The sequence below is a fragment of the Chitiniphilus eburneus genome (assembly GCF_005048205.1).
Lineage (GTDB): Bacteria > Pseudomonadota > Gammaproteobacteria > Burkholderiales > Chitinibacteraceae > Chitiniphilus > Chitiniphilus eburneus.
Genome location: NZ_SUMF01000013.1, coordinates 1 through 56,732 on the forward strand (window position 1 = coordinate 1; position 56,732 = coordinate 56,732).

Genomic DNA, 56,732 nt, shown 5'->3' on the forward strand with positions numbered 1-56,732 from the left:
GGCCAGTGCGAGGCCGACGCCGCCCAGGCCGCCCGTGATCAGGTAGGTGCCGCCCTGGCGCAGGCGCGCCGCAGCTTGCGCCGGTGCGCGCACGCCCTCGTAATCCTTGATCCAGCGGTGCCGCCCGCGCAGTGCCAGTGGCGATGCGGTGTCGTCCGCCAGCAACTCATCGGCGACCGACGCCAGCCAGCCGTTGGCATCCGGGTCGCCCGGCGGCGCCACGTCGAGCAACCGGCACGCCAGCCGCGGGTACTCCTGCGCGATCACCTTGCAGGCGCCGAGCAGCGTGGCTTTTTCGGCGCACAGCCGTTCGGTGCCATCGACATCCTCGACGCCATCGGCCAGCACCGTCAGCGCCAGCCCGCGCTCGGCGTGGCCGTTGGCGTCGAGCGCTTGCGTCAGCGCCAGCAGGCTGTAGAAGCCGCGTTCGAGCGTCTCGGCCGGCACGCGCGCCTGCGCGCCATCCAGGTTCCACAGGTGGACGATGCGCGACAGTGGGCCGATCTCGCCCAGCAACCGTGCGAAATCGTCGCGTTCGGCGACGCGCACCACGTGGCGGTCAGCGTCGGTACGCTCGTATGCGGAGCCAGGCAGCGCCAACACCACGCGCTGGCCTTCCACGCACCAGCGCGTGGCCAGTCGTTCGGCAACGCCGGCTGCATCGGCCAGCAGCAGGATGGCGCCCTCGCCCGCGATTGCGGCCTGGGGCCGGGGCGCGGCACGACGCCACAGCGCGGTATACAGCCAGCCGGCAGGGCCACTGGCCGCTGCCGGCGCAGCCGCCGTGACGGCATTCGACGTCACCCAGTAGGCGGCGCGCTCGAACGGATAGGTGGGCAATGGCACACGGCGATTGCCCGAGGCGTGGCGCGCCAGGGCCGGCAGTTCCAGTCCGGCCACCCAGAGTTGTGCCAACGCGCGCAACGGCTGGCGCGTGTTCTGCGCGGCACGGTCGGGATGGCACTGGCTGGCGATGGCTGGACGGCCGCCCAGCGCGGGATGACGCCGCGCCAGGCCGGTCAGCGTTTCGCCGGGGCCGACTTCCAGCAGCACGCGGTCCGGGCGTTCCAGCAGCGTGGTCAGGCCGTCGGCAAAACGCACCGTACCGCGCAGGTGACGCAGCCAGTAGTCCGGATCGCATGCCTGCTCCGGCGTGATCCAGCGACCCGTGACATTGGAAACGAAGGGAATGCGCGGTGCTTGCAGTGTGATGCCGGCCAGCAGCGTACCGAACTCAGCCAGCATCGGCTCGACCAGCGCGGAGTGGAAGGCGTGCGACACCCGCAGGCGGCGCGATGCCGTGCCGCGCGCGGCGAAGTCGCGCTCGGCCGCGTCGATGGCGGCAACCGGCCCCGCCAGCACGCATAGGTCCGGCGCGTTGACCGCCGCCAGATCGCACCCGGCCGGCAATGCGGCCAGCAGGTCGTGTTCGGTCACGCCCACCGCCAGCATGGCGCCGGGCTGGGTGGCTTGCAGCAGGCGCCCGCGCGCGGCAACCAGCGCCAGCGCGTCGTCCAGGGCGAACACCCCGGCCAGGCAGGCGGCCACGTATTCGCCGATGCTGTGCCCCAGCAGGGCGTCGGGCTGCGCGCCCCAGCTCAGCCACTGTTGCGCCAGCGCGTATTGCTGCACGAACAGTGCCGGTTGCGTCAGCGCGGTACGACCCAGTTGCGCCGCCGCGTCGGCCTCGGCGCCGGGCTCCGGGTGGAACAGCGTGCGCAGGTCCAGCCCCAGCAGCGGTTGCAGCCGTTCGCAGCAGGCATCGACGGTGTCGCGGAATACCGCTTCGTCGCGGTAGAGCGCCTGCCCCATGCCTGCGTGCTGGGCACCTTGTCCGGGGAACAGCAGCGCCAGGCCCGGTTGTGCCGACAGTGCCTGCCCGATGTGGCATTCGCCAGCGCTACGTTGGCGTAGAGCATCGATGGCCCCGGTGCGGTCGTCGGCCAGCACCGCCATGCGCTGGGTGAAGCGGCGGCGACCGACGCGCAATGTGTGCGCCACGTCGGCCAGCGCCAGGTCGGGCTGGCGCGCCAGGGCATCGGCCAGGCGGGCGGCGGCGGCATCGCGCGCCGTTTCGCTACGCGCGGTCAGCAACAGCAGTTGCGGGCGTTCCGGCGCGGGTGTCGGCGCCTGCGCGGGTGCTTCTTCCAGCACCACGTGGACGTTGGTACCGCCCATGCCGAACGAGCTCAGCCCCGCGCGGCGCGGCGCGGCGCCCACCGGCCACGGCCGGGCGTCGGTATTGACGTAGAACGGGCTGGCGGCGAAGTCGATGTTGGGATTGGCGCGTTCGAAGTTGAGGCTGGGCGGCAGCGTGTGCTGCGCCAGCGCCAGCGTGGTCTTGATCAGGCCGGCGACGCCGGCCGCGGCGTCGAGGTGGCCGATGTTGGTCTTCACCGAGCCGATGGCGCAGTAGCCCTGGCGCGGTGTGGTATGGCGGAACGCCTGGCTCAGCGCGGCGATTTCGATCGGGTCGCCCAGTGCGGTACCGGTACCGTGCGCTTCGACGTAGCCGATGGAGTCGGCCGGTACTTCGGCAATCGATTGCGCTGCCAGGATGACTTCGGCCTGGCCGTTCACGCTGGGCGCGGTGTAGCCCACCTTGTCGGCGCCATCGTTGTTCAGCGCCGAGCCCTTGATCACCGCGTGGATGGTGTCGCCGTCGGCCATGGCGTCGGCCAGGCGCTTGAGCACCACCACGCCGGCGCCACTGCCGATGGCCGTGCCGGCGGCCTGGGCGTCGAAGGCGCGGCAGTGGCCGTCGGGCGAGAGGATGGCGCCCTGCTGGTAGCGGTAGCCTTCCCCCTGGTGCAGGTTGAGCCAGACGCCACCGGCCAGCGCCACGTCGGCTTCGTGGTTGAGCAGGCCACGGCACGCCAGGTGCACCGCCACCAGCGAGGTGGAGCACGCGGTCTGTACCGAGATCGCCGGGCCGCGCAGATCCAGCTTGTAGGCCACGCGGGTGGCCAGCGAATCCTTGTCGTTGCCGTTGAGCGCGCCGAGGAAGGCGGCGATGTCCTGCTTGCCATTCAGTGCTAGCGCGGGCATCAACTGGCGAGAGAGGTAGAGATTGGCACCGCTGCCCGCGTAGACGCTGACGATGCCGGCGTGGGCCGTATCGCCGTAGCCGGCGTGTTCCATCGCCTGCCACGCGGTTTCCAGAAACACGCGCTGTTGCGGGTCCAGCAGTTCCGCATCGCGTGGGGTGTAGCCGAAGAAGCCGGCGTCGAAGCGGTCCATGCCGTCGAACAGGATGCCGGCCTTGACGTAGGCCGGGTCGGCCAGCACGTCGTCCGGCACGCCGTTCCGGCGCAGCGCGTCGTCGTCGAGCGGGGTGACCGCTTCGACGCCGTCGCGGATGTTGCGCCAGAAGGCATCGATATCGTCGGCGCCCGGAAAGCGGCCGGCCATGCCGACGATGGCGATCTCCATGCCGGTCAGTGCATCGAGCGGGTCGTCGCAGTGTCGCGCGTTCATGTGGGCGTCCTTTCCAGTTTCGGCTTGCGTTGCATCATCGAGGCACGCTGGCGCTGGGCGCGCAGTTCCGCCTGGCTCAGCGCGGCCGCCTGCAGGCCGCCGCCGTGTTGCAGGAAGTCGGCCAGGGCCGCGATGCTCGGGTACTGGAACAGTTCGACCACGCTCACCGGACGCGCCAGCGTGTCTTCCACGCGGCGCAGCACGGCGAGCAGCAGCAGCGAATGCCCGCCCAGTTCGAAGAAGTTGTCGTGGCGGCCAACACGCGCCACCCCCAGCAGCTCGGCCCAGATCGCCGCCAGCGCCGTTTCGATATCGCCCTGCGGCGGCGCGTAGCCGGCGCTGGCGCTCAGCTCCGCCACCGGCAGCGCCTTGCGATCCACCTTGCCGTTGGGATTGAGCGGCAGTGCATCCAGCACCATCAGCACGCTCGGCACCATGTAGTCGGGCAGGCTGGCGGCCAGCGCGGCGCGCAGCGTGGTCGAATCCAGCGACTGGCCCTGGTGCGAGGCCACGTAGCCCACCAGCCGCGCGCCGGCCGGGCCGTCCTGCGCCACCACCACCGCTTCGCGTACGCCGGGCTGTGCCAGCAGTTGCGCTTCTACTTCGCCCAGTTCGATGCGGAAACCACGAATCTTCACCTGGTGATCGATACGGCCCAGGTATTCCAACTGGCCGCCGCCGTTCCAGCGCACCAGATCACCAGTGCGGTAGAGCCGCCCGCCCTCCCCGAACGGGTCGGCGACAAAGCGCTCCGCCGTCAGGCCCGGCCGGCCGAGATAGCCACGCCCGAGGCCCAGACCGCCGAGGTACAGCTCGCCAGCCACGCCTTGCGGCACGAGGTTGAGGTCGCCGTCGAGCACATAGGTGTGGGTATCGTGAATCGGCCTGCCAATCGGCACCGTGGCGAACCCGGGGCCGGGCACATGGCTGCGTTCCGCCTCGCTGACGGGGGCAACCCCCGTGGCACTCGGCGCGCCTTGCCCTGCATCCCGGCCCTGAGTGCGCGTGCCGCCACCGTCGATCCGGCATGTCCACTGGGTAACGTGGATGGTGGTTTCGGTGGGGCCGTACAGGTTTTGCAGGCTGATGCCATCCAGCCGTTCCAGTGCTTCGCGCTGGGTTTGCGCCGGCATGGCTTCGCCACCGCAGATCACGTAACGCAGGCGGGTGCGATCTTCGATGCCGCGATGCGCGAGGAAGGCCTGCAACATCGCCGGCACGAAGTTGAGCGTGGTGATCTGGTGCCGTTCGATCAGTTGCACGATGCGTTCGGGGTCGCGATGGTCACCCGGCTGCGCCACCACCAGCCGCACGCCGGTGGTGAGCGGCCAGAACAGCTCCCACACCGAGACATCGAAGCCGAACGGCGCCTTGTGCAACACGGTATCGCCGTGCGCCAGGCCGTAGGTGTCCTGCATCCAGCGCATGCAGTTAGTGAGCGAGCGGTGGCGATTGGCGGCGCCCTTGGGGCGGCCGGTGGAGCCGGAGGTGTAGATCACGTAGGCGAGTTGTTCGCCGTGCACCGGGATGGCGGGGTCGTCGTCGCGCTCGCTGGATAGGTCGAGCGCGTCGAGCGTGAGCACCGGCACGCCGGCGCGCTCGGGCAACAGCGACAGCAGGCTGCGCTGGGTCAGCAGCAGCGCGATACCGCTGTCGGCGGCGATGTAGGCGAGCCGGTCGGCGGGGTAATCCGGATCGAGTGGAACGTAGGCAGCGCCGGCTTTGAGGATACCGAGCAGCCCCACCACCAGCTCCACCGAGCGTTCGACCGCCACGCCAACGCGCGTTTCCGGATGCACGCCCAGCGCCAGCAGCCGATGCGCCAGGCGATTGGCGCGACAATTCAGTTCGCCGTAGCTCAGTTGCTCGTCGCCGAACAGCAGCGCCACCGCGTCGGGCTGTTGCCGCGCGTGCCGTTCGAACAGGCGATGCACCGGTTCATTGTCGGGATAGTGCGTTCCGTTCACGCCCCAGGCGCGCAAGGTGGCGAGGTCGACATCGCCCAGTAGCAGGATGTCGCCCACCGCCTGGGTCGGTACGGTAGCCAGTGCCTCCAGCACGCGCAGGTAGTGCGCGCCGAGGCGCTGGATGGTGTGCGGTTCGAACAGTTCGGCGGCGTGGATCAGGTCGAGCGCCAGTGCGCCGTCCGCGCTTTCGCGCGCTTCGAGCGTGAGTTCGAACTGGGCATCCTGTTCCGGCAACGGGAAAGCGCCGACCGTCAGGCCCGGCAGGCGCGAGAACGCGCGGAAGTCTTCCTGCACATGGTTGAACGCCACCTGGAACAGCGGTGTGTGGCTGGCGCTGCGCCCCGGCTGCAACGCGGCCACCAGTTGGTCGAACGGGACATCCTGGTGCTCCTGCGCACCGAGCGCGGCCTGCCGCACCTGCGCCAGCAGCGCGGTCAGCGGCATCCGGCCGTGCACGTCGGCGCGCAGCACCAGCGTGTTGACGAAGAAGCCCACCAGGCCGGCGAGTTGCGGGTGGTTACGGTTGGCCACCGGCACGCCGACGCGGATGTCGCGCTGGCCGCTATGGCGATGCAACAGCGCCTGCCAGGCGGTGAGCAACAGCATGAACAACGTGGCGCCGTCGGCCTGGGCGCGCTGGCGCAGGCCGGCCAGTAGCGCGTCGGGCACGGCGATGCGGTGGCGGATTGCGCTGTATCGGGCCTGCGGCTGGCGCGGGTGGTCGGTCGGCAAGGCCAGCGCCGGCGCATCGTCCGGCAGTTGGTCACGCCACCACGCCAGTTGTCGTTCGGCGACGCCGGACGCCAGCCAGTCGCGTTGCCAGAGGGCGAAATCGGCGTATTGCACCGCCAGCGGCGCCGCGCCGGGCGCGTCCGCCTGCTGGGCCCGCGCCAGGTAGCGCGCGGCCAGTTCGTCCACCATCACCTGCATCGATGCGCCATCGGCGACGATGTGGTGCAGCGTCACGGCCAGGACGTGATCGTCGTCGGCCAGACGCACCAGCGCGGCCCGCAGCAGCGGCCCTTGCGTCAGGTCGAACGGTTCGCCGTGCAGCATCTGGATCGCTTCGCGGGCGCGGGCTTCGGTGCCGGCGTCGATCCGGGCCAGTTCCGGCTGGAACGGCGGCAGGATGCGCTGCATGACGCTCCCGTCCGCCGCCTGTTCGAACACGGTGCGCAGCGGCTCGTGCCGGGCAACGAGGTCAGCGAACGCCGCCTGCAACAGCGTGGCGTCCGGCACGCCGCCCAGGCGCAAGGCGCCGCTGACGTGATATGCGCTGCTGTCGCGGTCCAGTTGCCAGAGGAACCATTGGCGCTCCTGCGCGTGCGACAGCGGCAACGGCGCGGCGCGGCGCGCGGGGGCCAGCGACACGATGGCGGGGATGGCATCGCCACCCTGCTCGCGCAGCCGGCGCAGTTGCTGTGCCATCTCGCCCAGGCGCGGCTGCTCGAATACGACGCGCAACGGCATCGCCACCTGCCAGCGCACGGCCACCTGCGCCGCCAGTTGCACCGCAGCCAGCGAGTTGCCGCCCCGGGTGAAGAAGTGCGCGTCACGCGCCAGCGGCGCGTGATCCGGCAGGCGCAGCACGCCGCGCCACAATTGCGCCAGTTCGGCTTCGAATGGTTCGAGCGGCGCGGCCTGCGCTGCGGGCACGTCTGCGGCGTCGCCCAGCACCAGTTGACCGAACTCGTGGATGGCATAGGCATCGAGCGAACGCTCCTGCCAGCCTTTGCGGCATGCGCTGCGTTGCAGCTTGCCGCTGGAGGTCTTGGGCAGCGCACCAGGGTTGAGCAGCATCACCACCGACAGTGGTTCGCCGCACAGTTCGCTGACCATGGCGCTGAGCACCTGGACCAGCGTTTCCACCGGGATCAGCTTCTGCATGCCGCGCGACAGTTCGGCGGCGAGGCCGATGCCTTCGCCTTGCGGCCCCTGCACCGCGAATGCGGCGACGCGGCCTTTGCGTACGGCTTCCACCTCGGCTTCGATGGCGCGTTCGATGTCCTGCGGATACAGATTGTGGCCACGCACGATGATCAGATCTTTCACGCGGCCGGTGATGTAGAGCTGGCCGTCGTGCAGGAAGCCCAGGTCACCGGTACGCAGCCAGCGCCGGCCCTCACGCTCGACGAAGGTTTCGGCGGTGGCGTCCGGTCGGCCCCAGTAGCCTTCGGCGATGCTGGGGCCGGTGGCCCAGATTTCGCCGACGCGGCCGCCGCCCAGGCTGGCGAGCGTGGCGGGATCGACAATCTCGATGGCGTGCCCAGTAGGCGCGTGGCCGCAGCCCACCAGCATGCGCCCCTGCGCATCGGCGTCGGCCCTGCCCTGACCCAACCCTTCCGTCGCGAAGCCACGCGCGACCATGCCGGCACCGCGCATGCCGCCGCTGACGAACAGCGTGGCTTCGGCCAGGCCATAGCACGGATATACCGCATCGGGCGTGAAGCCCGCCGTAGCGAAGTGGGTGCAGAAATCCGCCAGCGTGTCATGGCGCACCGGCTCGGCGCCGGAAAACGCCAGTCGCCAGCTCGACAGGTCGAGCGCCTGCAACTGCGCATCGTTGAGGCGCTCCAGGCACAGCCGATAGGCGAAATCCGGCCCGCCGCTGATGGTGCCGCGATGGCGAGAGATGGCTTCCAGCCAGCGCGACGGCCGCTCCAGGAAGAAGCGTGGCGTCATCAGCACCAGCTTGATGCCGCGATGGATGGGCTGGAGCATGCCGCCGATCAGGCCCATGTCGTGGAACAGCGGCAGCCACGAGACGAAGGTGTCGCCCTCGCGCACGCCCAGGCCTTCTTCGATGGCGCGCTCGTTGGCCATCAGGTTGCCGTGGCTGACCATCACGCCCTTGGGGTCCGACGTGGAGCCGGAGGTGTATTGCAGGAAGGCGATGTCCTCATCGCGCGGCGTGTGCGCGGCCCAATCCACCGCCAGGGTGTCGCCCGGGAGGTCGATGGCGAGGATGGCGACCGACGGCAGGCGCCGTGCCGCGCCTTCGACCAGCGGGCGCATCGCTTCGATGGTGAGGACGCAGCAGGCGCGGGCGTCGGCGACGATACCCAGCAGTCGGGCCACGTGCTGCGGCCGCGCCGATTCCGGCGGAAACACGGGCACCGCGACCAGGCCAGCATAAAGGCAGGCGAAGAAGGCGACGACGTAATGGTCGTCGTTGTCGAGCAGCAGCAGCGCCCGCTCGCCCGGCGCAAAGCGGCGTTGCAGGCTGGCGGCCAGCGCGCGGACACGCTCATCCAGCGTGGCGTAGTCGATGGCGCGGTCCAGTGGCACCCCGTCCTGTTCGTCCACCACGATCAGGGCGGTATCGGCGGGGCGCTCGGTGGCCAGTTGGCGCAGGTGACTGACGAAGTTGGCGGGAAAGCGGCGGTCGGCCAGGGGGGCATTCATGGTGCGTCCTCGATGGGCGGGGGAACGTGGGCGGGATAAAGGGGAACGATCAGAAGCCGTCTGGATTGCCGTGCGGCTCGGCCATGGCGACGACGACCTTTCTCGGCCCCTGGAACGGCGCGCGTGCGTGGGCGGCCAGCATGTTGTCGAGCATCAGGACGTCACCCTCCTGCCAGGGGAAGGACACCGTTTCGGCGTCGAGCACGCGGCGTACTTCATCCAGCACGTCGTCGGGCATGGGCGAGCCATCGGCGAAGTAGGTGTTGCGTGGCAGGTGGTCGATGCCGAGCAGCTCTTCAAGCGATTCGCGCACTTCGGCCTGGAGGTTGGAGACATGGAACAGGTGCGCCTGGTTGAACCACACCGTTTCGCCCGTGACCGGGTGGGTGGCGATGGCCTGGCAAAGCTGGGTGGTGCGCAGTTCGCCGTCCGGCCCCCATTCCCAGCGGATGCCAGCGCGCGCGCAATAGGCTTCGACCTCGGCGCGCTGTTCGGTGTTGAACACGTCCTGCCACGGCACATCGAAATCGCCGTAGTTGCGCACGTAGAGCACACCCGGTTCGAAGCGACGGCGGATTGCCTCCGGCATGCGGCGATAGATGGCGCGGCTATCCGCGATGGGCGTCGCACCGCCCACCGGCGCCGCCGTAACGCAGTGGAACCAGATCTTCATCGGCCATTCGCGGGTATAGGCCTGCTCGTTGTGCAGCGGAATGGTCTGGTGCGCGGGATATTCGGTCGACGTATACACACCACCGCCCACTGCGGAACGAGGCGTGGAGCCAAATTCGTAGCTGAGCAGCGGGTGGCCAAAATCGGCGGCGAACTGGCGGAAGTGCTCGACGCCAGGCACGGCGAAGCCGCGCAGCAATACGCCGCCCACCCGCAGCAAGGCTTGGTCGATCTCGCCGCGCAGCCGGGGCAGCGCCGCCTGCAGGGGTTCGCCCTGATAGTCCGGCGTGATCAGCACCGGCAGGTCGGACGCAGCCGGTCCGGTCCGCTCGAATCGGGTCAACAGTTCGTTCATCAGTCACATCCTCGGTTTGCCACGCGAAACGCGGCCAAGGGATACCGGCCACGCGTCAGGAGGCGACAGCGGGCCAGGGGCTACAGGCGGGGTGGTCACGGCCAATGTCCGGGCGCAGGCGTTCGAGCGACCGGCCCAGGGCATCCAGCACCGCGCCTTCGTCCTGGCGGATGAAGAAGTGCCCGCCGTCGAACCACTCCAGTTCGAACGGGCCGGATGTCTCGTCGCGCCAGGCCTCCATGGCGGCGACGGCGATGTCGTCGCGCCGGCCGGCCAGCGCGTGGATCGGCAGGTCGAGCGGCGGTGCTGACTGGTGGCGGAAGCTGGCGCATACGCGGTAGTCGGCCGCCAGCGTGTCGAGCGTGAGCCGCAGCAGTTCCGGGTGCTCCAGCACCGCCTCCGGCGTGCCGCCATGGCGTCGCAGGTCGGCAATCAGCGCGTCGTCATCGCGTTCCGCATAACGGTCGGGCTCGCGGCACGATGGCGCCGGGCTGCCCGACACCAGCAGCGCCAGCGGCAAAACGCCGCCCTGCGCCCGCACGCGCCGCGCAATGCCATGAGCCAGCAGCGCGCCCATGCTGTGGCCGAACAGCGCATAGGGCCCGCGCGGCAGGGTGCGACACAATTGCGCGACCAGCAGATCGAAATCTTCCGCCAGCGGCTCCGCCATGCGCGCCCCCCGGCCCGGCAACTCCACCGGCACCAACCGCACCCAGCCGGGCAGCGCGTGGCGCCAGCGCGCGTACATCGTGGCACTGGCACCCGCGCACGGCAGGGTCAACAAATCCAGGGTGGAAGACGACATCGGGCGTTACTGCGCGGCCGGATCGGCCTGTTGCGCCATCCAGCTTCGCAGCGACAGCGGGCGCATGTCGGTCCACGCCTGCTCCACGTAGGCCAGCACCTGCTTTTTGTCGCCCTGGATGCCTTCCACCGCGCGCCAGCCGCCCGGAACGGCCTTCCAGTGCGGCCAGATCGAGTATTGCTCTTCGTGGTTGACGAGGACGATGAAGGTTTCGTCTTCGCGATCGAAACAACTGGTGGACATGCCGGACCTCTCCGTGAGTGAGCAATGAACCCCAGGCCGCCGACGCAGCGAGCCGGCCGACGTGGGGGTTTGCTTCAATGACGAAGAAGGGAGCGGTTTGTTTAAGAGGCGGCGCTATCCCACTCCGGGGCACACCATGGCGCCCCGCTCCTGGTCAGTGCGATGCTGCCTGGCACGGCTTGCCGATAAGCCATGGGATGTTCTGGAGGACGGCATCCATCATGCTTTTCGCTATGTGCGCGGCAGAGGGGTGCCAGAGTTGGCAACAGTCAGGCGATCCAGACCGTCGTAGCCGAAGGGCGCGGTTGTAGCTGGCATCGACGCCATCGGTAACGCTCAGCACGTTACCGTTGCGTCGTAGGTCCAGAGGCCATTGAGCATCGGCTGGTTGGCGGCGATGGCTTGGTTATAGCGACGAGCGCGGCTTGGTATTGCTGTTGCTGGGTAGCCCAGGCGGCGTATTGCTGGCGGTCGCTGTTCCAACCATTGGCCTGGCTTTGCCACGGCGGCAGGCAAGCGATAGTGGATATAACATGCAGAATGTTCAAGCCGACATAAATCACTCAGCTTCTCACACGACGGCAATCGCTGGCTTCCTTTGACCAAATCCAATAAGCACTCTTCCGTCTTCTTGACGAATAGGATCAGCTGGCGGCCGAGCCACGATGGGAAGAGGCAGACACCCAAGCCGCCACAGACCTGAACAACATCTGTTTGGAATTCGGCCTGCATCGGATGCCTATGAATCATTGAAGCATTGCCCTACCGCAGATCCAGGTTTGAACTGTTTGGTGGCCTGACCGCATACGCCCTGGTATTTAGTGAGAACCTTAGTGAGAACCAGCTTCCGGAGAGCGTTCACTTGGAATCCAAGTCTCCCCTACAACCCGTACTTTTACAATATTCCACTCATCAGAAAGGTGGCTTTCGAGCTCGACATTGACCTCACCTGTTTTTTTACTTCCCTTGACCGTATAGAGAAGTTCCGCATTTCCTTTAGGGCCAACCGTTCTTATTGAATATCCAGAAAAATTCAATTTAACATCTTCAATTTCTCCAAACCTCCCCCTGACAAACTCAGAGCTTCTTATAAAAGAAACAGCTGATCCACTTGCCTTACTGTTGACGGCAACTTCATATACAATAAAATACAAAGCAATTGTCAACAAAGCAATAAAAATCAATAAAAATTTGAATTTTGTTTTCATTTTTTCAACTCCACTTCCCGACTTTCCATTTCCTTTAGAATTTTCAGATTCTCCCTTTTTCGCATTCTTGGAGCCCCCCTCCTGGCAGCACGTTCCTCTTTTTGTTTTGTCTCCCGCAGAAAGAGCAATCTGCACCGTCGCGAAAATATCAGCTCCTTTCAATGATTCAAAAAAAGAAGCAACAAGACCTCCATCACCAATATCTCAACCGTGCCATCCGTTTTATAAGCCGCTCCGACCATTCCAGATATTCCTGCACTCAACGGCCCAATACTTCCTCCAACGTTGACGCTAACATCTGCCGCCATTCTTTTGTTCATTGTCCGTCGCCGCGCGGCCAGCATCGCCCTGGCTTTGCCCGGCAGCCGCATTTCGATTCCCGTCCGCGATGTGGGTCAACTCATCGCAGGGACATCGGACAAGGTCTTTCTTTATCCTCGGATGCCACCAGCGGCGCCGCACCCATGAAAAACCCGCGGCGCCTTGCGCTGCCGCGGGTTGTTCCAGTGCCGGATCGGCGATCCGGCCGTGGGATGCCGCTCACGCGCCATCCTGTTCCTGCCGGCTACAGCCTTCGGTTTCCACATCGTTCGCCGGTGGCACCAGCCCGGTCAGCAGCCAGATGCGCGCCGCGTCTTCATACGCCACCGGGCGGTCGGCCCCCGCCTGCATCCATGCCGCGAACTCGGCCTGGGCGGCAGTATCGAAGTCGCCTTCGTGCTGCCGGATCACCCAGTTCCACGCTTCTTCCCAAATCGGATCTTCTCGCATTCGGCCTCATCCTTTTTCTTCTGCCGCGAGTTGCACGTCAACTCGCAACCAGCTCCCCGTTGTCAAAGGATACACACAACACAGTGCCGGCCGAAGGCCGTTTGCCAGCAATAGACTGACAACTCAGTTTGGATGAAGCATGCCCCTGCACTTGGCCAGGACCAGCCCGACGTCGCGCACCATGAAATTGACCAATGTGGCCGAGCATCCCAGCTGGGCTGCGATCTCCCGCTGGGTGAGGCCGCCCAGCCGGTACATCTCGAACACCAACCGCGTACGGGCAGGCAAGGTGCTGAGCGCCTGTTCGATCGCGTCGAGCAGCTTGCGCTCGTCCAGGCCCTGGTCGGGCAGCACGCCGCCCGCCACCTGCGGCAGCTCGCCATCCTCGGTATAGACGCGATAGGTGTTCTCCACTGCTTGACGGCGGAGGTAATCGAGCGCGAGATTTCTTACGACCTGGGCGCAATAGCCCAGTGGATTGCGCACCTCTTGCGCGCAGGCGCCCTCCACCAGCTTCAAGTAAGCGTCTTGCAGAATCTCTTCGGCAATATCGCTATCTCCGGCAACCCTTCTCGCAATGCTCAGCAACTGGCTTCGATGCTCAAGGAAAACGGGCTCCAGCGACGGGACGACGACTTCTTCAGGCATCAAGGCCTCCGAGTTTCTCATGGGGTCAGTTGCCATGGCGCTAGGCATTATTGAGAACTATTATCATATCTTTTGTTTCAACCCGTCCACGCGCCCGACAAAAAAATCAGGCAGGCGTCAGTAGGGTGAACAGATACGTCGTCTCCCCATCCGAGAAACTTATCGCCAGCGAAAATCCTCCTTCAGCGGTTTGACACGGACCATCGGCCCGGACGATGCCGCGCCAAGGCTTCAACCATGAGTGCACAATAATGCACGTAGACTTGCAAGGGGGGCCTCATGAGCCCGGCAAAAGCCGGGCCCACGCATTCATTCATTCTTCCGGGGGTGAGTCGACCGTGAACGTCACGCCACCCAGCCCATCCGCCTTGAAGTTCAGGCCGACGCTGAACGACTTGTCGCAGGCGGTGGCAGTCCAGGTTTCATGCCAGGTGCCGGCCAGCAGCGTGTAGTTCATCGGCTGTTCGAGCTGCAACACCAGGTAATCCGCGCCATGCACCGTGCCATCGATGCGGGTGGTGCTCAGGCTGATGTTTTCGTCGTCACACTCGGCGGTGTGCGCCTGCTTGCGCAGCACATCCTGCACGGCGGGGTCGAACAGCGCTTCGCGGCGCTGGCGCAGCGACGGCAGACTTTCTCCCATGCGCACGGCTTCGGCCCATTCCGGTTTGCCGCCAGCCTCGAACCATTTGGCGCGCTCGGCGGACGGCAGGCCGGAGGCCAGATTGCCCAGTTCGGTAACGATGATGTTCACCGCGCGCTCCTGGCCTTGCTGCGCCGATTTCAACATCCATTCCGCCGCTTCGCGCTCCAGCGGGCGCTGGCTGGCCGGCTTGGCGGCATGCGCCTTGAGCTTGGTGCGATCGAGCTTGCCGTCCGGGCCCATCATCTGCTCGGCCGAGCGCGCCATCAGCGCGCCGGCCAGCAGGAACTGCGCTTCGGCGCTGCCCTTGGCGGCCACCGGGCGCAGCAGCGCTTCGGCCGCGGCCGGATCGCGCTCGCCGCCCTGCCCTTGCAGATAGAGTTGCGCCAACACCAGGCGCGTATAGTCGGTGGCGCTGCCGTCGGCCACGTCGGCACGCGCCACGGCGAAAGCCAGGTCGAAATTGCGGCTTTCCACGGCGCGCTCCACCATCCCTTCGCTGGCGAACGCGCCCGCCGCGCAAAGCAGCATCAGGCTTGCAATACGTTTCATCGCTCCATCCTTCCACCTGCCGGGCTCCCGGGGCGGTTTTCATTGTGTACGTCGAAAAAAGCAGAACGCCGGCCCTCGGGCCGGCGTTCAGTCTACCGCAGCTACGTCTGCAATCAGCCGTTGTAACGCGCTTCCAGCATCGCCACGGCAGGCAGTTCCTTGCCTTCCAGGAATTCCAGGAAAGCACCGCCGCCGGTGGAGATGTAGCTGACGTCATCGGTGATGCCGTACTTGCTGACGGCGGCCAGCGTATCGCCACCACCCGCGATGGAGAACGCGGGGCTGGCGGCAATGGCGCGCGCCACCACCTCGGTGCCCTTGCCGAACTGGTCGAATTCGAACACGCCGACCGGGCCGTTCCAGACAATGGTGCCGGCGCTCTTCAGGATGTTGGCCAGCGCCTGGGCGGAATCGGGGCCGATGTCGAAGATCATGTCGTCGGCGGCCACGTCGGCCAGCGGCTTGGTCACGGCGGGTTCGTTGGCGTCGAACTTCTTGCCGACCACCACATCAGTGGGCAGCGGTACATCGCCGCCCCGGGCGCGCAACTTGCCGATCACGGTGCGCGCGTTGTCCAGCAGGTCGGCCTCGGCCAGCGATTTGCCCACTTCATGGCCTTCGGCCAGCAGGAAGGTGTTGGCAATGCCGCCACCGACCACCAGTTGGTCCACCTTGTCGGCCAGCGATTCGAGGATGGTGAGCTTGGTCGATACCTTGGAGCCGGCAACGATGGCGACCAGCGGGCGGGCCGGGTTGGCCAGCGCCTTGCCCAGCGCATCCAGTTCGGCGGCGAGCAGCAGGCCGGCGGCGGCCACCGGGGCGAACTTGGCCACGGCGTGGGTGGAGGCCTCGGCACGGTGTGCGGTGCCGAAGGCATCGTTGACGAACACGTCGGCCAGCGCGGCATAGCGCTTGCCCAGGTCTTCGTTGTCCTTCTTCTCGCCCTTGTTCACGCGGACGTTTTCCAGCAGCACCAGTTGGCCCGGCTGCACGGCATAGCCTTCCCAGTCGGCGACCACCGGCACTTCGCGGCCCAGCAGTTCGGCAATGCGTCTGGCAACGGGCGCCAGGCTGTCCTCGGGCTTGAACTCGCCTTCGGTGGGACGGCCCAGGTGGCTCATCACGATCACGCCGGCGCCGGCGGCCAGCGCATGTTCGATGGTGGGAATGGATGCGCGGATACGGGTGTCGTCACCGATCACGCCATCCTTTACCGGAACATTGAGGTCGGCGCGGATCAGCACGCGTTTGCCGGCCAGATCCAGTTCGGTCATTTTGCGAAAAGCCATGGAGTCACCTCGAATGGGATACGGAACAGGAAAAGAAGTATTTGCTCAAATTGCCCATGGCACTGGGCGCGCTACGCAGGCTTACAGCGCGGGGCTACCATTGCTAAACGATGCGCGGAGGCCGTAAACAGCGCTCCGGCGGGCCGCCAATCCGCGTGTGGTGTGCCATGCTTAAGCCCTGACCCACCACCGCTTTTCACAGCATGTCGTCCAGCCTAGGCCGGGCTTGCGACAAATGAACAAAGAAATCGAAAAAAGACCGCCTACTTTGCAGTTGGCGGTAAGCCCCGAAGTCTAGCACAGCACATTTTCTCCCCATGACCGAAGCTCCCGCGCTCTTGCGCAATCGCAATTTCCTTCTGATCTGGCTCACCAGCATCATCAGCAATTTCGCGCTCGCGATCGCGATGCTGGCCGAGACCTGGTACGTGGTGAACCACCTGGGCGCCAAGGAACAACTGGGCCTGGTGATGATCGCCGGCTCGGTGCCGCGCATCGTATTGATGGCAGTGGGTGGCGTGGTGGCCGACCGCATGAAGCGTGGCCGCATCATCGGCGCGTCGCTGGCGATACGCGTGCTGCTGATGTTCGCGCTGGTGGCGCTGCTGTCGGCGGGCCTGCTCGATATCTGGGTGCTGACCGCGTTCGCCTTCCTCTATGGTTCGGTCGATGCCTTCTTCTGGCCCGCCAGCGGTGCGGTGCTGCCCAGCATCGTGCGCCATACCGACCTCACCCGCGCCAACTCCATCATGCTGACCACCAACCAGATCGGGCTGGTGTTCGGGCCGGTGGTGGGCGGTGCGATGCTGGCGTTTCTGTCCTATCAAGGCGTGTTCACGCTGACCGGCTGCCTGCTGGCCGTGGGCACCGCGTGCGTGCTGTTCCTGCGCGAGCCGGAAGTCACGCGGGCCGACAAGAGCACCCAGATGCTGACCGAGCTGAAGGAGGGCCTGAAGTACGCGCTGAACCAACCGGTGCTGCGCGCGCTGATGATCGTCTACGCCATCGCCAACCTGCTGTTCATGGGGCCGCTGGGGCTGGGCATTCCGATCGTGGCGAACGACAACCTCGCCGGCAATGCCGCCACGCTGTCGTTCATGCAAAGCGCATTCGCCACCGGCATGGTGACAGGCGGCCTGTTGCTGACGCTTTATCCACCGATGAAAAAGCGGCTGCTGATGATCGTGATCGTGATCGCGCTGGAAGGCGTGGTGCTCGGCCTGCAATCGCACAGCCACTGGCTGTACCTGTCGGTGGTGTTGCAGTTCCTGCTGGGCCTGGGCGTGGTATCGAACAACGTGCCGATGATGTCGCTGATCCAGCAATACGCCGACCGCGACAAGCTCGGCCGGGTGATGAGCCTGAACACAATGGCGTCGATGGGGCTGTCGCCGCTATCGTATGCCATGGTCACCGGCCTGCTGTCGCTGAAAGTGGGCATCGGCTGGATCATGCCGCTGTTCGGCCTGACGATGGCGGTGCTGGTGCTGGCGATGGCGGCCCGAAGCTGGACCATCCGTCACATCGACTGAACCGCACGCCCGGCCCGCGCCGCCGCGCGCGCGCCGGGCGCCTAGAATTCCCGCCCATCTCGTCCCCAGGGGATGGCCATGCGGTTCAGGCTCTTCCTTGCTGCGTGCCTGCTGTGCGTTTCGGCAGTCAGCGCAGCGCGCGCGCCAGCGCCTCGTCTCGTCGCGTACTTTCCTTTCTGGGCCAGCTATAGCCATGGCGCCATGCTGTCCGACGCCCCCGTCGAGCGCCTGACGCACCTGATCTATGCGTACGCCGACCTGCGTCCGGACGGCACCGTGCAGCCGGGCGACCGGTTCGCCGATCTGGTGAAGATCCAGCCCGGCGGCAACGGCACGCTGCGCCAGGGCAATTTCTCGCTGATCCCCGGCCTGCGCGAACGCAACCCGCAGCTCAAGGTGATGATCGCCATCGGCGGCTGGAACTGGACACGCCATCTGTCCGATGTAGCGGCCGACCCCGCGCTGCGCCATCGGTTCGTGGCCTCCACCCTCGCCTTTTTCGATCGCTACGGCTTCGATGGTATCGAGATCGACTGGCGCTTTCCGGTGGCCGGCGGCCACCCCGACACCGTGCATCGCGCGGACGACCTCGCCAACTATCAGTTGCTGCTGCAAGCCTTGCGGCACGGCTGCGCCACGCGCCCGAATGGCTGCCAGATCGCCATCACCCTGCCGCCGCAGGCGGAATCCCGCGCGGCCGGCGACTACCGCGCGCTGACCGAGGCCGTCGATTTCGTCTCGCTGATCGGCACCGATTTCCACGGTGCCTGGAGCACACGCACCGGGCACAAGTCGCCACTGCACGGCGCGCCCGGTATCGCCGAGGCCGTGCAGGCACTGGTGGCCGACGGCCTTCCGCGCGACAAGCTGGTGCCGATGCTGCCGGCGCAGGGAGTGAGCTGGATCGGCGTCCCCGCGCTGCGCCAGGGGCTGGACCAGCCGCATCGCGGTACGCCCTGGGGCACCTGGGACAATGAAAAGACCGGTCCCAGCGGCATCTACACTCTGGAGGAAATTGGTCGGCTGGCGCGCGGCGGCGACTTCGTCCGGCAATGGGACGACGCGGCCCAGGCCGAAACGCTGTACAGCGCACAAAAGGCGCAACTGGTGTCGTTCGAAAGCCCACGTGCCTTCGCAGCCAAGCTGGCATTCGTCGACCGGGAGGCGCTGGGTGGCGTCGGGCTGTGGGAAGTCAGCAGCGATTCGCCGGGCAGCGCCGGGCTGATCACCCAGGCCTATCGCCACTACCACCCATGGCGCGCGACATGGCTGGGACTGCGCGATCAGACACCATTCGGCCTGCCGTGGCTGGCCGCGCTGTTCGCGCTGGTACTGGCCGTATCGGCAACGGCATGGCGGCTGCGTCGCAAGCGTCGCCGCGCCGTGCAAGGCGAGCTGATCACCCGCGACGAATTTGCCGCCATCCTCGCCACCCTGCCCGACGACCTGCGCCTGACCGCACACATGGCGCAACAGGTGCGCACCCGCAGCGCCGCCCGGCTTCCTTCGGCCGGCATCGCGCACCTGCAACGCATCGTCGGCGACAGCCTGGCGCTATGCGCGCAGTTGCAACCGCTGGCCGACACCGTCGTCGCACGGCACCTGCGCCCGCCCGGCCAGGAACTGGCCGACCTGCAACGCTTTACCGCGCAACTGAGCGGCGAGCGCAGCCTGGAAGGCATGCTCGACGCGATGCTGCGCTTCCTGGCCGACGACGAGCGCGTGTGCGCGGCGCAGCGTCTGGAAGCCGATGCGCCCCCCGAGTCGGACGATGGCGACGACGAGGTGCTGTTGCTGTCGGCCAGCCGCTGCGAAGCACTGGTACGCCATGCCACGCTGGCCGACCAGCAACTGGCGCTGCGCTTCAACGCCCCGCTGAGCGAGACCGAGGAAATCTATTTCCGCAGCCTGTGCAACCAGGTGGTGCTGGTACGCCGCCAGTTGCAGACGCTGGCGCGGCAGCCGCAACTGCTGTCCGAGCTGTACGACGTGGCCAGCCGGCGCGACAAGCTGCAATTCATCCGTGCCGACCGGGGCTATAGCGGCATCCACGCCAGCGACCTGCCGTCGCCCATCCACATCACGCTGCGCCTGCGTGCACTGCGACTGTACTTCGACGACAGCCAACTGGTGCAGGTACACCGCTCCTACCTGGTACGTCCCGGCGCGGTGGAAGGCATCCGTCGCGCGCGGGGCGGGGTGGAATTGCTGATCGGCCGGCACACCGTGCCAGTGGCACGTCCTTATCTGGCATCGCTCAAGCAGCGCTTTCCGCAGTGGTTCGCCTTGCATGCTGCATGCGATTCGTGAAACACCCAGCCCACCAAAAAGCCATCATCTTGTTGAAATAAAACAACTTTCCATCGCGCCACCCTGCAATTGGTGAAACGCACGCCACGATGCCTTGGTTGCGCTTCATGCAACGGCCATAGTCTTCAGGCGGCATCACCGCCGCACACCCCGATGGGCCGGCAAAGGCCAGGGGGCAAGACAACACAAGGATGGAGACGAGCATGAAAGCAACAATGAGGCTGGCGACCCTGATCGCCGCCCTGGGGCTGGCCGGCGCCGCGCAAGCGGCTGCCCTGCCGGCCTGGACCGATGGTCAGTCCTATGCGGTCGGCAACGTGGTGCAGTACCAGGGCAACCGGTACCAGGCCACCATCGCCCACACCGCCTGGACTGGCGCAGGCTGGAACCCCGTGGCAGCGGTATCGCTGTGGCGCAATATCGGCACCTGCGCCACAGCGGCGGGCGACGTATGCAATCCGCCCAAGCTGAGCGCCGCCCACTGGACCACCTGGGCTGGCGGCGCGACCGGTGCCTACAGCCTGGTGCACGACGATTTTTGTTCGTTGTACTTCGCCCAGGATGGGCAACTGCTGTACGCCGAGCCGGAGCTGAACAAGCGCGGCCTGCGCGCCGGCTTTGCCGTCATCACCAGCGCTTGCGACAACACCCACTGGGAAGCCGCACGCCGCCTGCGCGACAAGGGCCACGAGCTGATCAGTCACAGCCGCAACCACTACAACGCCAATGACCCAGCCTGGAGCAGCACGACCGAAATCCAGGGCTCGTCCGACGATCTGGCCGCGCATCTGGATGGCTACCGCCCCACCTTCTTCGCCTGGCCCAGCGACATCGCCCCCGACGCGCCGGTGGCCGCCCTGCGCGCCAACGCCGGCTACCTGGGCGGGCGCGCGTTCAATCGCGTGGACGAATCCGGCAACATCCAGTACGGCATGGCCGGTGGCATGAACGCCGCCAATTTCCCCGACGCCTATGCCGCCAAGTGGGATCTGTTCACCCAGACCGGCCAATGGTCGATCTACGAAGGCCAGCCGGGCGAGAACCTCAACCTGCACGTCGATGCCGCCATCGCCCAGGGCGGCTGGGCGCTACGCACCACGCACGGCGTCGAAGACGCGTCGTACAACGCCGTGCCGCTGGCGCGCTATCTGGCGCACCTGGACTACGTGAAAGCCAAGGTGGACAGCGGCGAACTGTGGATGGCACCGCCGTCCGAGGTAATCCGCTACCGCTTCGCGCGTGAAGCCTGCGCGCCAACGCTGGTGGGCGAGGACACCGTGCACTTCGCCGACAACGCCACCTGCCAGCGCTACGCCACCACGTTGACGCTGGACCTCGCCACCGACCAGCCCGCCACCACGCTGGCCGCGTCGCAGGCCGGCCATGCGCTCGCGGTGAAGACGCTGGCCCCGGGCCGCTATCGCGTGGAAGCCAATCCGCTGGCCGGCGACGTGAAAGTGGTCGCGCACTGAGCACGACTCGGCAAGCGCACCGGCAATTGCACGGGGCGCGCTGGCGAGGATGATCGCGCCAGGCACCGCGTTTTTTTTGTCCAAAGCGAAACGACCCGCCGATGCGGGTCGTTCGTGCCTGAGCCTGCGCGGCGCAGCATCACCCAAGGCGGATCGTTTTCAGGCATGGGCACCAGGGACGCCGGGCGATCTGGCGCATGGCATATCGGATGCGGCAGCTTCGGCTCAGCGGCCGATCCCCGCCGCCGTCTCGATCAGCGCCAGCGCAATGCGCTCCACCCGGTCCAGCCCCACCACGCGCGGCGGCGGTGGCGTGGTGCGCGTACCGCGCAGAGCATCGGCAAAGTGGGCCAGCACGGCGGGATGCACATACGACGCCTTGCAGACCGAGGGGGTGTTGCCCAGCCGGCCGGCCACCTCTTCCACCACGGCTTTCAGGCAACGCCGAACACTGACGGCGCCAGTGCAGGGCGCGCTGGCAAGACAAAGCTCGGTGGCATGGCGGGTGGCACCCCAGGTGCGGAAGTCCTTGGCGCTGATCGACACGCCGGCGGCCTCTCGCAGGTAGTCGTTCACGTCGGCGGCGGTCAATGCGCGTATCGCACCCTGCGCGTCGCGGTAGCCGAACAGGCGATTGCCTGGCAGCGCGGCACAGCGCCGCAGCACGCCGGCCAGCTCTCGATCGCGCAGGCAGATGCAATGACGCACGCCGGACTTGCCCCGAAAGCGCAGTTGCACCTGCTCCGTGCCGATCTGCGCATGGCGTTTACGCAACGTGGTAAGGCCGAAGCTGCGGTTGGTGCGCGCGTATTCCTCGTTGCCGACGCGGATCAGCGTTTCCTCCAGCAAGCGGGCCAGCGCCGCCAGCACTTTGTCGCGTGGCAACCCACGCTGGGCCAGGTCACTGGCGATGCGTCGGCGCAGGCGCGGTAGCGCGCGGGTAAAACGCGCCAGGTGCTGAAACTTGTCGGCGGCGCGCGCCAGATGCCAGTCGTCGTGATAGCGGTACTGCTTGCGACCGCGCGCGTCGTAGCCGGTGGCTTGCAGGTGGCCGCGCGGATCGGCGCAGATCCAGACGCGACGCCACGCGGGCGGGATTGCCAGCGTTCGGATGCGCGCCAGCGTATCGGGATCGTCCAGCCGCTTCCCATCCAGGTCGAGGTAGCGAAAACCGCGTCCACAGTGGCGTCGGGTATACCCGGACGCATCGGGCTCGACACGGATCAGTTTGCGCTTGGCCACGATCCGCCTCCGCGTGGCTCAGCCGGGCGAGGCGGGGACGAGCGGCACGCGCACGACCAGCGTGGCGCCGGCGCCGGGTGCGCCGGACAAAGACAGGTCGCCACCGAAGGTCAGCAGGCGCTGGCGCATTTCCAGCAGGCCATGGGCACCCGCCGGCAGCGTGCCAAGGAGATCGGCAGCGACGCCGTGGCCATCGTCGCGCACGGTGAGTTCAATGTGGCCGTCCGCATCGGTCAGCGCCACGGCGACACGCCGGGCACCAGCGTGGCGCGCGATATTGTCCAGCGCGCCTTGGGTGATGCGGTACAACGCCAGCGCCATTGGCTCGGGCAGGGCCGGCTGCGGATCCGGGGCATCGAGCTGGACCGCCCAGCCGTGCGTGGCGGCGGCCTGGTCGAGCAGGACGGCAAGCGCGTCGCGCAAGCCCAGGTGGGCGAGCACCGAGGGACGCAGTTCTTCGATCAGCCGCCGCTTCAGCGCGATGCCGTCGTCCAGCAGCCCCACCACGCGAGCGAGCTTTTCCTGCACCTTGTCGTCCTGGGCGCACGCCTGCCTGCGCATCCATGAGAGGTCGAGCTTGATGGCGGTGAGCAGGGAGCCGAGTTCGTCGTGCAGCGTACGTGCCAGGTGATGGCGCGTTTCCTCGTCCGCCTGCAAGCGCTGGCGCAGCAGCGCGCCCAGGCGGGTGGCGTCATCGTCCGGCGCGGACGGGAGGGACAGCGGTTGGTCTGCCATGGTAGGAAAAGAGTAGGAATCAGTAGTGCGCGTGGGGGCGCAGCCGGGCCGCTTCGTTTTCAATGGTCTGGATCGCTTCTTCGAAATGCAGCGATTTGTCGAAGAAGTGATCGACACCCAGTGCCCGTGCGCGCTGTTCATAAATGGGAAAGGCGTGATTGGTCAGGACCACGCGCACCGGCACGCAGGGATCGGCCCCGGTCTGGGCCAGGTAGCGCAGCACCTCGAAGCCCGTGCCGACACGCAGTTCCAGATCGACCACCACCAGGTCGAAATGCTGGCCCTGCAATTGGGCGACCGCTTCCTCGGCGGTGGCCGCGGTGGCCGCGAACACGATGTATTCGATGCCGGCCAATGCGTCGATCAAGGCTTCGCGGATGACCTCCGAATCCTCGATCAGCATGACCCGCACCCGATCGGTGGCCACTTCAGCGGCGATTGTTGTTCCTGCTTCTGACATCATCAGGTTACATCTTATGTCTGGCACGCCCGCACCACCCGGTACGCGACGGGGCACTTGCAATTGAGCATGGACGAGCGCCCTTTCTTGGCGCAGGCACGTCGTCCGTCCGGTGAATCGCCTGCAACGCTGGTGGTTCGCGCGCCGCCGGCCTTCAACTGATCAACTCGTTCTTGATGGCGTAGTACGTGAGATCCGCATTGGTCTTGAGATTCATTTTCTCCAGCACCCGGGTTCGATAGGTGCTGACGGTCTTGACGCTGAGGAACAGTTCGTCGGCGATCTCGGTGGGCGATTTACCGCTGGCGAGTTTGAAGAACACCTGGAACTCGCGCTCCGACAACGTTTCGTGCAGCCGTTTCTCGCTGGGGTGCGTCAATTCGGTCGCCAGCAGATCGGCAAGTTCCATCGACAGATAACGCCGTCCAGCGCAGATCACGCGGATCGCGCGGATGATTTCTTCCGGATCGGCATCCTTGGAAAGATAGCCCCGACAACCCGAGCGGATCAGGTTCAACGCGTACTGTTCCTGGGCAAAGCCGGACAGGATGAGTACGGGCATCTGCGGGCAGATGCGCTGGAGGTCGCGCAGGGTATCGACGCCGTTCTTGTCCGGCATCGAGATGTCGAGGATCGCGATATCGAAGCTCTCCTTGCGCACGAGTTGCAGCGCTTCCAGCCCCGATGCCGCCTCACCGGCGACGCCGAGGTCGTCCTCCATCTCGATCAGGGCTCGCAGGCCCGAGCGCACGATCTTGTGGTCGTCCACCAGCAGTACGCGTTTTTTCATCATGTCCGTGCAAAGCTCCACATTCCAGGCGACTCGGCCCGAAGCGCTAAGTTTAGTCCCTGCGGCCCGATCCGGGCCTTACCGATCCCATGCAATCGCCCGGCCGCCGCCGCGAACAGGCGGCCAGTCCGTCGGCGGCGTTCAATCCTTGCGGCCCAGCCAGTCCGACAACTCGTCCGCGTGTTCTTCCTCCACCGCAAGGATGTCCTCCAGCATGCGGCGGGTGGTGGGGTCCTTGTCGCCGATGAAGCGCACCAGCTCCCGATAGGTATCGATGGCGATGCGTTCCGCCACCAGGTTCTCGCGGATCATCGCTTCCAGACTATCCGGCGCCACGTAGTCGGCATGGCTGCGGGTGGAAAGACCATCCGGAGAAAAGTCGGGCGAGCCGCCCAATTGCACGATGCGCTCGGCGATACGGTCGGCGTGGGCCAGTTCTTCGTTGGCATGGGCCTGGAATTCCAGCGCCACGGGTTCCGACGACAATCCGGACGCGGTGAAATGATGGCGCTTGTAGCGCAACGCACAGACCAGCTCGGTGGCCAGCGCATGGTTCAACAGCTCGATCACCTGCTGCACGTCGCCAGCATAGGTGAAGGTGCGCGCGCCCTCGGCCACCTGCTGTCGCGCACGCTGGCGGATGGTCTGGATATCCAGTTGAAAAGCTTGCATGTCGTCACTCCTGTCACCCCATCGGCGTTGTCTGCAAGCCGCTGGGGATGTGTGATATAAGCGGACGCATTGCCGCTCCGGGTTACCACCCGGAGCCGCCCGCCCGGGATTACCCGCCTGCCAGCAGCGCACCCAGCGCGGCAGCCAGAAACAGGAAGAATGCGATCCGGGCAACCGGCGCAGCGTCGGCGGCGATCCCGCCAAAACCGAACAGACCGGCAATCCCCGCGATCAGAAAGAACGCTGCGGCAAAGTGCAGCATGGTTCCCCTCGTGCGGCATTCATGGTCCGACTGTACGGCGCGCCACGTCCCGCCGACAGGGGCGCCGTGCTGATGCGCTTGTGGGAATGCGCTGACAAACCGTCCTACAAGCGGTGGGCACCCTCCAGTGCGCGGCCATGGCGGCGAGCGCTTTTTTACCAACACGAAACATGCGATCCAGGGCCATGCTTCAGACTATGGCGAACCAATTCCTGACCAAGACCCAGGCGCTGCTGAAACAGGCCCGCGCCATCCCCCGGCTGCTGGGCTGGCGGCTGATGCTCACACTCGGCGCCTGTATTGGCTGCGGCGTGATTTCAATGCTCATCAACGCGGCCTGGGTGACGCAATCCGAGGAGCAACTGGGCGAAATGCGCAGCACGCGACAGCGGCTTGATCTGTTGCGACAGGTGGACGCACAGTTGATCCGCGCCGAGAGCGCGCAGCGCGGCTTTCTGATCATGGGCGACGCCAGCTACCTGGCGCCGTACGATCGCCGTGCCGAGGCAACGCGTGCCGCGCTGTCCGCATTGCAGGAGGAAGTCTCACGCGCACCCGAAACCGATCGCAGGCTGGCACCGCCGCTGCGGCGGCTGTCGGTGGTGATCGGCGAGAAGCTGGCCGAGATGGACCTGACCATCCGCTTCGCGCGCCAGGGGGATCTGGATCGCGCCCATGAGATCACCGCCACCGATACCGGCCTGCAGAAAAGCATCCAGATCGGCGCGACGATCAAGGCGCTGGCCGATTTCGAGCAACAACTCCTGGCGCAGCAGCGTCACAAGCGGGAGCGGATGGTGACCGGCATGCGTGTCTCGCTCGCGGTCGGCACCGTGCTCACCGTCCTGCTGGTACTGCTGATCGTGGATCGCCTGCTGCGCGAACTGCGCCGCCGCCAGAGCGAATCGCTGACGCTGGCGCAGCGCAAGCAGGAACTGGATCAATTGGTCCAGGAACGCACCGCACAGATGGAAACGCTGGCCGTGGAGTACCAGATGGACGTGGAACGCGAGCGCTACACGCTGGCGCGCGATCTGCATGACGAGCTGGGCTCGATTCTGACCGCCACCAAGATCGATCTGTCGTGGGTACAACGGCAGTTGAAGGAAGATCATCCGCAGGTGGTGGAAAAGCTCAACCGCACACTGCGCAACCTGGATCACGGCATCCACTTCAAGCGCCGCGTGGTGCAGGAGTTGCATCCTTCGTTGCTGTCCACCTTCGGCCTGATCGCTGCGATTCGCGCGCTGGCGGAAGAGGCCGCGCAGCGCAGCGACTGGACGCTGCACCTGTCACTGCCGGACGAGAACGAAAAACTGGACGACGTGCTCGGCCTGATCATCTACCGCGTATTGCAGGAAACCCTGAACAACGCCACCAAGTACGCGCGCGCCACCGAGGTGTCGGTCAGCCTGATCTCGGATGCGGACTACATAAAGCTGGAAATCGAGGACAACGGGGTGGGCCTGGACATGCACCGCCTGCCCGAAGGCACGCATGGGCTGCAGGGGATGCGTCATCGGGTGATCGCCATCGGCGGCAAGATCGATATCTTCAGTGAGCCCGGCCAGGGGGTGTTCACCTGCGCGCTACTGCCCAAGGCATTACGCCACCCCGAGGGCGCGCGCCCGTTCCGCTGAGCAGCGGCTACATCTGCTGCTGGTGGACGAACTGCTTCACGCAGCGATCACGTGCTTCGTCACGCAGCTTGTCGCAACTGAGCGCGGCGCGACGCAGCAGGCCGTCGTCCTCTCCCGCCGCCAGCGCGTCATAGGACACGAATGCCGCCTGATTGGCGGCGATGTCGCCTTCCGATACATCGCGCTGTGCCTTGGCGCGTTGCAGGCAGGCACTACGTTGCGCGGTAGCGCCGCGTGCACACTGGCCCTCGGCCATCACAAAGGCGGCCTCCACCTTGTTGCGCGCCGCGCGGGCGCGGGCCGCAGCGGTGTTTTCGGACTCCGCGCGCAGGTCTTCCAGCGCGATGGTGCGATCGAGGGTGGCTTCGTCCAGGCAGACCAGCCGGCGTTCGCCACTTTGCGTCGCACAGGCCGCCACCTGCTGCCGGTACTGTTGCGCCACCTCCGCCTGGGCCTTGTCGCCGACGTCCGCCTGCGCGGCCGGCAGGCAGAGCACCCCCAGCAGGGCATTCAGGGTCAGGATGGTATGCAGTGGTTTCATGGGGGCGTCTCCTCGTTCGGCACGGTACGGCGCATGCCGTACCGCAGCCGTCACACCGCGCCGGGCGAACCGGCACGGTGGGTGCCGTTTATTTCTTGGCATCCTCGGCGGCGCCCTGGATCTTCTCGCCACCCTTCTCGATATCCTTGCCGGCGCCCTGGACGGTATTGCAGGCGGACAACAGGGTCAGGCAGGTCAGGCCCAGCAGGGCGATCAGGCGTTTCATGAGGTTTCTCCTTGGAATGGAAGCCTTCGTGGCGAAGGCGGCCGGGTGCGGTATCCACCGTCTACCCATGGCGCCAATGTAGCGGTGCGGCCCGTCATGCCGATATCGTAAGGGGGCGTATTGTTTCGTAGGAAAGGGCTGACAGGCCCCGGGCGAGGGGAACCCGCGTAAAACCTGAACCCCAAATCCTGTGTTTCAAGACTTGGGGTCGGTTTCAGCACCATGGCCACTCACTCCATCATCCACAGGATCGCCTTTCCGCGACGCATGCGGTCGAGGACGGCTTTCATCATCACCGCCAGCGCGGGGCCGAGGATCAGGCCCCACAGACCCCACAGCCAGCCCCAGAACACCATCGAAACGAAGATGGAGGTCTGGTTCACCCGTGATAGCCGGCTTTGCATCCACGACACCAGCAAGGTGCCCACCAGCGATGCAACGAGCAGCATGCCGACCGATAGCAGCAGCGCCAGCCAGAGGTTGCCGTCGTGCAGATAGGCAATGCCGAAGGTGAGCAGGCCGAACAACGCCAGGCCGATATAGGGAACGAAGTGCAGCAGGCCGGCCGCGACGCCCCAGCCCACCGGGTTTTCCAGCCCGGCCAGCGCGAAACCGATGCCGGCCAGCACGCCGATGATGAGGTTGGATACCAGCAGCACGCTCACGTACAGCCGCAACTGGTGCAGCGGCTCGCGCAGCAGGTGGCGCGCACAGGGGCGGGTGCATTGCGCCAGGCGCAGCACACGCAGGAAGCCCCGGGTGAGACGCGGCATCTCCAGCAGCGACAGGAACGTCATCAACAGGATGATGGTGAGCTTGGAAACCACCACCAGCATGGAGCTGGTGGCCAGAATGGCGGTGTCCTTGAGCAAGGAGCCGGACGTGCTCGGTGGCGGCACGCGCACCGCCGGCTCCACCGGCGCGGTGGGCGGCAGGAGCTGAACCGTCTCGCCGGGCGCCAGCGAGCGCTCCAGCCGTGTGAGCGAACCACCCACCTTGGTGATCAGGTTGTCGGGATCGTGTTGCAGGCGGCCGATCTCGCCGGCCACCTTCTGCGCCAGCTCGGGCACGCGCTCGGCGGCGGAAACCAACTGGTGGCCAAAGAACACCACGCCGCACCCGAACATGGCACCGACCAGGATCACCACCGCCACGGTGGCAACCGCGCGGGACGGCACCAGCCGCATCACCGCCACCACCACCGGGTCCAGCAGTAGCGCCAGCAACAGGCCGACCACCACCGGCACCAGCATGTCGCGCGCCAGCCCCATCAGCGCCAGCAGCAGCACGGCGGTGAACAGGCCGGACAGCGGCCCGGCCGAGAGCAGCATCAGCGTCAGGCGGCGCAGCGTGGCACCGGGCATCAATGGGCCGGGCGTGGCCGGGCGGGACAGCGGCGGCGTGCCGGATCGGTCCGGCTCCAGGGGCGAATCGTGCGCTTTCATGGCGGCTCCGCCTTCACGGGTGCGAAAAAAACACCGGCACGGGGCCGGTGTCCGGTACGGCTGACCAGCGAGCCAGCCGCCCCACGCCGCTCGGGCGGGTGGGGCGTCGCGACGGGCCGAAGCCCGCGCGGGTTACGACTGGCCGAAGCGGCGCTTGGCGTCGTCCACGCAGCTCTTCTTGGCGTCACCCGCCAGTTCGTCGCAACGTTCCTTGGCCACCTTGTAGTCGGCCTCACGCTTTTCGTTGCTGGCCTTGGCGGCGGCGGCGTTCTGCTCGGCGGCAGCCTTGCTGGTCGCCTTGCCAGCCTTCTCGCGCGCATCGGCATCGGCAATCGCCTTGTCACGCGCGGCCTTGGCTTCCTTGACGCAGACGTCCTTCTTGTTGCCGGCGAGGTCGTCGCATTGTTCGTTCTTCACCTTGTACTCGGCCTTGGCGCGGGTACGGGCGGCGTCGGCATGGGCAGCCGGGGTGTTCTTGTCGTTGGCTTCCGCTTCGGCCAGCGCGATATCGCGGTCGGCGTCGGCGCGTTCCTGACAGACATCCTTGGCATTGCCGGACAGGTTCTTGCACTGGCCCTTGGCGGCGTCGTGACGCGCTTCGATGGTCTGCTTCTGGGCCTTGTAGGCGTCGCTGTCGGCATGGGCGAAGGTTCCCACGGCCAGCAGCAGGCTGGCGATCAGGGCGGCACCGATTCGGGGTTGCTTGGTCATGGCGTTTCTCCTTGGTTTTGTCGCGGGCGGCGTCAGGTCATGCCGCCACATGCGGAAATCTGCAGGGGCCGCGCAGGCGGCCCCTCGAGGCGGAATCGCGCTCAGTGGCTCAATGCCACTTGTAGCTGCTGCTGCGCTCGAAATCGGCGATCTGCTTTTCGGCCTCTTCCTTCGAGATGCCATAGGCTTCCTGGATCTTGCCGGACAGTTGCTCGCGGCGACCTTCGATCTGGTCGAGGGTGTCGTCGGTGAGCTTGCCCCATTGTTCGCGGACCTTGCCCTTGAACTGTTTCCAGTTACCTTCCACTTGATCGCGGTTCATGGTCTTTCTCCTGTACGGTTAAGAGCACGGCAACGCCGGGAAATCCGCCCGCCACCGTGGAAACCATGCTATGCCGCCGCCCTTGGCGGCACCGTCGGCCACCCTCGGTACTTGCCATAGGAAAAGCGGGGAGCCCCTGGTCGGCGTGGTCCTACAGTGGCCTGGGTCGATTCGCCCCGAAGCCGCTACACTGCGGGTTTTGCCACTTCTGGAACCGCCATGAGCAAGACCATCATCCACAGCGACCACGCCCCCGCCGCCGTCGGCACCTACTCTCAGGCCGTCAAGGTCGGCGGCACGGTGTACCTCTCGGGACAGATCGGCCTGGACCCGGTCAGCAACGTGCTGGTCGATGGCTTCGAGGCGCAATGCCACCAGGTTTTCAAGAACCTGCGCGCGGTGTGCCAGGCCGCCGGCGGCGACCTCTCGGACGTGGTGAAGCTGGGCGTGTTCGTGATCGATCTGGCCAACTTCGCCACGCTGAACCAGATCATGGGCGAGTACTTCAGCCAGCCGTTCCCGGCCCGCGCCGCGGTGCAGGCCGCAGCACTGCCCAAGGGTGCGCTGGTCGAGGCGGATGCGGTGATGGTTCTGTCCTGAAACTGTTACCGCCGCCGCGAACGGGCGCTGCGCCGCGACAGTGCCCGCGCCCACGGCGCATGCTGGCCCCCTCACCTTCTGGAGCGCCCCGATGCGTCTCGATCTCTGGCTCGCCTTCGTCGCCGCCACGCTGCTGATCTCCGCCACACCCGGCCCCAACATGCTGTTGATGCTGTCGCACGGCGTGCGCTACGGCGCGCGCGCCACGCTGGTGACCATGGCCGGCGCGCTGTTGGGATTGCTGCTGCTGATCGGGCTGTCGGCAATGGGCGTGGGCGCGCTGCTGGCCACCTCGGTCACGCTGTTCACGGTGTTGAAAGTGGCAGGCGCGCTGTATCTGGCGTGGCTGGGCATCCAGGCATGGCGGGCCGGCGCGCAACTGCACCTGCCCAAGGCTGTAGCCAACGACGCCCGCGCGCGATTTCGCACCGGCCTGACCGTGGCGCTGTCCAACCCCAAGGCCATCCTGTTCGCTGCGGCTTTCCTGCCTCAGTTCATCGATGCCCACCGTCCGCAAGGCCCGCAATGGGTGATCCTGCTGACCACCTTCTTCGTGATCGAGGCAAGCTGGCAGGTGACCTACGCCTGGGGCGGCACGCGCCTGGCGGGCTGGTTGGCCGCCCCGCACCGTATCCGCGCCTTCAACCGCGCCTGCGGCGGCGCCTTCGTCGCGGCGGGCGGGCTGCTGGCGGTGTCGCGGCATTGAACACAACGCTTCATCACGAGTACGCACCATGACCACCGAACTGCAAATCGAAGACCTCCAGGCCGGCGACGGCAAGGAAATCAGCAAGGGCGCGTTGATCACCGCCCACTACAGCGGCTATCTGGAGGACGGCACGAAGTTCGATTCCTCGCATGATCGCGGCAAGCCGTTCCAGTGCGTGATCGGCACCGGCCGCGTGATCAAGGGCTGGGATATCGGATTGATGGGGATGAAGGCGGGAGGCAAGCGCAAGCTGTTCGTGCCCGCGCACCTGGCCTACGGCGAGCGGCAGGTCGGCGCGCATATCAAGCCGAACTCCAACCTGATCTTCGAGATCGAACTGCTGGAAGTGCTGACGCGGGACGATTGATTCCGCGCCCGCTCCGCCCCGAACCCCGCTCCGGCGGGGTTTTTGTTTGGATCGGCGCGGCACGCAGTGCGGTTCCTGGCACGGTGGCGATTGCCATTTCCTATAGTGAGACAACTGTCAGTTATCTCAAGACACCCATGCTTCTCCGCCGCATGGCCATAAACCGCTGACAGCCCCCTCCGGAGTGCCTTATGCCCAGATTGAAAGACTGGTCGCTCAGAACCAAGGTCCTGGTCGCCGCCGGCCTCGCCGTCGCGGTCGGCTTCGCGGTGATGATCGCCACCATCGCCATACAGATCCAGCGGGCTGCCGTGGCCGATGGCCATGCCGATCTCGACACCCAGGCCGAGGCGTATTCGCGCCAGGTCAGCGCCTATTTTGCCGAGGCGTTCGCGCTGCCGCGCCATCTGGGCCAGGCGGTACTGGCGCAGCAGACCGTGGCGCCGCCGGACCGCAAGACCACCAACGTCATGATCGACCAGTTGCTGCAAGGGTTTCCCACCGCCTCCGGGCTGTGGATGCTGTGGGAGCCCAACGCCTTCGACGGCAAGGATGACGAGTTCCGCCTGGACTGGCCGCATCACGACCCGACCGGCCGCTATACCCCTTATTTCACCCGCACCGCCGGCAAGGTCTCGCAGGACACCATGGTGCCGCGCGACCAGATCAAGGATTTCGATCAGTACCGCGATCATCCGCAGGACTACCAGCCGCCGTACGACAAGCCAGGCTGGGGCGATTTCTACCTTCAGCCCAAGAATGGGCAGCGCCCCATCCTGACCGAGCCGGCGGTCTACGAGGTACAGGACACCAAGGTACTGATGTCATCCGTGACGCTGCCGTTGATGCGCGACGGCAAGGTACTGGGTGTGGCCGGGCTGGACATGCCACTGGCCAGCCTGGTCAGCGGCATTGGCCAGTACAAGCCGATGGGCGTGGGCCATGTCTCGCTGATTTCCAACGGCGGGCTGGTGGTGATCGGGCCGGATGCGGCGCAACTGGGCCAGCCATTACGCGATGCCGATTTTCCAGAGGGCTTCAAGGCCAGGGTGGCATCCGGCCAGGCGATGCAATTCGAACGGGACGGCGTGCTGTATAGCTATCGCCCGGTAACGATCGACGACACCGGCCAGGCGTGGTCGCTGGGGCTGGCGGTGCCGTTGTCGGCCATCGAGCAGCGCGCGGTGGATGCGCGCAATCGCGCCATCCTGGTCGGCGTGATCGCCATCATGCTGATCGTGGCACTGCTGTCGGTGCTGCTGGCAGTGATGACCCGCCCGCTGGCGCGGTTGGCCACCGCCATGGAGCATCTGTCGTCCGGCGAGGGCGATCTGACGCGACGGCTGGAGGTGGTGTCGCACGACGAAATCGGCCGTACCAGCGAAGCATTCAACCGGTTCATGGGCAATCTGCAAAGCATGTTCCGCGAGGTACATACCTACAGCGACAGCATCGGCGTGGCGGCCACCCAGTTGCGCGACAGCGCCGACCGCGTGACGCAGGCTTCGCACCAGCAGGCCGAAGCGGCCGCCGCCACGGCAGCGAGCGTCGAGGAAGTAACCGTCAGCAGCCAGCACATCGCCGGCTTCACCGGCGACTTCCGCGAAACCGCACGCGCCGCCAGCAGCGGCACCGCCGAGGGCCAGGAACAGGTGAATCAGGTGGCGGCGGAGGTGGCGCGGATCGATGAATCGATGCAACAGCTCGACGACACGATGAGCAAGCTGGCGGAGCAGTCGCAACGCGTGAACCTGATCGTGCAGTCGATCCGGGGCATTGCCGACCAGACCAACCTGCTGGCATTGAATGCCGCCATCGAGGCGGCGCGCGCCGGCGAGCAGGGGCGCGGCTTCGCGGTAGTGGCCGACGAAGTGCGGCAGTTGGCCGAGCGCACTGGCGTTGCCACCGTTGAGATCAACCAGATCGTTGCCGAGATCCAGCGCGAGATCGACGCCGCCGGCAAGGGTACGGGCCAGGCACGCGGGCAGATTCGCGACAGCGTGGCGCGGTCGCGCGAGGCGGCGGGGTCGTTGGTGGATATCCGCCAGCGCGCCGATTCGCTGGTGGACAGCGTGCGGCAGATTGCCGATGCCACGCGCGAGCAGGCCAGCGCCAGCACCGATATCGCGCAGCACATCGAGCGCATCAGCAATATGGCGCAGCAGAACAACGATGTGGTCGATCAGGTAAGCCTGGCCGTATCGGACCTGGATCGGCTGTCGTCCAGCCTGCGCGGCATCGTGAACCGTTTCAGGATCTGAGGGCGGCCACGCCACCAGCATCCACGGCGCCACCCGGACCGGTCTGCTTTCCACCACGCGGCGAGACGATGGACGCCTCGCCCGACGTGGTGAAGCTTGTTGCGTACCGGCCCAACATGGGCACCCTATCGGGCGGGCCGCGCGCTATCCTGCGGCGATGCCCTTTTCTTCCCTTCGCCCCACGCTGGGCGCACTGGCGATGGCGCTGGCCGCGATCGCTTCGATCCAGGCCGGCGCGGCCATCGCCAAGAGCCTGTTTCCCCTGATCGGCGCACAAGGCACGGTGGCATTGCGGCTGGGCCTCGGCACCTTGCTGTTGCTGGCCTGGATGCGCCCCTGGCGCCAATGGCCAACGCGCGCCGCATGGCGCGTGCTGGTGGTGTACGGCGTGGCGCTGGGCGCGATGAACTCGCTGTTCTACCTCGCATTGCGCAGCGTGCCCCTGGGCGTGGCGGTAGCGCTGGAATTCACCGGGCCGCTGGCAGTGGCGATCCTGGGTTCGCGCCGCCCCATCGACGGGCTGTGGGCCTTGCTGGCGGTCGCCGGCCTGCTGGGCTTGCTGCCCTTGGGCCAACATGGCGCCATCGACCTCGGCGGCGCGCTCTATGCGCTGGGTGCGGGTATCTGCTGGGCGCTCTACATCCTGTACGGCCAGCGGGCGGGCGCGGCGCATGGCCTGCGTTCGGTCTCGATGGGCAGCGCCATCGCCGCGTTGCTGGTGGTGCCGGCCGGCGTGGCCCATGCCGGACCGGCGTTATTCTCCCCCACCGTGCTGGCGCTGGGGCTGGCGGTCGCCATCCTCTCCACAGCCCTGCCTTACACGCTGGAGATGATCGCCCTCTCGCGCCTGCCCGCGCGCCTCTTCGGCATCCTGCAAAGCCTGGGACCAGCGTTCGGCACACTGGCCGGGCTGGCGCTGCTGGGCGAGCAGCCCAGCCTGTCGCAGGCACTGGGTATCGCCGCCATCGTTGCGGCATCCATTGGTGCCGCCAGCACCACGCAATCGCGCTGATTCCACCCCGCAGCGCCCCGGTAATCCACGAAAACCGCCGCAATCAATAACCAAAAGTTATTGATTGCAACACACCACATCCGGCCAGAAAAAGTTGCCCGATGGTCAGCCCCATTTCCTAATGGCATGTGCGCTTCATTACACAACCCAGGGGAATAGCCACCATGCCACCCATCAAGGATTGGTCCATCCGGGTCAAGATCATGTCCACGGCAGCGGTTGCGATCATCGTCGGCTTTGCCATCATGATCGCCATCCTCGCCGTCTCCATGCTGCGAGGCGATGTGGCAGCCGGGCACGACCGTGTGCGCCAGTTGACCGAGGATCACGCGCGGCAGGTGCAGGACTACTTCGCGCAGGAACTCATGCTGCCGTACAACCTGTCCTATACGCTTCTCGGCCTGCGCGGCGTGCAACAGCCGGGCCGGGCAGCGATCAATGACATGCTGGCCAGCCTGCTGGGCGCGAACCCCAACGCCATTGGCGTCTGGATGGTCTGGGAGCGCAATGCGTTCGACGGTAAGGACGATGAGTTCCGCCTGGACCCCAGCCACGATCCTTCCGGCCTGTACGCCCCCTATCTCACCCGCACCGGCAACCAGGTCACGCTCGATTCGCTACTCAGCGCCGAACAGCGCAAGGTAGCCGAAACCTATCGCAGCCACCCGCAGGACTATGTTCCCCCCTATACGCAGGCCGGTTTCGGCGATTTCTATTTCCTGACCAAGCAAAGGCAGCAGGAAACGGTGATCGATCCCTACCTGTACGAAATCCAGGGCAAGCAGGTACTGGTCACCACGCTGTCGGTGCCGGTGATGGAGCAAGGCCGCGTGGTTGCCGTGGTCGGAAGCGACGTACCACTGGATACCCTCCAGCGTCTGCTGGCCGAGAGCAAGCCAGAAGACGCCGCCTTCATGGAAATCCTGACTGACCAGGGCATGGTGGTCGCCGGCCCGGACGCCACCCGGTTCGGCAACAAGATCGACGAGGCGAACTACGCCCCCGGCTTCATGCAGGCGCTGGCCACCGGCAAGGGCATGGAGTTCAAACGCAACGACATGCTGTACATGTACCAGCCCATCACCATTCCGCGGACCGGCAAGACCTGGATGCTGGGGATGGCGATGCCGGAATCGGTGATCCTGGAAGGCGCGATTGCGGCACGCAACCAGGCGATCCTGGTGGGTGTGGTGGCCACGCTGGCAATCCTGGCAGTGATGGCCGCGGCGCTGACCGCCGTCACGCGCCCGCTGGGCCGCCTGGCAGACGCGATGGAAGAAGTGTCCGCCGGTGAAGGCGATCTGACACGCCGGCTGGAAGTCCTCGGCAAGGACGAAATCGGCCGTACCAGCACGGCGTTCAACCGCTTTCTCGGCGCGCTGCAAGACATGTTCCGCGAAGTGAGGCAGCGTGCGGACGAGATCGCGGCATCCTCCGGTACGCTGCGCGACGGCGCGGCTCGCGTCCAGGACGGCACGCAGCAGCAGGCGGAAGCCGCCACCGCCACGGCGGCCAGCGTCGAGCAGGTGACCGTCAGCGTGCAGCACATCGCCAACAGCGCCAGCGATTTCCGCGAGAACGCGCTTCAGGCGGGCCGCTCCACCGAGGCAGGCCAGCAGGTGGTGCTCGGGGTGGCGCAGGAGATCGCCGTCGTCAATGAATCCATGCAGCAACTGGACGCCACTATGGTCAGCCTGCAACAGCGCTCGCAGCAGGTGGATCACATCGTGCAGGTGATCCGCGGCATCGCCGACCAGACCAACCTGCTGGCGCTGAACGCCGCCATCGAGGCCGCGCGTGCCGGCGAGTTGGGGCGCGGCTTTGCCGTGGTCGCCGACGAAGTGCGCAAGCTGGCCGAGCATACCGGCAGCGCCACGGTGGAAATCGACGGCATCATGAAAGAGATACAGCGCGAGGTCGGCAGCGCCAACGAAGGGGTGGGCCACGCGCACGACCGGATTGAACAGAGCGTGACGCGCTCGCGCGAAGCGTCCGCGGCGCTGGAGGAAATCCGGGATCAGGCGAAAAACATGGTGGCGGGCGTGAGCACCATCGCCGAGGCCACGCAGCAACAAGCTGCCGCCAGCACCGACATCGCCCGCAATATCGAGCAGATCAGCAATAAGGCGCAGGAGAACCAGGGTCTGATGGGACAGACCAGCAGCGCGATCGCCGATCTGGACCAACAGGCCGAGCAATTGCGCACGCTGGTGGCACGCTTCAAGATCTGATCGCCACGGCCGGGCGGACCATCGCGGCGATTGTGCCGGCCGTCACCCTCCGTTCCACCCGGCCACACCGGACAAGCGGCAATGATGGATACTTCTGGCTGTTTTTGCAGACGAAGCTTTCATGGGCGTTCTCCGGCACAAATCGATCTATCTCGGGGTCTTCCTGGCCTGGTTGGCACTCACCCTGGCCGTGCTGGCGGTTTACGCCGGCATGGCGCTCAGCCAGGCCAGGCAGGATCACCAGCGCCTGCACCAGCAATTTCAGGATCGGCTGGGCTATCAGTTCGCCGGCATCGAAACTGCGCTGGAGGCATTCGCCGCCTTCCAGAGTGTGCCGCGCAACCACACCTTCGTGGTCGATCGCAGCTACGCACGCCAGTTGCTGGTGCGCTATCCGTATGTGGCCGGCCTGCAATTGATCCGCCGTGTGCCGGCCGCCGATGCCAAGCGCTTCACCGACGCCATGCGCGGGCTGGGCGAAACCGACTTCAGACTCCATACGCTGGACCCGGACCGACAGCCGCTGCCACGCAAGGCCAATTACTATCCGGTGGTGTTCAGCGAACCGGCCAACCCCGCCACCCATGGCCTGGACGTGGCCGAAGTAGTCGGCACCATGCCGCGCGAATCGCAGCAGGTCATCGTCACCCGACCATTCCGCCTGCCCGGCGGTGAGCTCGCCTATATGATGGTGCGCCCCGCCAGCTTTGCCATGACGCCGGAAGAAACCCGCCGAGTGGCACCGCTGACCTACGTCGGCGTGCTGGTCAAGACCGCGCCGCTGGTACCCGGTCTTTCGGCCTTTCCAGCCGGACTGACCGTAAGCGTGCGCCGCGCCGATCAGACCGATACCGAGCTGGTGCACAGCGCCAGCGCTGCCGCCAGTGCGCTGGAAACCCGCTGGTTTCCGCGCCTGGCGCTGATCAGCCGCGTACCCAGCTCCAGCCAGCCCTATGTGCTGGAAACCCGCTGGCAACTGGGCTGGAGCACGCTGGACCGTAACGTGCTGACCATGCTGGCGGGCGTGCTGGGCCTGCTGTTGCTGGCGCTGCTCGGCATCGTGCGACTGGCCCGCCTGCGCCATTTCGCCCGCATCCGCGAGGCGGCAAAGCTGGCGCACATGGCCGCGCACGACGCGCTCACCGGATTATCGAACCGCCGCACGCTGGACGTGGCACTCGATCGCAGCGTGGCGCAGAACACACCATGCTCGCTGGTCTTTCTGGACCTGGATCGCTTCAAACCGATCAACGACAACCACGGCCACGACGCCGGCGACCATGTGCTGAAAATGGTGGCGGAGCGTCTGTCGCTCTGCGTGCGCGCCAACGATACGCTGGCCCGCTGGGGCGGCGACGAATTCGCCCTGCTGCTACCCGGCGATATGAACGCCGCGCGCGAACGGGAGCTGCTACGACGACTGACCCAGGCGCTGATGGAACCGATCCGCTGGGGCGAGCAGTCGTTCTCGATAGGCGCCAGCCTGGGCGTAGCGCACTACCCCCAGGACGGCACGACAGTGAAGCAGGTATTGCAGGCAGCGGACCAGCGCATGTACCGCCACAAAGAAGCCCGCCGCAGCAACCCCCTGGCTCCGCCGCCGCCATTGGCGGGGACGTAAGGAGTTTCAGGATTCAGGGTTCAGGCTTTACCCCCTCACACCGTGAACTCTACGTTGTCGATCAGGCGCGTTTGTCCCAGTCGCGCGGCGATCAGGATCACCAGATCGTGGTCGGTGTGGGTGGCGGGTTTCAGTGTGTGGGCGTTGCGGGTTTCCACATAGTCCACTTCGCCCCAGCCGCGTACCTTCAGGTCCATCACCGTTTCCACCGCCAGCCTGGCGTAGTCGCGCTCACCGGCCTGGATCGCTTTTTTCATCCGCGACAGGTGGAAATACAACCGGGGGGCCTCGGTGCGCTCTTCCAGCGTGAGGTAACCGTTGCGCGACGATAGCGCCAGCCCGTCCTCGGCGCGGCCGGTATCCACCGGGACAATCTCCAGCGGCAGATTCAGCTCTTCGACCATGCTCTGGATGATGAAGAGCTGCTGGTAATCCTTTTTGCCGAAACACGCCACGTCCGGCTGCACGATGTTGAACAGCTTGAGCACCACGGTGGCCACGCCGCGAAAGTGCCCCGGCCGGAAGGCGCCGCACAGTTCGTCCTGCAACGCGGGCGGCTCTACCTTGTATTGCTGGATCACGTGCGGATACAGCTCGCGCTCGTCCGGCGCGAACACCACGGCACTGTCGCACTCGGCGGCGATCAGCGCGGCATCCTGCTCCAACGTGCGCGGATAGCGGTCGAAATCCTCGCCCTGCCCGAATTGCAGCCGGTTGACGAAGATGCTGACCACCACATGATCGGCACGCTGGCGGGCCTCGCGAATCAAGGCCATGTGGCCGGCGTGCAGGTTGCCCATGGTGGGCACGAGCGCCACGCTACCAGCGGTTTTGTGCCAGGCGCGCAGCTCGGAAATGGTGTGGAAGATTTGCATGGGTTGCTCAGGCAAATGAGAAAAGTGAAGGCGGCTGCTCAGCAGACGTCCAGATCGATCGGCCGCTGGCGATATTGCGTCACCGAAGCGCATTGCCGCAGGAACGCCACCAGCTCGGGCAGCGGGCGCGCGTGGATCTGCGGGCTGGTGCATTCGCCGGGATAGACAATGGGATAGGCCAGGTGTTCGACGCCGGGTGTGAAATGGCAATCGACACCGGGTTTGCTGTTACCGCGCGGATCGCAGCGATACCAGCCGTGACCGTCCAGCCACACCACGGCAAATCCGTGCAGACAGTACGGCGGATGCGGGCCATCCCAGGTCAGGCGTTGGTAGCCCAAGCCGGCAGCAATGCCGTTGGCGCGCAGCAGCGCCACCAGCAGATGGCTCTTGGCATAACAGAAGCCGGTGCCCGCGGCCAGCGTTTCGGAGGCCGCGCATGGCACTTCCTCGCGCGCGGCGTCGATGCAGTGTGGAATGCTGTCGCGCACCCAGTCGAAACAGGCGCGGGCGGTTTCCGGCTGCGTGGCGTGGCGCAGGTCGCGCGCCAGCGCGGCGACATTGGGATGATCGAAGTCGATCTCGGCATCGGCGGCCAGGTAGGGCGCCAGATCCACCGTCGGCGTCACGTCCGCCGTGCGTTTCATCGGCACATAGCGGATATGGTCGCGCTCGCGCGCCGGCCCCAGCGCGGCAAAGCCATAGCGCTCGTAGGCACCGATGGCGTTGAGGCTGGCATTCACCGTGCGCAACGGGGCGTCGCGCTCGGCGTTGGCGATCAATGCACGTCCGACGCCACGACGCTGCCATGGCGGATCGACGAACAGCAGCGACAAGTGATCGCCACCGCGCCGGTGCAACGCGCCGATTGCCACGCCATCGGCAAACGCCAGCCAGGATGCCTGACCGTTGACCGCGTGCTCGGCCAACGCCTCGGGCGTGATCTGCGCAATAAAGCACGCGATACCGGCTTCGCTCTGATACGGAGCGACGGATTCGAGGAATACCCGGTGCACCAGCGCCACCATGGCCGGGAAATCGGCGATAGTGGCGGGACGCACCGCGTAAAGGTGACCAGCGTCCATGTCAGGCCACCAGGTCGCCACGCGCCACGGCACCATCCAGCGCGCCGCTCAGCCAGGTCCAGGCATCCGGAAATACCGGCGCCACCTTGGGCTGGTTGGTCGCCACCACCTGCGCCACGCGCACCTGATGTTCGCGCCAGCTCTGGCCCCGGTTATGGATGTTCTGCAACATCGGCATCACGCGATCGATGGCGCGGGCGTAGCGCGCCTCGGGGGTCTGGCCTTCGGTGAACTCCAGCCAAAGCGCCATGAACCGACCACGCTGCGGCTCAGGCAGCAGGCCGAAGATGCGCTCGGCGCCAGCGCGCTCCGCGGCCTCGGCGGCGGCCCGGCCAGCGGTGTCGTAGATCATGGTGTCGCCGGCGTCGATTTCCGGCACGTCGTGCACCAGCAGCATCTGCACCACACGGCCGATATCCACCGTTTCCGCGCCATGCGGCTGCATCGCCAGCGCCAGCAGGGCGATCTGCCAGCTATGCTCTCCGCTGTTCTCGTAGCGCTCCTGCCCCAGCGGCTTGTTCCGCCGCAGCACGCCCTTGAGCTTTTCCAGCTCCAGCGCGAAGGCCACGACATCCTGAAATGCGGCGGACATCAGAACGAGTGCTCCTCGGCCGGGAAGCTGCCGCCCTTCACGGCCTTGACGTAGGCTTCGACGGCGCTCTGGATGCTGGTCGCCCCCTGCATGAAGTTCTTCACGAAGCGCGCCTTCTTGCCGGGGAACACGCCCAGCATGTCGTACAGCACCAGCACCTGGCCGTCGGTATCGACGCCGGCGCCGATACCGATGGTGGGAACGGCCAGCGACTCGGTCACGGCCTTGGCCACGGCAGCGGGCACCATTTCCATCAACACCAGGGCGGCCCCGGCGGCTTGCAGCGCCAGCGCATCACGCTTGAGCACCTCGGCCTCGGTGTCGGATTTACCCTGCACCTTATAGCCGCCGTAGGCATTCACCGATTGCGGCTGGAAGCCGATGTGCTCACACACCGGAATACCGCGCTGGACCAGGAAATCGACGGTTTCGGCCATCACCATGCCGCCTTCCAGCTTGACCATCTCGGCGCCAGCGGCCATCAGGCGGGCGGCGTTCTCGTAGGCCTGGGCCGGCGAAACCTGGTAGCTGGCGAAGGGCATGTCGGCGATCACCAGCGCCTGCCGGGCGCCACGCGCAACGATTTCAGTGTGGTAGAGCATCTGCTCCATGCTCACCGGCAGGGTGGAGCTGCGGCCCTGGATCACGTTGCCCAGCGAATCACCCACCAGCAGCACATCGACACCGGCTTCGTCCAGCAGGCTGGCGAAGCTGGCGTCGTAGCAGGTGAGCATGGCGATCTTCTGGCCATCCTGCTTCATCTTGGCCAGTGTATTGATCGTGGTTTTCATCGAATTCCCCCGGTCGGCAATGGCATGCGCCGCTTTGGTGCGGCGCAAGAAAACGCAGTGTAACCGAGCGGCACGGCGTCGGTCATAGGTGCAATCGACAGGACCGCGAGCTCGGGAATCCCTTTTTAGCCCAGGCTGCGCCAGGTGGGGCCGCTGGTCGGCGGTGGGTCAGGGCAGCCGGTGCAGCGCCTGATCGCGCACGGTGGGCAACAACGCGGCCGCCTGGCCGAAGCCGGGCACCATGACATCGGGATCGAGATCGGCCAGCGGCACCAGCACGAAAGCGCGCAGATGCATGCGCGGATGCGGGAGGATCAGGTCAGGCGTATCGAGCCGCAACTGATCGTAGAGCAGCAGATCCAGGTCGAGCACGCGCGGCGCGTTCTTGAAGGCACGGGTACGGCCCAGCAGCGCCTCGATGGCGAACAGCGCCTCGATCAGTGCCTGCGGCGAAAGCGCGGTATCGAGTTCGGCCACCGCGTTGACGAAATCGGGCTGCTCGGCGTAGCCCACCGGGGCCGACGCATAGAACGGCGAGGCTTTCACCAGCCAGGTGTCGGGCAACATCGACAGCATTTCCAGCGCCCGGCGCAACTGTAGTTCCGGCCGGCCGATATTGGCGCCCAGGGCAACGAAGGCGCGTGCCATCAACCTGCCTGTTGGCCGTCGCCCGCTTTGGACTTGCCGCTGCGGCGCCGGTTACGCCGGGGCTTTTTGTCGGTACTGGCGCCCGCCTTGGGCACACCGGCGATCAGGGCCAGCCGCGTATCGCCGTCCACATGCAGGAACTGCGTCCACCATTGCGCCAGTTCCTGTTCGACCAGCCCGCACTCGGCGCGCAGCATCAGGAAATCGTACGCGGCGCGGAAGCGCGCCTGCTCCAGCAGGCGGAACGGCCGCTGGCCGACGCGCTGCTCGAAACGCGGTTGCAGCAGCCAGATTTCCTTCATCGCCGCGCCGTAGCGGTTGGGGATCGCCAGCCGCTTGGCCACGGTGGCCTCCACCTGGTTCATCGCATCCACCAGCGCCGGCACCGGGTACTCGCCCGCGGAGGTCTTTTTACGCCACAGGGCTTCGACTTCATGCCACAGCAACGACGCAAACAGGAAGCCGGCGGAGACCGGTTTGTCCTCGGCGATGCGGCGGTCAGTGCTTTCCAGCGCGCGTTGCAGGAAGGTGCGCGTCTGTTCGTCGCTGATCAGCTTGTCCAGCAAGGGGAACAGCGGCCGGTGCAGGCCATCGGCGCGCAGCGCCATCAGGCAATCCCACGCCTTGCCGGAAAACAGCAGCTTCATCATTTCGTCGAACAGGCGCGCCGACGGGATGTTCTCCAGCAGGCGGGCATGATCGTCGATGGGCTTGCGCGTGGCGGGCGTGATGGTCAGGCCCAGTTTGGCCGACAGGCGGATCGCCCGCAGCATGCGCACCGGGTCTTCGCGGTAACGCAGGGCGGGGTCGCCGATCATGGCCAGCTTGCGGTGTTGCAGGTCGTCCACGCCGTGATGAAAGTCGAGGATCTCTTCGCGGCTGGGGTCGTAGTACAGCGCATTCACCGTGAAGTCGCGGCGCGCGGCGTCTTCCTCGATGTTGCCGTAGACATTGTCGCGCAGGATGCGGCCGGTTTCGTCGGTGGGCGCGTCCGAGGCACCACGGAAGGTGGTCACCTCAATGATCTCTTCCTGGCCCTGATCCCAGAACGGCACGTGCACGATGCGGAAACGCCGGCCAATGATGCGCGCGCGATGGAAGACGTGCTTCACCTGCTCGGGCGTGGCACTGGTGGCCACGTCGAAATCCTTGGGGTGCTTGCCCAGCAGCAGGTCGCGCACCGCGCCGCCCACCACGTAGGCTTCATAGCCGGCATCCTGGAGCCGGTCACACACTTTCAGGGCCCCGGAATGCAACTGCTCGCGGCGGATTCCGTAGTGCTTGGCATGCAGCACGCGCTTCCCCGGGCGGCGGAGCACCTTGCCGATCAACTTGCGAATCATCTGGAACCGTTCAGCCGCGAATTCGAAACGCAGCATTATACAGGGGAAGCGTCCGCTGACGGGCGTGACGACGGGCGACAGGGTGATCCCGCCACGCTGTGATGCCGTCGTCTTCGTTCCACTGTGGCTGCCTCGCCGGTCGATCCCGTGTTGTACTGGGTCTGTCTCCATGGAGTCCTTGCTATGCGTCGCTATCGTTACCTGCTTCTGAACGTTTTCGCCGAAACCCACTTCGCCGGCAACCCGCTGGCGGTATTTCCCGATGCGGAGGGCCTGCCGGACGACCGGATGCAGATCCTGGCGCAGCAGCTCAACCTGTCCGAAACCACCTTCGTCACCCCCAGCACCACCGCCGACGCCGCCGTGCGCATCTTCACGCCTGGCTATGAATTGCCGTTCGCCGGCCATCCCACGCTGGGCACGGCCAGCGTGGTGGCCCGGCGGCTGGGCCGGGAGACGCTGACGCTGGCCATGCCGGCCGGCATCGTGCCGGTGCGCGTGGAAGGGGAAATCGCCACCCTCACCGCCCAGCCGCCCCGCCCGCGGCCCGCGGCCCCCGCCGCCGACATTGCCGCCGCGCTGGGGCTGCCGCCGCAGGCAGTATCGGCCACGCCACGCTGGCTGAACACCGGCACCGAACAACTGGTGGTGCCGCTGGCGGATGCCACCGCCGTATCGGCCTGCCGGCCGGACCGGGCGGCGTTCGAAGCCATAGCGACCAACGCCGTGGGTGTGGCGCAGGCGCTGGTGTGGGCCTGGGACGGCGACCGGATCGTGGCGCGATTCTTCTGGGTGCAACACGGCGCCATCGGCGAGGACTACGGCACCGGCTCGGCCTGCGCCAACCTCGGCGGCTGGTGGCTGGACCAGCACCAGCCACTCCCCCTGGCCGCCACCCTGATCCAGGGCCAGGGCATCGACCGCCTGGCCCATCTGCGGCTGACGGTGGCAAACGACGGCACGATCCAGGTCGGCGGACGAGTGGTCGTGATCGGCGAAGGCGAAATCATCGTTCCGGCATAAAGCGAGCTGGATCATCCACTGGCAAAGCACCTCACAAGCGAAGCGAGGCCCCCTCGCGGCGGCGAGGGCGGGGAGTGGAATCGACCAGGGAAGCGCCGTTTCCTGCATGTCACCGCCAACTCGCGCCCGTCTTTGCCGGGGGCCTGCCGCCTCTGACATTTTGCCAAGCCAGCCATTTCCTCGGGGAGCGGACAGCCATCGAGCACCAACCGGCCAGCGCAAGGAACTGTTGCGGGTTGGGGCAGGTCGATTGCTGCTCATATAATCGCCCTTTCCCTGCCCCGCTCCCCGTAAAGAACCCCGCCATGAAGTTCAAGACACTCGCCTTTGCCCTGCTCGCCGCGCCGCTGTTCGCGCAGGCGTTCACCCCGCAGCAACCCGAGATCGCCGCCCGCTCGTTCATCCTGATCGACTACCAGAGCGGCGCCACCCTGACCGCGCGCGATCCCAACGAGCGCGTGGAACCCGCATCGCTGACCAAGCTGATGACCGCCTACCTCACCTTCAAGGCGGTCAAGGAAGGCAAGCTGAAGCTGGACCAGCAATTGGTCGTCTCGGCGCAAGGCTGGAAGACCGAAGGCTCGCGCATGTTCCTCGACCCCAAGGTACCGGCGCGGGTGGATGACCTGATCAAGGGCATGATCGTGCAGAGCGGCAACGATGCCTGCGTGACGCTGGCCGAGGCCATCGCCGGCAACGAGACCGTGTTCGCGCAGATGATGAACCGCGAAGCGGTACGCCTGGGTCTGACGGGCAGCCACTTCACCAACTCCACCGGCCTGCCCGACCCCAACCTGTACATGACGACCGGCGATCTGGCCAAGCTGGCCAGCGCGATCATCCACGACTTCCCCGAGTTCTATCCCATCTATTCGATGAAGGAATTCAAGTACAACAACATCAAGCAGCCGAACCGCAACCTGCTGTTGTACCGCGACCCGTTCGTCGACGGCCTGAAGACCGGCCACACCAACTCGGCCGGCTACAACCTGGTGGCTTCCACGCATCGCGACGACCGCCGCCTGATCTCGGTGGTAGTCGGCACCACCGGCGAGCAGGTACGCGCCACCGAATCGGCCAAGCTGCTCAACTGGGGCATTCAGTTCTTCGAAACCCCGCGCCTGTACGAAGCCAGAAAGCCGATTGCCACTGTGCCGGTGTGGAAAGGCGCATCGGACGAGGTGAAAGTGGGCTTCCTGGATAACCGATATGTCACGCTGCCGCGCGGCGACAGCAAAAAGCTGAAGCTGGATTTCACCAGCAATCAACCACTGATCGCACCGCTCACCGTCGGTCAGAAAGTGGGCTCGCTCAAGGTCAGCGTGGACGGCAAGGCGCTGGGTGAATATCCGGTGGTAGCGCTGGAAAAAGTGGATCAGGCAGGCATCTTTGGCCGAGCCTGGGACAGCATCCGCCTATGGTTCAAGAAGCTCTTCGGTTAAGCACGACGTAACGCCACGGTGAACCCCACAACTTGAACTACAGAGAACGCATAGCACGACAGAGAAAACCAAGGTCGAGCAGCGATGTTCATGAAAGCGTTCAGGCAAGGCACGCCTCTGCTTGAGCAAAGCGATCTTCCCGCTCAAGCCTTTCCCTGTGTAACTTCGTGTTCTCCGTGGTTCAAGATTTAGGTTCGGGGTGCCGCGCATTGCTGCCCTTCCCCCTCCCGACATGCCCTCCTACATTGGAAGCCCATCCGGAGTCGCCCCCATGCACGTGCCCGAGCTGATCGCCTACCTGAATGGCCGTTTCGCACCGCTGGCCGAATTGACCGTGCCCGTGCTGGATCGTGGCTTTCTGTTCGGTGACGGGGTGTACGAGATGATCCCGGTGTATGGGCGGCGGCCGTTCCGGCTGGCCGAGCACCTGAAGCGGTTGGCCGCCAGTCTGGCGGCGGTGCGCATCGACAACCCGCACGACGAGGCCACGTGGAGCGCGCTGGTGCTGGAACTGATCGCACGCCAGCCGTTCGGCGATCAGTCGATCTACCTGCAAGTGACGCGCGGTGCGGCATATCCGCGCAATCACGCCATCCCGGCGCGCGCCACGCCCACAGTGTTGCTGTTCGCCGATCCACTGAACCCGCCCGCCACCGTGCTGGTGGAGCAAGGCGTGGCCGCCGTGGGTATGGAAGACCCACGCTGGCAGCGCTGCGATATCAAGACCATTTCGTTGCTGGGCAACGTGCTGGCGCGCGCGGCATCGGTGGATGCCGCCGCCGCGGAAACCGTGATGTTCCGCGACGGCCTGCTGACCGAAGGCTCGGCGAGCAACATCTTCACTGTGAAAAACGGCTTGCTGCTGACCCCCGCGCCGTCCAACCGCATGCTGACCGGCATCACCTACGACGTCGTGCTGGAGCTGGCTCGCCGCCACGGCCCGCCGCCGGTGATCCGCCCAGTGACCGAGGCCGAGGTGCGCAGCGCGGATGAACTATGGCTGACCTCCTCGTCCAAGGAGATTCTGGCCATCGTCAGCCTGGATGGCATCCCGATTGGAAATGGCGCGCCCGGCCCCATCTATCGACGGATGTACGGCCATTACCAGCAATTCAAGGCCGGGGAGATGCGCCCCGGCGAGGAGACGCCATGAGCACCCAGTTCCAGGACATCCCGAGCCAGAAGCTCGAAGACCTCGTCACCTTCCCCGCGCTGATCCCGGTGAAGGCTGTCAGCCACAAGAATACCGACCAGGCCGAATTCCACGCCGCGCTGGTGGACCTGACCGCGCTGCATGTGCCGGGCTTTCACGCCGGACTGGTCACCATCCGCACCTCCAGCGCCGGCAACTACTTTGCAGCCACGCTGAGCATCACCTTCGACTCGGTTGATCAGGTTCACGCACTGGATACGGCGTTGCGCGGGCATCCGCTGGTGCGGATGGTGCTGTGAGCACTTGCATGCAAACGCAGGCTGTCAACGAAGCCGACCATCACGATCATGGGTTCAAAACCCGTCCATTTCGCCAGTCCGGTAATGCCCGCGTTCGGCAAGGAAAGCAGCCTTTCCGCACGGTGAGGGTTGCCCGGTGAAACGCGAAACACCTTCCTGGCCTGCCAAGGAAACGGTCACCGAACATGCCACCCGTACGGGCATCGCACTGGTACGTGAGCAGGGTGTGTGCGCCTACGAGCCCACCTGGCATGCGATGCAGGCATTCACCGACGCGCGCACCGCCGAGACGCCGGACGAACTCTGGCTGCTGGAGCACCCGCCGGTGTTCACGCTGGGGCAGGCCGGCAAGCCGGAGCACATCCTGCAACGCGGCGATATCCCCATCGTCAAGATCGACCGGGGCGGCCAGGTCACCTATCACGGCCCCGGCCAGTTGATGGCCTATACGTTGCTCGATCTGCGGCGACTGGGCTTCGGCGTGCGCGAGCTGGTGCGGCGGCTGGAAAACAGCGTGATCGCACTGCTGGACGATTACGATATTGCCGCCTATGGCAAGACGGACGCACCCGGCGTCTATGTGCGCGATGCGGATGGCGAGGAAGCCAAGATCGCCGCGCTGGGCCTGCGCATCCGCAACGGTTGCTGTTTCCATGGGCTGTGCTTCAACGTGGACATGGATCTGGCGCCCTATTCGATGATCAATCCATGCGGCTACCAGGGCCTGCATGTCGCGCAATTGCGCGATTTCGGCGTAGTCGAGACACCCGCCACGATTGCCGCTAGAATGGCGGCCAAAATCCTGCAACAAATCAACCAATTACCCGCGTAAGCGACGTGGGTATGGCGCACCGCACATGACCGAACCCGTCAAGACCCCCGCCAACGCGCAACAGGGCGTCAAGCTCAAGGGCGAAGCCAAGACCGCCCGTATTCCGATCAAGATCGTGCCGCTGGAAGAAAAGCTGAAAAAGCCGTCGTGGATCCGCGTCCAGGCGCCCAGCTTCAACAGCCGCTTCTACGAGATCAAGGACATCCTGCGCAGCCAGAAACTGCATACGGTGTGCGAGGAAGCATCCTGTCCCAACATCGGCGAGTGCTTCGGCAAGGGTACCGCCACCTTCATGATCATGGGCGACATCTGCACCCGGCGTTGCCCGTTCTGCGATGTCGGCCATGGCCGCCCCAACCCGCTGGACGCCAACGAGCCGCGCCACCTGGGCGAAACCATCGCCGCGCTCCGGCTGAAGTATGTGGTGATCACCTCGGTGGACCGCGATGACCTGCGCGATGGCGGTGCCCGCCATTTCGTCGAATGCATCCAGCACACCCGCGAGTTGAGCCCGCATACCCAGATCGAAGTGCTGGTACCTGACTTTCGCGGCCGCCTGGACATCGCGCTGGACCTCTTCGCCGAGGGCTTGCCCGACGTGATGAACCACAATCTGGAAACCGCGCCCCGGTTGTACAAACAGGCGCGTCCCGGTTCGGATTACCTGCACTCGCTCAAGCTGCTGAAGGACTTCAAGGCCAAGTATCCGCATGTGGCGACCAAGTCCGGCATCATGGTCGGCCTGGGCGAGACCGATGAGGAAGTGTTCGAGGTGATGCACGATATGCGTGCGCACGACATCGACATGATCACCATCGGCCAGTACCTGCAACCCTCCAATGGCCACCTGCCAGTGCTGCGCTACGTGCATCCGGACCAGTTCAAGGTATTCGAGGACAAAGCCTACGAACTGGGCTTCAAGCACGCCGCCGTCGGCGCCATGGTGCGCTCGTCCTACCATGCGGATCAGCAGGCGCATGGCGCGGGCGTGACCGGCTGAGCCCCGGACCGCCTCGCCAGACAGCCGGCCCCAGTGCCGGCTGTTTCGTTTGCGGCGCCGCCGATGCACACTGCGTTTAACACCAACGGAGCCGCGCCATGCAGGAAATCGCCCGCCACGAACTATCGATGACCGTGCTGATGATGCCGGACATGGCCAACTTCTCCGGCAATGTGCACGGCGGCCAATTGCTCAAGCTGCTCGATCAGGTGGCATATGCCTGTGCCAGCCGTTATGCCGGCACCTACGTGGTCACGCTGTCGGTCGATCAGGTGCTGTTCAAGCAGCCGATCCATATCGGCGAAATGGTCACCTTCCTCGCCAGTGTGAACTACACCGGCCGCACATCGATGGAAGTGGGTATCCGCGTGCAGGCGGAGAATATCCGCACCCGCGAGGTGCGCCACACCAACAGTTGCTATTTCACCATGGTGGCGATGGGCGACGATGGCCAGCCGGCCGTGGTGCCACCGCTGGCCTGCGATACCGATACCATGCGCGAGCGCTTCCGGCAGGCCGAGACGCGGCGGGCGATGCGGCTGCGCAATTGAAAACGGTGGATCATCCGATCCGCCGTTTTACCCCCGCGTTCGGGCATATCGCCATGTCAGGGAATGGCGATGCGCCTTGCCGCGATCAGAGCGCCGGGTACTTGGTGAAATCAGGCGTCACACCCCAACCCAGCGGCACGTAAAACAGGCTTTGATAGGCCGCGCCGAAGTGGTTGGGCAGGGTATCGAACAGCCCGTATTCCTTGATGCTGACACCGGCCAGTGCCTTCTGCCCGTCGGCGTCGCCCGGATAGGCCAGGTAACGCGCCGTGCCGCCCTGGTCCAGATAGGACTCCAGCGTGGTCTTGGCCAATTTGTCGTTGACACTCATCTTGCCCACCGAAATCTGCGTGGTATGGATCTGCCCGGGATAACGGGCCGCCAGTTCGTGCGCAGTGTTGTGCGCAGGCATCGTCGATGTGGCCAGCCCATGGAAGCTATGCGTCCAGAAGATGGCCTTCTTGCCCTTGAATGGGCCTTCCAGCAGCCATGCCGCATTGCCAGCCGCCGCGATGTCGCGCTGGTCCCAGTCGTTGGCCGGCGCCTTGTTCCATAGATAGCCACCCCCCGCGCTCAGGCTTTGCACCACGCGGCACCACAGGCCGAGGTCGGTGAAATCGTACTTCGCGGGTGCGCCGCCGTTATCCACACACAATTCAGCCTTGAGCGAGGTGGAAACCCGAATAAAGGCGGCATAACCATCCGGCTTTTTTGAGCCTTCCGGCACGTTGACCACCTTTTGCCCCACGCTCAGGAAGCTCGACCAATCCGGCGATTGCAAAATGGTCGAGTTGCGCAGCGTCAGCAGCATCTGCAATTGCGACAACGCATGTCCGGTGGATTCCACCCCGCCCATCATGATGTCGGTGCCCGCCAGCGCCAGCGGGTTGGCGGTGGACTGGGTCTGGTCCAGGTATTCGAACACCTTGCGGCCTTCGGGGGTACGCGAAGTCAGATAAAAAATACGCCCGGCCGAAGAATCGGTGTAAGACATGCCATCCACGTCATGCTTTTCTTTCATCCGCGCCACGTCATAGATGCCGCTCTCGAACAGCAGCACATCGAATTGCTTCTCCTCGTGCAGGTACTTGACCAGCCGCGCCATCAGCGTCAGCGTCGCACCCTCGCCGTGCACCGACTCGTTGAGAAAGACGATACGCGCATCGCCCACCGCATTGCCGAATGCCGCGAGATCCGACGAATCGGTGGCGCTGAAATCCGTGCTCGCCAGCGCATTGCCGTTAACGGCCACCACGCTCCTGAGCGCCTCACCCTGATCGGCGCCGCCATCACCGCCGCCACCGCAGGACACCAGCAACGGCACACTCATACCGAGTGAAACAACCAGCATCTTCGCAATTTTCATCAAGTGCTTTCCTTAAATGCATGAGTCAAATATTTAATTTTTCCAAACAACACGCTGTCAATTAAATTCAGCAAAAGAAAAGTACAGGGAGCAGGGCTGGTTTGTAAACTCGTTTGTCATACCTTGATGCAAGGAGCGCTCTTCTGGCTGGCAACCACAATAAAAAACGCCACCCGAAGGTGGCGTTTTTGGTACTACAGGGGTCGCTTAGCTGGATCAGAAATCCATGCCGCCCATGCCGCCCATGCCACCGCCGCCCGGCATGGCCGGGGCGTCGTCCTTCGGCAGTTCGGCGATCATCGCGTCGGTGGTCAGCAGCAGGCCGGCCACGGAGGCGGCGTGTTGCAGCGCCGAGCGGGTGACCTTGGCCGGGTCCAGCACGCCGATCTCGACCAGATCGCCGTATTCGCCGGTGGCGGCGTTGTAACCGAAGTTACCCTTGCCTTCCACGACCTTGTTCACCACCACCGACGGCTCGTCGCCGGCGTTGGCCACGATCTGGCGCAGCGGGGCTTCGATGGCCTTCAGCACGATCTTGATACCGGCTTCCTGGTCGGCGTTCAGACCCTTGATCTCGCCCAGGTTGGCACGGGCACGCAGCAGCGCAACGCCACCACCTGCCACGATGCCTTCTTCCACTGCGGCGCGGGTGGCGTGCAGGGCGTCTTCGACGCGGGCCTTCTTTTCCTTCATTTCGACTTCGGTCGCGGCACCAACCTTGATCACCGCAACGCCGCCGGCCAGCTTGGCCACGCGCTCTTGCAGCTTTTCACGGTCGTAGTCGCTGGTGGCTTCTTCCACTTGCTTGCGGATGGTGGCCACGCGCGCCTTGATGGCTTCTTCCTGGCCAGCGCCGTCGATGATGGTGGTGTTTTCCTTGGCCACTTCGATGCGCTTGGCCTGGCCCAGATCGTTCAGCGTGGCCTTTTCCAGCGACAGGCCCACTTCTTCGGCGATCACGGTGCCGCCGGTCAGGATGGCGATGTCTTCCAGCATGGCCTTGCGACGGTCGCCAAAGCCCGGGGCCTTGACGGCAACAGTCTTCAGGATGCCACGGATGTTGTTCACCACCAGGGTGGCCAGCGCTTCGCCGTCCACGTCTTCGGCAATGATCAGCAGCGGACGGCCCGACTTGGCCACCTGCTCCAGCACCGGCAGCAGATCGCGGATGTTGCTGATCTTCTTGTCGAACAGCAGCACGTACGGGTTGTCCAGCAGGGCAACCTGCTTGTCCGGGTTGTTGATGAAGTACGGGGACAGGTAGCCGCGGTCGAACTGCATGCCTTCCACGACAGCGAGTTCGTCTTCCAGGCCAGAGCCGTCCTCGACGGTGATCACGCCTTCCTTGCCGACCTTGTCCATCGCTTCGGCGATCTTCTGGCCGATCACTTCATCGCTGTTGGCGGAAATGGCGCCGACCTGGGCGATTTCCTTGCTGGTGGTGGTGGGCTTGGCGATCTTCTTCAGTTCGCCGACCAGCGCGACCACAGCCTTGTCGATACCGCGCTTCAGATCGGTGGGGTTGAAGCCGGCGGCCACATACTTCAGGCCTTCGTTCACGATGCCTTGCGCCAGCACGGTGGCGGTGGTGGTACCGTCGCCCGCCACGTCGGAGGTCTTGGAAGCCACTTCCTTGACCAGTTGCGCGCCCATGTTCTCGAACTTGTCCTTCAGTTCGATTTCCTTGGCGACCGACACACCGTCCTTGGTGATGGTCGGGGCGCCGAAGCTGCGCTCCAGCACCACATTGCGGCCCTTCGGGCCCAGGGTCACCTTGACCGCATCGGCCAGGATGTTGACGCCGGCAACCATCTTGCTACGGGCGGAATCACCGAATTTGACTTCTTTAGCAGCCATCTTTGCGCTCCAAATCTATGAATTCTGGGGGTTTGCTAGCAGGCCACCGCAAGCAATGCGGCGGCGGGGCGCTTCCGGCGGGCATGCCCTGGCCGGAACGCCGGGTCGGGCGAAATCAGCCTTCGAGCACGCCGAAGATGTCTTCCTCACGCACCACCAGCAGCTCTTCGCCGTTCACCTTGACCGACTGACCGCTGTACTTGCCGAGGATGACCTTGTCGCCGACCTTGACGGCCAGCGGGCGCACCGAACCGTTGTCCAGCAGCTTGCCGGTACCGATGGCGACGACTTCGCCAAGATCGGGCTTTTCGGCGGCTGCACCAGGCAGCACGATGCCGGAGGCGGTCTTTTCTTCAGCTTCAACACGCTTGATCACGACGCGGTCGTGCAAGGGACGAATTGCCATCTTTCAAACTCCTGCGAAATAAATAACGCGAAACATGTGCAACACCAAGTGCTGCGCTTGCAACAATTTGACGGTTAGCACTCATCGCTAACGAGTGCTAATGATATGGACGCCAGTAGGGCTTTTCAAGGGCAGAACGCTGCAAATAACGCCGTGCGTCGCAAATGACCGGCCGCAGGCCACGCGGTTCCGCCTGGCACACCAATGGATAAAACCCGATCGCAATGGCCAGGATTCGAATGAGGGTCATCGCCGTCGAAAACGCCGCCTGCGGCAAGAACGCAGGTCAGCGCACCGCGCCATACCACGCCGTCGCCCACCGCAAACAGCCGCCGCCCGGGCTGGTGGGCGACCAGCGCGGAGCCCCAAAGTCGAGCAGCAAGCCACTGTGTTCGTCCAAGCCAAAACAGGGCAGGCGGATGCGCTCGAACGCGGGGCCGACCGGTTGCACGGCCAGGTGCACGTGGCCAGCGAGCGCATAGTGCCCCGGCACAGCCTGGCCAGGCTCGTGGCACAGCGCGAAAGGCATTTGCAGCCAAAGGCTCGTTCACCACGTGGAAAGCCGTGGCGCCAGGCAAAGCGGGCCGGCATGGCGGCTGATCAACCTGGGCGGCGGCGCCGCCGCCCTAGTCGAGCGCCTGTGCGATGAGGGTGTCTGCCACCTGGGGTACGGCGGCCATGACCGGGGACTCGGTACCGTAGGTCTGGCTGGCGGTGTAAAGGCCTTCGATCAGCAGCGCCAGCGCGTGCGCCAGCGCGGCGGGGTCTCTCGCGCCGGTGGCGCTGGCCAGGGCGGTCAGGCGGGCCAGCAACTGCCGCTTGTGTTCGGCGACAAAACGCCGCGCGAAGTGATCCGGCTCCGGGTATTCGGCTGCGACGTTGACGAAAGGGCAGCCCCGATAACCATCGCGCGTGGCGCGGGCGGTGACATCGATGAAGTACTGCCGCAACGCGGCGACCGCATCGTCGGGATGCTGGGCCACGCTGCCGTCGAAATAGCCCCAGAACATGGCTTCGCGCCGCTTCAGGTACTGCCGTAGCAACTCATCCTTGGAGCTGAACTGGCGGTACAGGCTCATCTTGTTCACGCCTGCCTGCTTGACCACGGCATCCACGCCGACAGCACGCGTGCCCTCGCGATAGAACAGGCTTTCGGCGGCATCGAGAATGCGCGCGGACGCGGACGCGGCGTCCACCACGGTGCGGGCGGGCTTGCCTGATTCGCTCATCGTGCGGCTCCTGAAAGGGTGCTTGACATGTTACCGCTCGGTACATAGCATGCACAAGCCGATGTTACTGATCGGTAACAACAAGAATCCACTGGAGAATCCCATGCAGGCCACCATTGCCCGGCGCCTGGAAGGACGGCTGCACTACGGCTGGATCGCCATAGCGGTCACCTTCCTCATCATGCTGATCACCGCCGGCACGCGGGCCTCGCCCAGCGTGATGATGGTACCGCTGGAACACGATTTCGGTTGGAGCCGCGCCACCATCTCGCTGGCGCTGTCGATCAACCTGGCATTGTTCGGGTTGATGGGGCCATTCGCGGCGGCGGCGATGCTGCGCTTTGGCCTGCGCCGCACGGTACTGGTGGCCCTGACGGTGCTGGCAACGGCGGTGGCCGCCTCCAGCCTGATGCAGGCGAGCTGGCAGTTGCAGTTGATCTGGGGCGTGGTGGTGGGTTGCGCCACCGGCGCCACCGCCATGACGCTGGGCGCCACGGTGGTGAACCGCTGGTTCTTCCAGCGGCGCGGCCTGGCGATGGGCCTGCTCACCGCCAGTTCCGCCACCGGGCAATTGGTGTTCCTGCCGCTGCTGGCCGCGCTGACCGAGAATCATGGCTGGCGCCCGGTGGTGCTGGTGGTGGCGGGCGCAGCGGCGCTGATCGTGCCGCTGGTGGCCTGGTTGCTGCCCGAGCGCCCCGGCAGCGTGGGCCTGAAGCCCTACGGCGCGGCAGCCGATGCCGTCGAAGCCGCACCAGTGACGCAGAACCCCATCACCATCGCTTTTTCCGCGCTGCGTCGTGCGGCAGTGACCCGGGATTTCTGGCTGCTGTTCTTTACCTTCTTCGTCTGCGGTGCCAGCACCAACGGTTACATCGGCACGCACTTCATCGCCATGTGCGGCGATTTCGGCCTGACGCCGGTGAAGGGCGCCAGCATCCTGGCGGTGATGGGCCTGTTCGACCTTGCCGGCACCACGTTGTCCGGCTGGCTGTCGGACCGCTACAACCCACGCGTACTGCTGTGCTGGTACTACGGCCTGCGCGG

53 protein-coding genes (1 of these 53 running past the window's edge) are annotated in these 56,732 nt (G+C 65.5%); 19 read left to right on the forward strand and 34 right to left on the reverse strand.

What is annotated here, in order from left to right:
* The 12 genes from FAZ21_RS11990 to FAZ21_RS12045 form a co-directional block, all read right to left on the reverse strand.
* Nucleotides 1-3,477, reverse strand: a 3,477-nt coding sequence (locus FAZ21_RS11990) for a type I polyketide synthase (protein WP_136773678.1), incomplete at its 3' end; no start/stop codon positions are given.
* Nucleotides 3,474-8,849, reverse strand: coding sequence for a non-ribosomal peptide synthetase (locus FAZ21_RS11995; RefSeq protein ID WP_136773679.1), 5,376 nt, complete (start codon nt 8,847-8,849; stop codon nt 3,474-3,476). The genes FAZ21_RS11995 and FAZ21_RS11990, both read right to left, overlap by 4 nt.
* A gap of 49 nt (nt 8,850-8,898) precedes the next feature.
* Complete coding sequence (locus FAZ21_RS12000) at nt 8,899-9,876, reverse strand: TauD/TfdA family dioxygenase (RefSeq protein ID WP_136773680.1); 978 nt, start codon at nt 9,874-9,876, stop codon at nt 8,899-8,901.
* Between the two features lie 55 nt (nt 9,877-9,931).
* On the reverse strand, nt 9,932-10,681 hold the full coding sequence (locus FAZ21_RS12005) for a thioesterase II family protein (protein ID WP_136773681.1): 750 nt from the start codon (nt 10,679-10,681) through the stop codon (nt 9,932-9,934).
* Between the two features lie 6 nt (nt 10,682-10,687).
* Nucleotides 10,688-10,924 (reverse strand): MbtH family protein, encoded by a 237-nt coding sequence (locus FAZ21_RS12010; RefSeq protein ID WP_136773682.1) that lies wholly within the window; start codon nt 10,922-10,924, stop codon nt 10,688-10,690.
* A gap of 336 nt (nt 10,925-11,260) precedes the next feature.
* Nucleotides 11,261-11,656 (reverse strand): hypothetical protein, encoded by a 396-nt coding sequence (locus FAZ21_RS12015; protein WP_136773683.1) that lies wholly within the window; start codon nt 11,654-11,656, stop codon nt 11,261-11,263.
* Nucleotides 11,657-11,754: 98 nt separating this feature from the next.
* A complete protein-coding gene (locus tag FAZ21_RS12020) occupies nt 11,755-12,294 on the reverse strand; it encodes a cytochrome c oxidase assembly factor Coa1 family protein (protein WP_136773684.1) in 540 nt (179 codons plus the stop codon).
* Complete coding sequence (locus FAZ21_RS12025; protein ID WP_136773685.1) at nt 12,291-12,503, reverse strand: hypothetical protein; 213 nt, start codon at nt 12,501-12,503, stop codon at nt 12,291-12,293. Before FAZ21_RS12025 ends, FAZ21_RS12020 begins: the two co-directional genes overlap by 4 nt.
* A 169-nt stretch (nt 12,504-12,672) precedes the next feature.
* The gene (locus FAZ21_RS12030; RefSeq protein WP_136773686.1) at nt 12,673-12,903 is read right to left on the reverse strand and encodes a FecR/PupR family sigma factor regulator; all 231 of its coding nucleotides are present in this window, start codon (nt 12,901-12,903) and stop codon (nt 12,673-12,675) included.
* A gap of 123 nt (nt 12,904-13,026) precedes the next feature.
* Entirely contained in the window at nt 13,027-13,551 is a 525-nt protein-coding gene (locus FAZ21_RS12035; RefSeq protein WP_136773687.1) for a sigma-70 family RNA polymerase sigma factor, read from the reverse strand.
* Nucleotides 13,552-13,864: 313 nt separating this feature from the next.
* Nucleotides 13,865-14,746: an SEL1-like repeat protein gene (locus FAZ21_RS12040; RefSeq protein WP_136773688.1), complete on the reverse strand. Its 882-nt coding sequence runs from the start codon at nt 14,744-14,746 to the stop codon at nt 13,865-13,867.
* Between the two features lie 113 nt (nt 14,747-14,859).
* Nucleotides 14,860-16,035 (reverse strand): phosphoglycerate kinase, encoded by a 1,176-nt coding sequence (locus tag FAZ21_RS12045; protein ID WP_136773689.1) that lies wholly within the window; start codon nt 16,033-16,035, stop codon nt 14,860-14,862.
* Between the two features lie 317 nt (nt 16,036-16,352).
* Between FAZ21_RS12045 and FAZ21_RS12050 the strand changes: the two genes are divergently transcribed.
* From FAZ21_RS12050 to FAZ21_RS12060, 3 genes are all read left to right on the forward strand, one after another.
* Complete coding sequence (locus FAZ21_RS12050; RefSeq protein ID WP_136773690.1) at nt 16,353-17,567, forward strand: MFS transporter; 1,215 nt, start codon at nt 16,353-16,355, stop codon at nt 17,565-17,567.
* 78 nt (nt 17,568-17,645) lie between these two features.
* Complete coding sequence (locus FAZ21_RS12055; RefSeq protein WP_169307377.1) at nt 17,646-19,877, forward strand: glycosyl hydrolase family 18 protein; 2,232 nt, start codon at nt 17,646-17,648, stop codon at nt 19,875-19,877.
* Between the two features lie 203 nt (nt 19,878-20,080).
* A complete protein-coding gene (locus FAZ21_RS12060) occupies nt 20,081-21,349 on the forward strand; it encodes a carbohydrate-binding protein (protein ID WP_136773692.1) in 1,269 nt (422 codons plus the stop codon).
* Between the two features lie 225 nt (nt 21,350-21,574).
* Here the strand turns inward: FAZ21_RS12060 and FAZ21_RS12065 are convergent, their stop codons facing one another.
* The 6 genes from FAZ21_RS12065 to FAZ21_RS12090 all read right to left on the reverse strand — a co-directional run bounded on the left by FAZ21_RS12065 (nt 21,575) and on the right by FAZ21_RS12090 (nt 25,510).
* On the reverse strand, nt 21,575-22,591 hold the full coding sequence (locus FAZ21_RS12065; protein WP_136773693.1) for a DNA topoisomerase IB: 1,017 nt from the start codon (nt 22,589-22,591) through the stop codon (nt 21,575-21,577).
* 18 nt (nt 22,592-22,609) lie between these two features.
* The gene (locus FAZ21_RS12070; protein WP_169307378.1) at nt 22,610-23,326 is read right to left on the reverse strand and encodes a sensor histidine kinase; all 717 of its coding nucleotides are present in this window, start codon (nt 23,324-23,326) and stop codon (nt 22,610-22,612) included.
* A gap of 19 nt (nt 23,327-23,345) precedes the next feature.
* Complete coding sequence (locus FAZ21_RS12075) at nt 23,346-23,789, reverse strand: response regulator (RefSeq protein ID WP_136773695.1); 444 nt, start codon at nt 23,787-23,789, stop codon at nt 23,346-23,348.
* A 151-nt stretch (nt 23,790-23,940) separates the two neighbouring features.
* Nucleotides 23,941-24,579, reverse strand: coding sequence for a response regulator (locus FAZ21_RS12080; protein ID WP_211243445.1), 639 nt, complete (start codon nt 24,577-24,579; stop codon nt 23,941-23,943).
* Nucleotides 24,580-24,717: 138 nt separating this feature from the next.
* The gene (locus FAZ21_RS12085; protein ID WP_136773696.1) at nt 24,718-25,248 is read right to left on the reverse strand and encodes a ferritin-like domain-containing protein; all 531 of its coding nucleotides are present in this window, start codon (nt 25,246-25,248) and stop codon (nt 24,718-24,720) included.
* A gap of 109 nt (nt 25,249-25,357) precedes the next feature.
* The gene (locus FAZ21_RS12090) at nt 25,358-25,510 is read right to left on the reverse strand and encodes a DUF1328 family protein (RefSeq protein ID WP_136773697.1); all 153 of its coding nucleotides are present in this window, start codon (nt 25,508-25,510) and stop codon (nt 25,358-25,360) included.
* A 197-nt stretch (nt 25,511-25,707) separates the two neighbouring features.
* Here FAZ21_RS12090 and FAZ21_RS12095 point away from each other — a divergent pair, with 197 nt between their 5' ends.
* A complete protein-coding gene (locus FAZ21_RS12095) occupies nt 25,708-27,150 on the forward strand; it encodes a CHASE3 domain-containing protein (RefSeq protein WP_169307379.1) in 1,443 nt (480 codons plus the stop codon).
* A 7-nt stretch (nt 27,151-27,157) separates the two neighbouring features.
* Here the strand turns inward: FAZ21_RS12095 and FAZ21_RS12100 are convergent, their stop codons facing one another.
* The 5 genes from FAZ21_RS12100 to FAZ21_RS12120 all read right to left on the reverse strand — a co-directional run bounded on the left by FAZ21_RS12100 (nt 27,158) and on the right by FAZ21_RS12120 (nt 30,395).
* Nucleotides 27,158-27,691: a hypothetical protein gene (locus FAZ21_RS12100; RefSeq protein WP_136773699.1), complete on the reverse strand. Its 534-nt coding sequence runs from the start codon at nt 27,689-27,691 to the stop codon at nt 27,158-27,160.
* A gap of 88 nt (nt 27,692-27,779) precedes the next feature.
* A complete protein-coding gene (locus tag FAZ21_RS12105; protein ID WP_136773700.1) occupies nt 27,780-27,917 on the reverse strand; it encodes an entericidin A/B family lipoprotein in 138 nt (45 codons plus the stop codon).
* Nucleotides 27,918-28,147: 230 nt separating this feature from the next.
* Nucleotides 28,148-29,362, reverse strand: a complete 1,215-nt coding sequence (locus tag FAZ21_RS12110) for an AI-2E family transporter (protein ID WP_136773701.1) — start codon at nt 29,360-29,362, stop codon at nt 28,148-28,150.
* Between the two features lie 132 nt (nt 29,363-29,494).
* Nucleotides 29,495-30,073, reverse strand: coding sequence for a hypothetical protein (locus FAZ21_RS12115; protein ID WP_136773702.1), 579 nt, complete (start codon nt 30,071-30,073; stop codon nt 29,495-29,497).
* A gap of 109 nt (nt 30,074-30,182) precedes the next feature.
* Entirely contained in the window at nt 30,183-30,395 is a 213-nt protein-coding gene (locus FAZ21_RS12120; protein WP_136773703.1) for a CsbD family protein, read from the reverse strand.
* A 219-nt stretch (nt 30,396-30,614) separates the two neighbouring features.
* On the opposite strand from FAZ21_RS12120, the gene FAZ21_RS12125 reads away from it, so the two are divergent.
* The 7 genes from FAZ21_RS12125 (at nt 30,615) to FAZ21_RS12155 (ending at nt 39,196) form a co-directional block, all read left to right on the forward strand.
* Complete coding sequence (locus tag FAZ21_RS12125) at nt 30,615-30,995, forward strand: Rid family detoxifying hydrolase (protein WP_136773704.1); 381 nt, start codon at nt 30,615-30,617, stop codon at nt 30,993-30,995.
* Nucleotides 30,996-31,086: 91 nt separating this feature from the next.
* Entirely contained in the window at nt 31,087-31,701 is a 615-nt protein-coding gene (locus FAZ21_RS12130) for a LysE family translocator (protein ID WP_136773705.1), read from the forward strand.
* Between the two features lie 28 nt (nt 31,702-31,729).
* A complete protein-coding gene (locus FAZ21_RS12135; protein WP_136773706.1) occupies nt 31,730-32,071 on the forward strand; it encodes an FKBP-type peptidyl-prolyl cis-trans isomerase in 342 nt (113 codons plus the stop codon).
* Nucleotides 32,072-32,262: 191 nt separating this feature from the next.
* Nucleotides 32,263-34,332 (forward strand): methyl-accepting chemotaxis protein, encoded by a 2,070-nt coding sequence (locus tag FAZ21_RS12140; RefSeq protein WP_136773707.1) that lies wholly within the window; start codon nt 32,263-32,265, stop codon nt 34,330-34,332.
* A 157-nt stretch (nt 34,333-34,489) separates the two neighbouring features.
* Nucleotides 34,490-35,344 (forward strand): EamA family transporter, encoded by an 855-nt coding sequence (locus FAZ21_RS12145; protein WP_136773708.1) that lies wholly within the window; start codon nt 34,490-34,492, stop codon nt 35,342-35,344.
* 164 nt (nt 35,345-35,508) lie between these two features.
* The gene (locus tag FAZ21_RS12150; RefSeq protein WP_136773709.1) at nt 35,509-37,575 is read left to right on the forward strand and encodes a methyl-accepting chemotaxis protein; all 2,067 of its coding nucleotides are present in this window, start codon (nt 35,509-35,511) and stop codon (nt 37,573-37,575) included.
* Nucleotides 37,576-37,696: 121 nt separating this feature from the next.
* Complete coding sequence (locus tag FAZ21_RS12155; RefSeq protein ID WP_136773710.1) at nt 37,697-39,196, forward strand: sensor domain-containing diguanylate cyclase; 1,500 nt, start codon at nt 37,697-37,699, stop codon at nt 39,194-39,196.
* A gap of 35 nt (nt 39,197-39,231) precedes the next feature.
* Here FAZ21_RS12155 and panC read toward each other — a convergent pair whose 3' ends face one another.
* The 6 genes from panC to pcnB form a co-directional block, all read right to left on the reverse strand.
* Nucleotides 39,232-40,071: a pantoate--beta-alanine ligase gene (gene panC, locus FAZ21_RS12160; protein WP_136773711.1), complete on the reverse strand. Its 840-nt coding sequence runs from the start codon at nt 40,069-40,071 to the stop codon at nt 39,232-39,234.
* A gap of 38 nt (nt 40,072-40,109) precedes the next feature.
* Nucleotides 40,110-41,156 carry a GNAT family N-acetyltransferase gene (locus FAZ21_RS12165; protein WP_169307380.1) on the reverse strand — a complete coding sequence of 349 codons (1,047 nt, stop codon included), beginning with the start codon at nt 41,154-41,156 and terminating at the stop codon, nt 40,110-40,112.
* A gap of 1 nt (nt 41,157) precedes the next feature.
* On the reverse strand, nt 41,158-41,748 hold the full coding sequence (locus tag FAZ21_RS12170) for an HD domain-containing protein (protein WP_136773713.1): 591 nt from the start codon (nt 41,746-41,748) through the stop codon (nt 41,158-41,160).
* Entirely contained in the window at nt 41,748-42,539 is a 792-nt protein-coding gene (gene panB / locus FAZ21_RS12175) for a 3-methyl-2-oxobutanoate hydroxymethyltransferase (protein WP_136773714.1), read from the reverse strand. The genes FAZ21_RS12170 and panB overlap by 1 nt, the downstream gene beginning before the upstream one ends.
* 168 nt (nt 42,540-42,707) lie before the next feature.
* Nucleotides 42,708-43,187, reverse strand: a complete 480-nt coding sequence (gene folK / locus FAZ21_RS12180) for a 2-amino-4-hydroxy-6-hydroxymethyldihydropteridine diphosphokinase (protein WP_136773715.1) — start codon at nt 43,185-43,187, stop codon at nt 42,708-42,710.
* The gene (gene pcnB, locus FAZ21_RS12185; RefSeq protein ID WP_136773716.1) at nt 43,187-44,530 is read right to left on the reverse strand and encodes a polynucleotide adenylyltransferase PcnB; all 1,344 of its coding nucleotides are present in this window, start codon (nt 44,528-44,530) and stop codon (nt 43,187-43,189) included. Before pcnB ends, folK begins: the two co-directional genes overlap by 1 nt.
* Before the next feature lie 183 nt (nt 44,531-44,713).
* Here pcnB and FAZ21_RS12190 point away from each other — a divergent pair, with 183 nt between their 5' ends.
* The 7 genes from FAZ21_RS12190 to FAZ21_RS12220 all read left to right on the forward strand — a co-directional run bounded on the left by FAZ21_RS12190 (nt 44,714) and on the right by FAZ21_RS12220 (nt 50,830).
* Entirely contained in the window at nt 44,714-45,553 is an 840-nt protein-coding gene (locus tag FAZ21_RS12190) for a PhzF family phenazine biosynthesis protein (RefSeq protein ID WP_136773717.1), read from the forward strand.
* A 305-nt stretch (nt 45,554-45,858) separates the two neighbouring features.
* Nucleotides 45,859-46,995 carry a D-alanyl-D-alanine carboxypeptidase family protein gene (locus FAZ21_RS12195; RefSeq protein ID WP_136773718.1) on the forward strand — a complete coding sequence of 379 codons (1,137 nt, stop codon included), beginning with the start codon at nt 45,859-45,861 and terminating at the stop codon, nt 46,993-46,995.
* Between the two features lie 271 nt (nt 46,996-47,266).
* Nucleotides 47,267-48,148, forward strand: a complete 882-nt coding sequence (locus FAZ21_RS12200) for a D-amino acid aminotransferase (protein WP_136773719.1) — start codon at nt 47,267-47,269, stop codon at nt 48,146-48,148.
* Nucleotides 48,145-48,447 (forward strand): YbeD family protein, encoded by a 303-nt coding sequence (locus FAZ21_RS12205; protein ID WP_136773720.1) that lies wholly within the window; start codon nt 48,145-48,147, stop codon nt 48,445-48,447. The genes FAZ21_RS12200 and FAZ21_RS12205 overlap by 4 nt, the downstream gene beginning before the upstream one ends.
* Nucleotides 48,448-48,583: 136 nt before the next feature.
* On the forward strand, nt 48,584-49,279 hold the full coding sequence (gene lipB / locus FAZ21_RS12210) for a lipoyl(octanoyl) transferase LipB (protein ID WP_211243446.1): 696 nt from the start codon (nt 48,584-48,586) through the stop codon (nt 49,277-49,279).
* A 25-nt stretch (nt 49,280-49,304) separates the two neighbouring features.
* Nucleotides 49,305-50,279, forward strand: a complete 975-nt coding sequence (lipA, locus tag FAZ21_RS12215; RefSeq protein ID WP_136773721.1) for a lipoyl synthase — start codon at nt 49,305-49,307, stop codon at nt 50,277-50,279.
* A 98-nt stretch (nt 50,280-50,377) separates the two neighbouring features.
* Nucleotides 50,378-50,830 carry an acyl-CoA thioesterase gene (locus FAZ21_RS12220; RefSeq protein ID WP_136773722.1) on the forward strand — a complete coding sequence of 151 codons (453 nt, stop codon included), beginning with the start codon at nt 50,378-50,380 and terminating at the stop codon, nt 50,828-50,830.
* Between the two features lie 85 nt (nt 50,831-50,915).
* Here FAZ21_RS12220 and FAZ21_RS12225 read toward each other — a convergent pair whose 3' ends face one another.
* The 5 genes from FAZ21_RS12225 to FAZ21_RS12245 form a co-directional block, all read right to left on the reverse strand.
* Nucleotides 50,916-52,196, reverse strand: coding sequence for a TraB/GumN family protein (locus tag FAZ21_RS12225; RefSeq protein WP_136773723.1), 1,281 nt, complete (start codon nt 52,194-52,196; stop codon nt 50,916-50,918).
* A 216-nt stretch (nt 52,197-52,412) separates the two neighbouring features.
* Complete coding sequence (gene groL / locus FAZ21_RS12230) at nt 52,413-54,053, reverse strand: chaperonin GroEL (protein WP_136773724.1); 1,641 nt, start codon at nt 54,051-54,053, stop codon at nt 52,413-52,415.
* A gap of 115 nt (nt 54,054-54,168) precedes the next feature.
* Complete coding sequence (locus FAZ21_RS12235) at nt 54,169-54,459, reverse strand: co-chaperone GroES (protein ID WP_026263112.1); 291 nt, start codon at nt 54,457-54,459, stop codon at nt 54,169-54,171.
* A gap of 286 nt (nt 54,460-54,745) precedes the next feature.
* Nucleotides 54,746-54,988: a hypothetical protein gene (locus FAZ21_RS12240; RefSeq protein WP_136773725.1), complete on the reverse strand. Its 243-nt coding sequence runs from the start codon at nt 54,986-54,988 to the stop codon at nt 54,746-54,748.
* Between the two features lie 97 nt (nt 54,989-55,085).
* The gene (locus tag FAZ21_RS12245) at nt 55,086-55,688 is read right to left on the reverse strand and encodes a TetR/AcrR family transcriptional regulator (protein WP_136773726.1); all 603 of its coding nucleotides are present in this window, start codon (nt 55,686-55,688) and stop codon (nt 55,086-55,088) included.
* Between the two features lie 49 nt (nt 55,689-55,737).
* Between FAZ21_RS12245 and FAZ21_RS12250 the strand changes: the two genes are divergently transcribed.
* Nucleotides 55,738-56,732: the 5' portion of an MFS transporter gene (locus tag FAZ21_RS12250; RefSeq protein WP_246038622.1), read on the forward strand. Its footprint extends 346 nt past the window's final position; only the first 995 of its 1,341 coding nucleotides appear in the window; its start codon is at nt 55,738-55,740; its stop codon lies beyond the right edge, outside the window.

Bases quoted from the DNA above. Each gene is read 5' to 3' on its own strand.
- FAZ21_RS12045 (WP_136773689.1), bottom strand. From the start codon at position 16,035: ATGGCTTTTCGCAAAATGACCGAACTGGATCTGGCCGGCAAACGCGTG.
- FAZ21_RS12240 (WP_136773725.1), bottom strand. From the start codon at position 54,988: ATGCCTTTCGCGCTGTGCCACGAGCCTGGCCAGGCTGTGCCGGGGCAC.
- FAZ21_RS12135 (WP_136773706.1), top strand. From the start codon at position 31,730: ATGACCACCGAACTGCAAATCGAAGACCTCCAGGCCGGCGACGGCAAG.
- FAZ21_RS12120 (WP_136773703.1), bottom strand. From the start codon at position 30,395: ATGAACCGCGATCAAGTGGAAGGTAACTGGAAACAGTTCAAGGGCAAG.
- FAZ21_RS12085 (WP_136773696.1), bottom strand. From the start codon at position 25,248: ATGCAAGCTTTTCAACTGGATATCCAGACCATCCGCCAGCGTGCGCGA.
- FAZ21_RS12070 (WP_169307378.1), bottom strand. From the start codon at position 23,326: ATGGCAGACCAACCGCTGTCCCTCCCGTCCGCGCCGGACGATGACGCC.
- FAZ21_RS12055 (WP_169307377.1), top strand. From the start codon at position 17,646: ATGCGGTTCAGGCTCTTCCTTGCTGCGTGCCTGCTGTGCGTTTCGGCA.
- FAZ21_RS12100 (WP_136773699.1), bottom strand. From the start codon at position 27,691: ATGAAACCACTGCATACCATCCTGACCCTGAATGCCCTGCTGGGGGTG.
- pcnB (WP_136773716.1), bottom strand. From the start codon at position 44,530: ATGATTCGCAAGTTGATCGGCAAGGTGCTCCGCCGCCCGGGGAAGCGC.
- FAZ21_RS12140 (WP_136773707.1), top strand. From the start codon at position 32,263: ATGCCCAGATTGAAAGACTGGTCGCTCAGAACCAAGGTCCTGGTCGCC.
- FAZ21_RS12205 (WP_136773720.1), top strand. From the start codon at position 48,145: ATGAGCACCCAGTTCCAGGACATCCCGAGCCAGAAGCTCGAAGACCTC.
- lipA (WP_136773721.1), top strand. From the start codon at position 49,305: ATGACCGAACCCGTCAAGACCCCCGCCAACGCGCAACAGGGCGTCAAG.
- FAZ21_RS12030 (WP_136773686.1), bottom strand. From the start codon at position 12,903: ATGCGAGAAGATCCGATTTGGGAAGAAGCGTGGAACTGGGTGATCCGG.
- FAZ21_RS12060 (WP_136773692.1), top strand. From the start codon at position 20,081: ATGAAAGCAACAATGAGGCTGGCGACCCTGATCGCCGCCCTGGGGCTG.
- FAZ21_RS12035 (WP_136773687.1), bottom strand. From the start codon at position 13,551: ATGCCTGAAGAAGTCGTCGTCCCGTCGCTGGAGCCCGTTTTCCTTGAG.
- folK (WP_136773715.1), bottom strand. From the start codon at position 43,187: ATGGCACGCGCCTTCGTTGCCCTGGGCGCCAATATCGGCCGGCCGGAA.
- FAZ21_RS12000 (WP_136773680.1), bottom strand. From the start codon at position 9,876: ATGAACGAACTGTTGACCCGATTCGAGCGGACCGGACCGGCTGCGTCC.
- FAZ21_RS12220 (WP_136773722.1), top strand. From the start codon at position 50,378: ATGCAGGAAATCGCCCGCCACGAACTATCGATGACCGTGCTGATGATG.
- FAZ21_RS12195 (WP_136773718.1), top strand. From the start codon at position 45,859: ATGAAGTTCAAGACACTCGCCTTTGCCCTGCTCGCCGCGCCGCTGTTC.
- FAZ21_RS12245 (WP_136773726.1), bottom strand. From the start codon at position 55,688: ATGAGCGAATCAGGCAAGCCCGCCCGCACCGTGGTGGACGCCGCGTCC.
- FAZ21_RS12010 (WP_136773682.1), bottom strand. From the start codon at position 10,924: ATGTCCACCAGTTGTTTCGATCGCGAAGACGAAACCTTCATCGTCCTC.
- FAZ21_RS12105 (WP_136773700.1), bottom strand. From the start codon at position 27,917: ATGAAACGCCTGATCGCCCTGCTGGGCCTGACCTGCCTGACCCTGTTG.
- FAZ21_RS12170 (WP_136773713.1), bottom strand. From the start codon at position 41,748: ATGTCCGCCGCATTTCAGGATGTCGTGGCCTTCGCGCTGGAGCTGGAA.
- FAZ21_RS12075 (WP_136773695.1), bottom strand. From the start codon at position 23,789: ATGATGTCAGAAGCAGGAACAACAATCGCCGCTGAAGTGGCCACCGAT.
- FAZ21_RS11995 (WP_136773679.1), bottom strand. From the start codon at position 8,849: ATGAATGCCCCCCTGGCCGACCGCCGCTTTCCCGCCAACTTCGTCAGT.
- FAZ21_RS12145 (WP_136773708.1), top strand. From the start codon at position 34,490: ATGCCCTTTTCTTCCCTTCGCCCCACGCTGGGCGCACTGGCGATGGCG.
- FAZ21_RS12125 (WP_136773704.1), top strand. From the start codon at position 30,615: ATGAGCAAGACCATCATCCACAGCGACCACGCCCCCGCCGCCGTCGGC.
- FAZ21_RS12115 (WP_136773702.1), bottom strand. From the start codon at position 30,073: ATGACCAAGCAACCCCGAATCGGTGCCGCCCTGATCGCCAGCCTGCTG.
- FAZ21_RS12095 (WP_169307379.1), top strand. From the start codon at position 25,708: ATGGCGAACCAATTCCTGACCAAGACCCAGGCGCTGCTGAAACAGGCC.
- FAZ21_RS12090 (WP_136773697.1), bottom strand. From the start codon at position 25,510: ATGCTGCACTTTGCCGCAGCGTTCTTTCTGATCGCGGGGATTGCCGGT.
- FAZ21_RS12155 (WP_136773710.1), top strand. From the start codon at position 37,697: ATGGGCGTTCTCCGGCACAAATCGATCTATCTCGGGGTCTTCCTGGCC.
- FAZ21_RS12050 (WP_136773690.1), top strand. From the start codon at position 16,353: ATGACCGAAGCTCCCGCGCTCTTGCGCAATCGCAATTTCCTTCTGATC.
- FAZ21_RS12190 (WP_136773717.1), top strand. From the start codon at position 44,714: ATGCGTCGCTATCGTTACCTGCTTCTGAACGTTTTCGCCGAAACCCAC.
- panB (WP_136773714.1), bottom strand. From the start codon at position 42,539: ATGAAAACCACGATCAATACACTGGCCAAGATGAAGCAGGATGGCCAG.
- FAZ21_RS12130 (WP_136773705.1), top strand. From the start codon at position 31,087: ATGCGTCTCGATCTCTGGCTCGCCTTCGTCGCCGCCACGCTGCTGATC.
- FAZ21_RS12235 (WP_026263112.1), bottom strand. From the start codon at position 54,459: ATGGCAATTCGTCCCTTGCACGACCGCGTCGTGATCAAGCGTGTTGAA.
- FAZ21_RS12040 (WP_136773688.1), bottom strand. From the start codon at position 14,746: ATGAAACGTATTGCAAGCCTGATGCTGCTTTGCGCGGCGGGCGCGTTC.
- FAZ21_RS12080 (WP_211243445.1), bottom strand. From the start codon at position 24,579: ATGATGAAAAAACGCGTACTGCTGGTGGACGACCACAAGATCGTGCGC.
- FAZ21_RS12165 (WP_169307380.1), bottom strand. From the start codon at position 41,156: ATGGACGCTGGTCACCTTTACGCGGTGCGTCCCGCCACTATCGCCGAT.
- FAZ21_RS12110 (WP_136773701.1), bottom strand. From the start codon at position 29,362: ATGAAAGCGCACGATTCGCCCCTGGAGCCGGACCGATCCGGCACGCCG.
- FAZ21_RS12015 (WP_136773683.1), bottom strand. From the start codon at position 11,656: ATGCAGGCCGAATTCCAAACAGATGTTGTTCAGGTCTGTGGCGGCTTG.
- FAZ21_RS12200 (WP_136773719.1), top strand. From the start codon at position 47,267: ATGCACGTGCCCGAGCTGATCGCCTACCTGAATGGCCGTTTCGCACCG.
- groL (WP_136773724.1), bottom strand. From the start codon at position 54,053: ATGGCTGCTAAAGAAGTCAAATTCGGTGATTCCGCCCGTAGCAAGATG.
- FAZ21_RS12005 (WP_136773681.1), bottom strand. From the start codon at position 10,681: ATGTCGTCTTCCACCCTGGATTTGTTGACCCTGCCGTGCGCGGGTGCC.
- panC (WP_136773711.1), bottom strand. From the start codon at position 40,071: ATGCAAATCTTCCACACCATTTCCGAGCTGCGCGCCTGGCACAAAACC.
- FAZ21_RS12150 (WP_136773709.1), top strand. From the start codon at position 35,509: ATGCCACCCATCAAGGATTGGTCCATCCGGGTCAAGATCATGTCCACG.
- FAZ21_RS12225 (WP_136773723.1), bottom strand. From the start codon at position 52,196: ATGAAAATTGCGAAGATGCTGGTTGTTTCACTCGGTATGAGTGTGCCG.
- FAZ21_RS12025 (WP_136773685.1), bottom strand. From the start codon at position 12,503: ATGCGGCTGCCGGGCAAAGCCAGGGCGATGCTGGCCGCGCGGCGACGG.